The organism is Mesorhizobium sp. B2-6-1, assembly GCF_006440475.1.
GTDB lineage: Bacteria > Pseudomonadota > Alphaproteobacteria > Rhizobiales > Rhizobiaceae > Mesorhizobium.
Genome location: NZ_VFUH01000001.1, coordinates 56,604 through 112,380 on the forward strand (window position 1 = coordinate 56,604; position 55,777 = coordinate 112,380).

58 protein-coding genes (2 of these 58 only partly in view) are annotated in these 55,777 nt (G+C 63.8%); 30 read left to right on the forward strand and 28 right to left on the reverse strand.

Translation table 11 applies throughout. From position 1 onward, the window contains the following. From addB to FJ443_RS00335, 10 genes are all read right to left on the reverse strand, one after another. On the reverse strand, positions 1 to 615 hold the start of the coding sequence (gene addB / locus FJ443_RS00285; protein WP_140662321.1) for a double-strand break repair protein AddB. The gene continues 2,520 nt to the left of window position 1, outside the view; 615 of the gene's 3,135 nt are visible here — the first part of the coding sequence; it begins with the start codon at positions 613 to 615; its stop codon lies off the left edge, out of view. Beyond that, the gene (locus FJ443_RS00290; RefSeq protein ID WP_281405522.1) at positions 612 to 1,349 is read right to left on the reverse strand and encodes a nucleotidyltransferase family protein; all 738 of its coding nucleotides are present in this window, start codon (positions 1,347 to 1,349) and stop codon (positions 612 to 614) included. The genes addB and FJ443_RS00290 overlap by 4 nt, the downstream gene beginning before the upstream one ends. Positions 1,350 to 1,372: 23 nt before the next feature. Next, entirely contained in the window at positions 1,373 to 2,884 is a 1,512-nt protein-coding gene (gene tsaE / locus FJ443_RS00295) for a tRNA (adenosine(37)-N6)-threonylcarbamoyltransferase complex ATPase subunit type 1 TsaE (protein WP_140662324.1), read from the reverse strand. A gap of 8 nt (positions 2,885 to 2,892) precedes the next feature. Beyond that, positions 2,893 to 5,448, reverse strand: coding sequence for a PAS domain-containing sensor histidine kinase (locus tag FJ443_RS00300; RefSeq protein ID WP_140662327.1), 2,556 nt, complete (start codon positions 5,446 to 5,448; stop codon positions 2,893 to 2,895). 187 nt (positions 5,449 to 5,635) lie between these two features. Next, the gene (gene ahcY / locus FJ443_RS00305; protein WP_140517752.1) at positions 5,636 to 7,036 is read right to left on the reverse strand and encodes an adenosylhomocysteinase; all 1,401 of its coding nucleotides are present in this window, start codon (positions 7,034 to 7,036) and stop codon (positions 5,636 to 5,638) included. A gap of 173 nt (positions 7,037 to 7,209) precedes the next feature. Then, complete coding sequence (locus FJ443_RS00310; RefSeq protein ID WP_140491179.1) at positions 7,210 to 7,506, reverse strand: HPr family phosphocarrier protein; 297 nt, start codon at positions 7,504 to 7,506, stop codon at positions 7,210 to 7,212. Beyond that, complete coding sequence (locus tag FJ443_RS00315) at positions 7,503 to 7,904, reverse strand: PTS sugar transporter subunit IIA (RefSeq protein WP_027032585.1); 402 nt, start codon at positions 7,902 to 7,904, stop codon at positions 7,503 to 7,505. Before FJ443_RS00315 ends, FJ443_RS00310 begins: the two co-directional genes overlap by 4 nt. Positions 7,905 to 8,068: 164 nt before the next feature. After that, positions 8,069 to 8,515 (reverse strand): HPr kinase/phosphorylase, encoded by a 447-nt coding sequence (locus tag FJ443_RS00325; protein ID WP_140491183.1) that lies wholly within the window; start codon positions 8,513 to 8,515, stop codon positions 8,069 to 8,071. Positions 8,516 to 8,725: 210 nt separating this feature from the next. Beyond that, on the reverse strand, positions 8,726 to 10,510 hold the full coding sequence (locus FJ443_RS00330) for a sensor histidine kinase (RefSeq protein WP_140491185.1): 1,785 nt from the start codon (positions 10,508 to 10,510) through the stop codon (positions 8,726 to 8,728). Positions 10,511 to 10,653: 143 nt separating this feature from the next. Continuing rightward, on the reverse strand, positions 10,654 to 11,355 hold the full coding sequence (locus FJ443_RS00335; RefSeq protein ID WP_010912942.1) for a response regulator transcription factor: 702 nt from the start codon (positions 11,353 to 11,355) through the stop codon (positions 10,654 to 10,656). Between the two features lie 342 nt (positions 11,356 to 11,697). On the opposite strand from FJ443_RS00335, the gene FJ443_RS00340 reads away from it, so the two are divergent. The 5 genes from FJ443_RS00340 (at position 11,698) to FJ443_RS00360 (ending at position 16,409) form a co-directional block, all read left to right on the forward strand. Next, the gene (locus tag FJ443_RS00340) at positions 11,698 to 13,308 is read left to right on the forward strand and encodes a phosphoenolpyruvate carboxykinase (protein WP_140554565.1); all 1,611 of its coding nucleotides are present in this window, start codon (positions 11,698 to 11,700) and stop codon (positions 13,306 to 13,308) included. An 84-nt stretch (positions 13,309 to 13,392) separates the two neighbouring features. After that, the gene (arfB, locus tag FJ443_RS00345) at positions 13,393 to 13,830 is read left to right on the forward strand and encodes an alternative ribosome rescue aminoacyl-tRNA hydrolase ArfB (protein ID WP_140491189.1); all 438 of its coding nucleotides are present in this window, start codon (positions 13,393 to 13,395) and stop codon (positions 13,828 to 13,830) included. Positions 13,831 to 13,919: 89 nt separating this feature from the next. Then, positions 13,920 to 14,393: a peptidoglycan-binding protein LysM gene (gene lysM, locus FJ443_RS00350; protein ID WP_140491191.1), complete on the forward strand. Its 474-nt coding sequence runs from the start codon at positions 13,920 to 13,922 to the stop codon at positions 14,391 to 14,393. A gap of 103 nt (positions 14,394 to 14,496) precedes the next feature. After that, the gene (locus FJ443_RS00355) at positions 14,497 to 15,135 is read left to right on the forward strand and encodes an alpha-ketoglutarate-dependent dioxygenase AlkB (protein ID WP_140662329.1); all 639 of its coding nucleotides are present in this window, start codon (positions 14,497 to 14,499) and stop codon (positions 15,133 to 15,135) included. Positions 15,136 to 15,179: 44 nt separating this feature from the next. Next, positions 15,180 to 16,409, forward strand: a complete 1,230-nt coding sequence (locus FJ443_RS00360) for a glycosyltransferase family 87 protein (RefSeq protein ID WP_246681185.1) — start codon at positions 15,180 to 15,182, stop codon at positions 16,407 to 16,409. Positions 16,410 to 16,423: 14 nt separating this feature from the next. Here the strand turns inward: FJ443_RS00360 and FJ443_RS00365 are convergent, their stop codons facing one another. From FJ443_RS00365 to hisB, 10 genes are all read right to left on the reverse strand, one after another. Next, a complete protein-coding gene (locus FJ443_RS00365; protein WP_140662331.1) occupies positions 16,424 to 18,025 on the reverse strand; it encodes a hypothetical protein in 1,602 nt (533 codons plus the stop codon). Positions 18,026 to 18,119: 94 nt separating this feature from the next. Then, positions 18,120 to 19,079: a type I pantothenate kinase gene (gene coaA, locus FJ443_RS00370; RefSeq protein WP_140491197.1), complete on the reverse strand. Its 960-nt coding sequence runs from the start codon at positions 19,077 to 19,079 to the stop codon at positions 18,120 to 18,122. Positions 19,080 to 19,102: 23 nt separating this feature from the next. Next, positions 19,103 to 19,426: a phosphoribosyl-ATP diphosphatase gene (locus FJ443_RS00375; RefSeq protein ID WP_140662333.1), complete on the reverse strand. Its 324-nt coding sequence runs from the start codon at positions 19,424 to 19,426 to the stop codon at positions 19,103 to 19,105. A 33-nt stretch (positions 19,427 to 19,459) separates the two neighbouring features. Beyond that, positions 19,460 to 20,254 carry an imidazole glycerol phosphate synthase subunit HisF gene (gene hisF, locus FJ443_RS00380; protein ID WP_181175060.1) on the reverse strand — a complete coding sequence of 265 codons (795 nt, stop codon included), beginning with the start codon at positions 20,252 to 20,254 and terminating at the stop codon, positions 19,460 to 19,462. Then, the gene (locus tag FJ443_RS00385) at positions 20,251 to 21,087 is read right to left on the reverse strand and encodes an arginase family protein (RefSeq protein ID WP_140658370.1); all 837 of its coding nucleotides are present in this window, start codon (positions 21,085 to 21,087) and stop codon (positions 20,251 to 20,253) included. The genes hisF and FJ443_RS00385 overlap by 4 nt, the downstream gene beginning before the upstream one ends. Then, complete coding sequence (gene hisA / locus FJ443_RS00390) at positions 21,084 to 21,833, reverse strand: 1-(5-phosphoribosyl)-5-[(5-phosphoribosylamino)methylideneamino]imidazole-4-carboxamide isomerase (RefSeq protein ID WP_140658372.1); 750 nt, start codon at positions 21,831 to 21,833, stop codon at positions 21,084 to 21,086. Before hisA ends, FJ443_RS00385 begins: the two co-directional genes overlap by 4 nt. A gap of 4 nt (positions 21,834 to 21,837) precedes the next feature. Continuing rightward, entirely contained in the window at positions 21,838 to 22,128 is a 291-nt protein-coding gene (locus FJ443_RS00395) for a DUF1330 domain-containing protein (RefSeq protein WP_140491206.1), read from the reverse strand. A gap of 6 nt (positions 22,129 to 22,134) precedes the next feature. Next, positions 22,135 to 22,785 carry an imidazole glycerol phosphate synthase subunit HisH gene (gene hisH, locus FJ443_RS00400; protein WP_140517743.1) on the reverse strand — a complete coding sequence of 217 codons (651 nt, stop codon included), beginning with the start codon at positions 22,783 to 22,785 and terminating at the stop codon, positions 22,135 to 22,137. Between the two features lies 1 nt (position 22,786). Beyond that, positions 22,787 to 23,263, reverse strand: a complete 477-nt coding sequence (locus tag FJ443_RS00405) for a DUF2628 domain-containing protein (protein ID WP_140517742.1) — start codon at positions 23,261 to 23,263, stop codon at positions 22,787 to 22,789. A gap of 3 nt (positions 23,264 to 23,266) precedes the next feature. After that, a complete protein-coding gene (gene hisB / locus FJ443_RS00410; protein ID WP_140491213.1) occupies positions 23,267 to 23,866 on the reverse strand; it encodes an imidazoleglycerol-phosphate dehydratase HisB in 600 nt (199 codons plus the stop codon). Positions 23,867 to 24,080: 214 nt separating this feature from the next. Here hisB and hslV point away from each other — a divergent pair, with 214 nt between their 5' ends. The 5 genes from hslV (at position 24,081) to FJ443_RS00435 (ending at position 28,282) form a co-directional block, all read left to right on the forward strand. After that, positions 24,081 to 24,632, forward strand: a complete 552-nt coding sequence (hslV, locus tag FJ443_RS00415) for an ATP-dependent protease subunit HslV (RefSeq protein ID WP_140517741.1) — start codon at positions 24,081 to 24,083, stop codon at positions 24,630 to 24,632. Positions 24,633 to 24,707: 75 nt separating this feature from the next. Then, on the forward strand, positions 24,708 to 25,241 hold the full coding sequence (locus tag FJ443_RS00420) for a GNAT family N-acetyltransferase (RefSeq protein ID WP_140662337.1): 534 nt from the start codon (positions 24,708 to 24,710) through the stop codon (positions 25,239 to 25,241). A gap of 3 nt (positions 25,242 to 25,244) precedes the next feature. Further along, a complete protein-coding gene (locus FJ443_RS00425) occupies positions 25,245 to 25,844 on the forward strand; it encodes a DUF2585 domain-containing protein (protein WP_140491219.1) in 600 nt (199 codons plus the stop codon). A gap of 4 nt (positions 25,845 to 25,848) precedes the next feature. Further along, entirely contained in the window at positions 25,849 to 27,159 is a 1,311-nt protein-coding gene (hslU, locus tag FJ443_RS00430) for an ATP-dependent protease ATPase subunit HslU (RefSeq protein WP_140491221.1), read from the forward strand. A 163-nt stretch (positions 27,160 to 27,322) separates the two neighbouring features. Beyond that, positions 27,323 to 28,282: a DUF1402 family protein gene (locus FJ443_RS00435; protein ID WP_140524122.1), complete on the forward strand. Its 960-nt coding sequence runs from the start codon at positions 27,323 to 27,325 to the stop codon at positions 28,280 to 28,282. A gap of 69 nt (positions 28,283 to 28,351) precedes the next feature. Here the strand turns inward: FJ443_RS00435 and FJ443_RS00440 are convergent, their stop codons facing one another. From FJ443_RS00440 to FJ443_RS00450, 3 genes are read right to left on the reverse strand one after another with little or no spacing between them, the layout of a single operon-like run. Further along, the gene (locus FJ443_RS00440) at positions 28,352 to 29,590 is read right to left on the reverse strand and encodes an FAD-dependent oxidoreductase (RefSeq protein ID WP_181175054.1); all 1,239 of its coding nucleotides are present in this window, start codon (positions 29,588 to 29,590) and stop codon (positions 28,352 to 28,354) included. Next, positions 29,587 to 29,901 (reverse strand): MocE family 2Fe-2S type ferredoxin, encoded by a 315-nt coding sequence (locus FJ443_RS00445; RefSeq protein ID WP_140662341.1) that lies wholly within the window; start codon positions 29,899 to 29,901, stop codon positions 29,587 to 29,589. The genes FJ443_RS00440 and FJ443_RS00445 overlap by 4 nt, the downstream gene beginning before the upstream one ends. A gap of 45 nt (positions 29,902 to 29,946) precedes the next feature. Beyond that, a complete protein-coding gene (locus FJ443_RS00450) occupies positions 29,947 to 31,044 on the reverse strand; it encodes a fatty acid desaturase family protein (RefSeq protein ID WP_140662343.1) in 1,098 nt (365 codons plus the stop codon). Between the two features lie 166 nt (positions 31,045 to 31,210). Here FJ443_RS00450 and FJ443_RS00455 point away from each other — a divergent pair, with 166 nt between their 5' ends. The 10 genes from FJ443_RS00455 (at position 31,211) to FJ443_RS00495 (ending at position 40,072) form a co-directional block, all read left to right on the forward strand. After that, complete coding sequence (locus FJ443_RS00455; protein WP_140662346.1) at positions 31,211 to 32,242, forward strand: LacI family DNA-binding transcriptional regulator; 1,032 nt, start codon at positions 31,211 to 31,213, stop codon at positions 32,240 to 32,242. A 393-nt stretch (positions 32,243 to 32,635) separates the two neighbouring features. Then, the gene (locus FJ443_RS00460; protein ID WP_140491233.1) at positions 32,636 to 33,577 is read left to right on the forward strand and encodes a sugar ABC transporter substrate-binding protein; all 942 of its coding nucleotides are present in this window, start codon (positions 32,636 to 32,638) and stop codon (positions 33,575 to 33,577) included. A 108-nt stretch (positions 33,578 to 33,685) separates the two neighbouring features. Beyond that, positions 33,686 to 34,762, forward strand: coding sequence for an ABC transporter permease (locus FJ443_RS00465; protein ID WP_140517734.1), 1,077 nt, complete (start codon positions 33,686 to 33,688; stop codon positions 34,760 to 34,762). A 2-nt stretch (positions 34,763 to 34,764) separates the two neighbouring features. Continuing rightward, positions 34,765 to 35,532, forward strand: a complete 768-nt coding sequence (locus FJ443_RS00470; protein ID WP_140517733.1) for an ATP-binding cassette domain-containing protein — start codon at positions 34,765 to 34,767, stop codon at positions 35,530 to 35,532. Between the two features lie 116 nt (positions 35,533 to 35,648). Further along, a complete protein-coding gene (gene iolG / locus FJ443_RS00475; RefSeq protein ID WP_140524129.1) occupies positions 35,649 to 36,644 on the forward strand; it encodes an inositol 2-dehydrogenase in 996 nt (331 codons plus the stop codon). A gap of 25 nt (positions 36,645 to 36,669) precedes the next feature. After that, a complete protein-coding gene (locus FJ443_RS00480) occupies positions 36,670 to 37,464 on the forward strand; it encodes an SDR family oxidoreductase (protein WP_140662348.1) in 795 nt (264 codons plus the stop codon). 207 nt (positions 37,465 to 37,671) lie between these two features. After that, complete coding sequence (locus tag FJ443_RS31020; protein ID WP_181167258.1) at positions 37,672 to 37,833, forward strand: hypothetical protein; 162 nt, start codon at positions 37,672 to 37,674, stop codon at positions 37,831 to 37,833. 86 nt (positions 37,834 to 37,919) lie between these two features. Then, the gene (locus tag FJ443_RS00485; protein ID WP_140658390.1) at positions 37,920 to 39,011 is read left to right on the forward strand and encodes a 3-deoxy-7-phosphoheptulonate synthase; all 1,092 of its coding nucleotides are present in this window, start codon (positions 37,920 to 37,922) and stop codon (positions 39,009 to 39,011) included. Between the two features lie 220 nt (positions 39,012 to 39,231). Then, positions 39,232 to 39,597, forward strand: coding sequence for a metalloregulator ArsR/SmtB family transcription factor (locus FJ443_RS00490; protein WP_140662351.1), 366 nt, complete (start codon positions 39,232 to 39,234; stop codon positions 39,595 to 39,597). Continuing rightward, positions 39,575 to 40,072, forward strand: a complete 498-nt coding sequence (locus tag FJ443_RS00495) for an SRPBCC family protein (protein ID WP_140563549.1) — start codon at positions 39,575 to 39,577, stop codon at positions 40,070 to 40,072. The genes FJ443_RS00490 and FJ443_RS00495 overlap by 23 nt, the downstream gene beginning before the upstream one ends. Positions 40,073 to 40,115: 43 nt before the next feature. On the opposite strand, the gene FJ443_RS00500 is transcribed toward FJ443_RS00495, so the two are convergent. Beyond that, a complete protein-coding gene (locus FJ443_RS00500; protein WP_140662354.1) occupies positions 40,116 to 40,751 on the reverse strand; it encodes a LysE family translocator in 636 nt (211 codons plus the stop codon). A 129-nt stretch (positions 40,752 to 40,880) separates the two neighbouring features. Here FJ443_RS00500 and FJ443_RS00505 point away from each other — a divergent pair, with 129 nt between their 5' ends. Beyond that, on the forward strand, positions 40,881 to 41,579 hold the full coding sequence (locus FJ443_RS00505; protein ID WP_140563551.1) for a YafY family protein: 699 nt from the start codon (positions 40,881 to 40,883) through the stop codon (positions 41,577 to 41,579). 20 nt (positions 41,580 to 41,599) lie between these two features. On the opposite strand, the gene FJ443_RS00510 is transcribed toward FJ443_RS00505, so the two are convergent. Then, on the reverse strand, positions 41,600 to 42,709 hold the full coding sequence (locus FJ443_RS00510) for a Gfo/Idh/MocA family oxidoreductase (protein ID WP_140662356.1): 1,110 nt from the start codon (positions 42,707 to 42,709) through the stop codon (positions 41,600 to 41,602). Positions 42,710 to 42,864: 155 nt separating this feature from the next. Here FJ443_RS00510 and FJ443_RS00515 point away from each other — a divergent pair, with 155 nt between their 5' ends. The 9 genes from FJ443_RS00515 (at position 42,865) to phnN (ending at position 52,481) form a co-directional block, all read left to right on the forward strand. Then, positions 42,865 to 43,710: a MurR/RpiR family transcriptional regulator gene (locus FJ443_RS00515; protein ID WP_181165350.1), complete on the forward strand. Its 846-nt coding sequence runs from the start codon at positions 42,865 to 42,867 to the stop codon at positions 43,708 to 43,710. A 141-nt stretch (positions 43,711 to 43,851) separates the two neighbouring features. After that, positions 43,852 to 45,786, forward strand: coding sequence for a 5-dehydro-2-deoxygluconokinase (gene iolC / locus FJ443_RS00520; protein WP_140662359.1), 1,935 nt, complete (start codon positions 43,852 to 43,854; stop codon positions 45,784 to 45,786). 34 nt (positions 45,787 to 45,820) lie between these two features. Next, entirely contained in the window at positions 45,821 to 47,671 is a 1,851-nt protein-coding gene (gene iolD, locus FJ443_RS00525) for a 3D-(3,5/4)-trihydroxycyclohexane-1,2-dione acylhydrolase (decyclizing) (protein ID WP_140662361.1), read from the forward strand. Between the two features lie 144 nt (positions 47,672 to 47,815). After that, positions 47,816 to 48,733, forward strand: coding sequence for a myo-inosose-2 dehydratase (gene iolE, locus FJ443_RS00530; RefSeq protein ID WP_140524144.1), 918 nt, complete (start codon positions 47,816 to 47,818; stop codon positions 48,731 to 48,733). 40 nt (positions 48,734 to 48,773) lie between these two features. Further along, positions 48,774 to 48,992 carry a DUF3329 domain-containing protein gene (locus FJ443_RS00535; protein ID WP_140491266.1) on the forward strand — a complete coding sequence of 73 codons (219 nt, stop codon included), beginning with the start codon at positions 48,774 to 48,776 and terminating at the stop codon, positions 48,990 to 48,992. Between the two features lie 4 nt (positions 48,993 to 48,996). Then, positions 48,997 to 49,809 carry a 5-deoxy-glucuronate isomerase gene (iolB, locus tag FJ443_RS00540; protein WP_140524146.1) on the forward strand — a complete coding sequence of 271 codons (813 nt, stop codon included), beginning with the start codon at positions 48,997 to 48,999 and terminating at the stop codon, positions 49,807 to 49,809. Positions 49,810 to 49,960: 151 nt separating this feature from the next. Continuing rightward, positions 49,961 to 50,668 carry a DUF1045 domain-containing protein gene (locus FJ443_RS00545; protein ID WP_140524148.1) on the forward strand — a complete coding sequence of 236 codons (708 nt, stop codon included), beginning with the start codon at positions 49,961 to 49,963 and terminating at the stop codon, positions 50,666 to 50,668. 44 nt (positions 50,669 to 50,712) lie between these two features. Then, complete coding sequence (locus tag FJ443_RS00550; protein WP_140650718.1) at positions 50,713 to 51,852, forward strand: alpha-D-ribose 1-methylphosphonate 5-triphosphate diphosphatase; 1,140 nt, start codon at positions 50,713 to 50,715, stop codon at positions 51,850 to 51,852. Then, positions 51,849 to 52,481: a phosphonate metabolism protein/1,5-bisphosphokinase (PRPP-forming) PhnN gene (phnN, locus tag FJ443_RS00555; protein WP_181167259.1), complete on the forward strand. Its 633-nt coding sequence runs from the start codon at positions 51,849 to 51,851 to the stop codon at positions 52,479 to 52,481. Before FJ443_RS00550 ends, phnN begins: the two co-directional genes overlap by 4 nt. A gap of 55 nt (positions 52,482 to 52,536) precedes the next feature. Here phnN and FJ443_RS00560 read toward each other — a convergent pair whose 3' ends face one another. The 3 genes from FJ443_RS00560 to FJ443_RS00570 all read right to left on the reverse strand — a co-directional run. Then, the gene (locus tag FJ443_RS00560; RefSeq protein ID WP_140493403.1) at positions 52,537 to 53,055 is read right to left on the reverse strand and encodes a DUF2231 domain-containing protein; all 519 of its coding nucleotides are present in this window, start codon (positions 53,053 to 53,055) and stop codon (positions 52,537 to 52,539) included. A gap of 231 nt (positions 53,056 to 53,286) precedes the next feature. Continuing rightward, the gene (locus FJ443_RS00565; protein WP_140662363.1) at positions 53,287 to 54,282 is read right to left on the reverse strand and encodes an ABC transporter permease; all 996 of its coding nucleotides are present in this window, start codon (positions 54,280 to 54,282) and stop codon (positions 53,287 to 53,289) included. Positions 54,283 to 54,332: 50 nt separating this feature from the next. Continuing rightward, on the reverse strand, positions 54,333 to 55,777 hold the 3' portion of the coding sequence (locus FJ443_RS00570; protein ID WP_140524430.1) for a sugar ABC transporter ATP-binding protein. It continues 94 nt past the right edge of the window; only the last 1,445 of its 1,539 coding nucleotides appear in the window; its start codon lies beyond the right edge, outside the window; it ends in the stop codon at positions 54,333 to 54,335.

Below are 55,777 nucleotides of genomic sequence, written 5' to 3' on the forward strand. Positions count from 1 at the left end.
CCGTTCCCCAAGGAATTTCGGCCAGGCTTCGGTGACGATGCCGAGGAAATCGAGCGTGACCTGCCACCATCCCGCGAGATTGCCGCTCACCAGATCGGCGAGCCGCGTCCAGTCCGTGCCTTCCGTCTCGATCTCATCCATAAGCCGGGCGAGATCGCGCGCCAGCCAGATCGCATCGGCGGCGGAGGCCGGAATGACGATCTCCTCGTCGAAAAGCGCCGCCACATGCGCCGGCAGCCGGCGTTTCCAGGCACGCACCAGCGGCGCCAGCAGCAACAGGCGTTCGGTTGCCGCGATCGGCGGCGCGAGGTCGATGGCGGCCGACGCTTCCGTCTCGAACGCGGCCTCGTCCTCATCGAACTCGCCGAGCGGCCGGATGACTGGCAGAATCGCCGAACCGCCGCCGCCCCTCGCCGACAGGCTGTCGACGAAGACGCCACGCAAGGCGCGCGCGGCGCGGCGCGTCGGCACATAGATGATGACATCGGCCAAAGCGAGCGGGTCGCCATCGAAGCGAAAGCCCGGAACAAGACGCCCGGCCAGCAGCGCCTCGGCAAGCGTCGGCAGAAACGGCGCACCGGGCGGAATGGAGAAAACGCGGCCCGGGCCGCTCATTGCAACTCGGCTAGCGCGTCGGCGACCGCCGCTTCCGCGCTGGCAATAGCGTCAGGCGTGCCGACGGTGATCCAATGGCCATGCATCGGCATGCCGGACAGCCGGCCGGCGGCGATCGCCTTGTCGAAGTAGGCGTTAAGCGAATGAGGTTCCGGCAGGGCACCCTTGAAGATGCGCGGATGGACGATCGCCGCCCCGGCATAGATCAGGCCCGCCGGATCGCCTTTGGAACGCCGCAGGGTGCCGTCCGGCGCCACCAGGAAGTCGGTGCTGCCGCAGTGTCCGGTCGCCTGATGGAGATCCGCCAGCATCAGCAGAATATCCATTTTCGCGGCATCCCATGCAAGGGCGAGACGGTTGAGATTGAGCGTTCCTTGGTCGATCCAGAAGGTGTCGGCGTTGAGGATGTAGAAGGGCTGTTGGCCGAGCTCCGGCAGCGCCTTGACGATGCCGCCGGCGGAATCGAGCAACCGCTCGCTCTCGTCCGAAATGACGATCCGCGGCGCATGGCGCGCGCCGAGATGGACGACGATCTGTTCGGGAAGATAGTGCACGTTGACGACAGCCTTGCCGATGCCGGCCGCGGCGAGACTGTCGAGGCCCCAGTCGAGCAGCGTCTTGCCGGCGATCCTGACCAGCGGCTTGGGGATCGTGTCGGTGATCGGCCGCATGCGCTTGCCGAGCCCTGCGGCAAGCACTATCGCAGTTTTGGGCACGATGGCAGTTTGGGGCACGATTGCTGCGTCCGGTATCGGTGTCACGGCGTTTGCTTCTCCAGCAGACCGTGGGCGGTATAGAATTCGCGAAGGCCGGCCAAGGCAGGATGAGACAGCGCCCGGCGCAGATAGTCGCGGATACGCGGCAGGTGCTTCAGATAATAGGGCTTGCCGTCGCGTTTTTCGAGCCGGACGAAGATGCCGAGGATCTTGGAATTGCGCTGCGCCGCCATGATCGCATAGGCCTCGAGGAATGCCGCCTCGTCAAATGGGCCGGCCGCGTGGCGGGCGGCGACATAGGCATCGAGCGTGCGTTTCTCGATGCCTGGCGGGATGGTGACGCGCGCGTCCATGGCCAGCGAGGCCACGTCGTAAGCGGCGGGGCCGATCAACGCGTCCTGGATATCGACGATACCGAGCCGGTCATGGCCGGAGCGCTCAGCGCGCCAGATGATGTTCGGCGAATGAAAGTCACGCAGCATCAGCGTGTATTGGCTGTCAGCGAGGCGGTCGAGAACCGCGTTCCACTCCTTGTGGTAGCCGACGCGCAAGGCATCGCCCGCCGGAGCGCCCGTCAGCATCGGCACGTACCAATCGACCAGCAGGTCCGCCTCGATCAGCATGGCGTCGCGGTCGAAGGGCGGCACATCGTGAAACAGGCCGGGCGCGGCCTCCATCCGGTGGGGCCAGGTCTTGCTATGCATCATGGCGAGCAGTTCGGCCGCCGCCTCATAGCGCCCGGCGACCGGCCTGCCATGCCCGTCCAGGAAACCTTCGGAGCCCAGATGTTCGAGCAGCAGGAATCCCTGGTCGAGATCCTGCGCATGGATTTCGGGAACGCTGACCCCGGCGGCGAGCAGCGCGCGGTCGATGGCGGCGAAGGCTGACACCGACTGGGCGGTGTGGGCGATGACGCCATAGGGCTTGCCGTCGCGCACCGGCGGGCCCAGCACCAGCCGCGGCGAGTTCATCAGCACCCTCGCGGCATGGCCTGGAAGCGAGACAATTTCGTAGGAGCGGGCAGAGGCATCGCCGATGAAATGGCGGCGGCTGGCCTCGCCCCATCCAGCGCCTTCGAGGAAATCACGCATGGCGAGCGACCGCGCCACCCGATCGTAGGCAGCGCCTTGCCCGGACAGTCTCGCCAATCGGCCATCGCCATGCTGGACGAGTTCGATCAGCACGGCGGTCCCAGGCAAATAACCCTCGGCCCGTTCCGGCCATTCGACAAGGGCCGCGCCTTGCGCCAACGCCTCGTCGAAGCCCAGTTCATCGAGCTCGGCTGCCGAGGACAGGCGGTAGAGGTCGAAATGATGGACCGGGATGCGCGTATCGTAGCTTTGCACAAGGGTGAAGGTAGGACTCGGCACGTCGAGACCGGCATCGTCGGCCAAGGCCCTGATCAGCGCCCGCGCCAGCGTCGATTTGCCCGCGCCGAGATCGCCCTTCAGCGCCAGGACGTCGCCGGCGCGCAACGCCAGCGCCAGATCCTCACCCAGCCGCGCTGTCTGTGTTTCGTCGGCGAGTAAACGCTCGAGCATCAATGCGGCCATCGAGTGCGCTACTCGGCCGCGGCGCGGATGCCCGGCATGTCGGGAAAGGTGCAGATGACGGTCGTGCCCTTGTCCTTGCCGGTTTCGATGCGGACGCTGCCGCCATGCAGCTCGACGAAGCTCTTGACGATCGACAGTCCGAGCCCGGCGCCGCGCCGGCGGCCGCCATTGGCGCGCGGCTCGAAGCGGCGGAACACCGAGTCAAGCACGTCGGGCGGCATGCCGGGTCCATCGTCATGGACCGAGAATTCCACACCGTCCGCCAACTGACGGCAGGCGAGCCGGATGGCGCTGGCCTCCGGCGCGTAGTTGGCGGCGTTGCTGAGCAGGTTGTAGAGGATCTGGCGGATGCGGATTTCGTCGCCGTGGAAGGTCTTCGGCGCCGCCGCGGCATCGACCTCGAGCCTGATTGAATGCTCTTCCAGCCGGTCGGCAACCAGCTCGGCGGCGGCGGCGATCGTGCGGTCGACATGGACCTCGGAAATGTCGAGCTGCATGATGCCGGCATCGACCGTGGCAAGGTCGAGTATGTCGTTGACGATGGTCAAAAGCACCGAGGACGACGAGCCGACATGCTCGACATATTCGCGCTGCTTCTGCGTCAGCGGACCGGTGACCGGCAGCGACAGCAGTTCGGTGAAGCCGATGATGTTGGTCAGCGGCGAGCGCAGTTCGTAGGACACGTGCTGGACGAATTCGTTCTTGAGCTGGTCGGATTTCTCCAGCGCCTCGTTCTTGTCCTTGAGCGCGCGTTCGACACGGACGCTGTCGGTAACGTCGACGAAGGTCATCATCACCTGCCCGTTGGGCAGGGGGATCACGGCGTAGCGCAGCACGGTGCCGTTGTTGAGCTCGGTCTGACCGTGGCGGTCGCGGCGCTCGTCGTCGAAGCCGGTGATGGCGGCGACGAAGCCGCCCCACGGGCTGTCGATCGCTTGCAGGTCGCAAAGCTCACGGATTGCGGAAACATGGACATTGGGCCGGGCGGTTTCGGCGTCCAGGCCCCACAAAGTAGCAAATGCCGGGTTCGACAGACGCAGCCTGCCGTCGGGACCGAACACCGCCACGCCTTCGGCGAGGTTGTCGAGTGTTTCGCCCTGGACCCGCACCGCGGTGCGGTAGCGGCTTTCGAGGTCCATCTTCTCGGTCAGGTTCTCGAACACCCAGGTGACGCCGCCCTTGGGCTGCGGGTTGGCGACGACGCGGATGGTCTTGCCGTCGGGCAGGTGCCACCAATGCTCCTGCGATTCCACCGCGCGGTAGGCGCCGAGCAGGCCTTCCTTCCAGCGACGCCACTCCGGCTGCTCGGCGATCTTGCCCTCGCTGCGCAGCCGATCCAGCAGCAAAGCGTTATCGGGCGCGCTGTGCAGGAAGCCTGCATCGAGGCCCCAGAGCTTCTGGAAAGCCTGGTTGAAGAAGCGCAGCTTCTCGTCGGTGTCGAAGATCGCGACCGCCGTGTTGAGCTGGTCGAGCGTGTCGGCGTGGCTGCGCACGGTGCGCTCATATTCGCTGCGGATGGTTTCGATGGCGCTGGTGTCGCAGGCAAGTCCCGCCGAACCGTCGGCGCCGGCGAAATCGGTCACCGCGAAAACGCGGCGGTCGCCTTCGATCACCGTGGAAAGCGTCTGTTCGAAGACAGGATGGGACTTGTGCTGGGCAGCGATCGCTTCGCGCGCTTGGCCGCCGAGGAATTCCTTGGCGTCGCGGACAGCCATCTCCGCGCTTTCGGCCTCGACCGCTTCGGCATAGGCCCGGTTCACCCATCTCAGGCGGCCGTCCTCGCCGCGCAGCCATGCCGGCATCTTCAGCGCCTCGAGCAGGCCGATCATCGTATCATGGTCGGCGGCCAGCCGCTGGTTTTCGATCTTCAGCCGGGCCTGGCTGCGTTGCGTCTCGGAAAGGGAAACGAACCGCACCAGCACATGCGCCGCGCTCTTGCGGCCATGCACTTCCAGCGGAGCGCCGGTCTGCGTTTCGATGACGAGGTCGAAGGACACGGCTCTTTCGCGCAGCCCCGCGACGGCATGCTCGAGTGCCGCAGCCGAGCGCGGCATCAGCCAGCGGCCGAAGGCAAGGAAGGCGGCCCGCTCCTCGGGCGCGCCGCTTTCGACCGGCAGCGTGCCGATGAGCTCGGGTTTCTTGTTCTCCGAGGCCCAGACGACGACACGCTGGTCGCGCAAGTTGAGCAGCGCCTCCGAACGGCGCAGCGCCGCGTTGATGTCCGCGATGCGGCTCCTGAGCTCGACATTTTCGGCCGAGGTGCGCGCTCTCTCCCGGATCAGAACGATGGCCGACAGGAATGCCGCTCCCATCACTCCGACAAAGACGGCAAGCTGCACGACCTCGACCGTGCTCACCGATAGGCTTGCGGCCTCCGCACCAGCAGCCTGGGCGTGGGCCACCGTGCCGGCCAAAGGCCAGCCAAGTGCGGAGCCGGCAAGGAAAAGTCCGGCGCGCGCGCGCCATGAAGGGCGCCCGCCTCGCGTGGCGGTGCCGGTAATCCTCGAATCGTCATGGCCGCCGGAAACGGCCCGTCCCGCGCAAAGCGGGTTATCCCCCGGCATGTCTTGGTCCTCTTCGCCGCCTGAATGCAAGACCGCCCTGATGCGTACGCCGGTCCTCGTCCCCGGACCGCGAATCACAACAATAGCGCCTGCTGGAATCGGCGTGAAGAATCATTCGGCGCAAAAATAAAGCCGGGCGAAAAGTCAATCGCCCGGCGTCAATATCTGGTAGTAAATTCAGCTTTGGTTAATAGCGGTAGTGTTCCGGCTTGAACGGACCCTGCGGGGTCACGCCGATATAGGCTGCCTGTTCGCCCGATAGTTCGGTCAGGCGAGCGCCGAGCTTGTCGAGATGCAGGCGCGCGACCTTCTCGTCGAGATGCTTGGGCAGCACGTAGACCTGGTTCTGGTACTGCTCGCCCTTGGTGAATAGCTCGATCTGCGCCAGCACCTGGTTGGTGAAGGACGCCGACATGACGAAGCTCGGATGGCCGGTGGCGTTGCCGAGGTTGAGCAGGCGGCCTTCCGACAGCAAGATCATGCGCTTGCCATCGGGGAAGGTGATCATGTCGACCTGAGGCTTGACGTTGGTCCATTTCAGGTTGCGCAGCGATGCCACCTGGATCTCGTTGTCGAAGTGACCGATGTTGCCGACGATCACCATGTCCTTCATCGAACGCATGTGGTCGAGGGTGACGACATCCTTGTTGCCGGTGGTGGTGATGACGATGTCGGCGGTGGGTGCGGCATCTTCGAGCGTGACGACCTCGAAGCCGTCCATCGCCGCCTGCAGGGCGCAGATCGGATCGACCTCGGTGACCTTGACGCGGGCGCCGGCGCCCTTCAGCGAGGCGGACGAGCCCTTGCCGACGTCGCCATAGCCGCAGACGACGGCGACCTTGCCGGCCATCATGGTGTCGGTGCCGCGGCGGATGCCGTCGACCAGCGATTCCTTACAGCCATATTTATTGTCGAATTTCGACTTGGTGACGGAGTCGTTGACATTGATGGCCGGGAAAGGCAGCAAGCCCTTCTTCTGCAGCTGGTAGAGCCTGTTGACGCCGGTGGTCGTCTCTTCGGTGACGCCCCGGATCGCTTCCTTCTGCTTGGTGAAGAAGCCGGGCGAAGCCTTCATGCGCTTCTTGACCTGGGCATAGAAATATTCCTCCTCCTCGCTGTGCGGATTGGACAGCACGTCCTCGCCGGCCTCGGCGCGCGCGCCGATCAGGATGTACATGGTGGCGTCGCCGCCATCATCGAGGATCATGTTGGAGGTGCCGCCGTCGGCCCACTGGAAAATCCTGTCGGTGTAGTCCCAGTACTGCTCAAGCGTCTCGCCCTTGACGGCGAAGACCGGGATGCCGGCCTCGGCGATGGCAGCAGCCGCATGGTCCTGGGTCGAGAAGATGTTGCAGGAAGCCCAGCGTATATCGGCACCGAGCGCCTTCAGCGTCTCGATCAACACCGCGGTCTGGATGGTCATGTGCAGCGAGCCGGTGATGCGCGCGCCCTTGAGCGGCTTCTTGGAGCCGAATTCCTCGCGGCAGGCCATCAGGCCCGGCATTTCGGTTTCGGCGATCTCGATTTCCTTGCGGCCCCAGCCGGCAAGCGAGATGTCGGCGACCACATAGTCCTTGCTACCCGTCATGGCAGTGCTCCGATGCGAATTGTTACGCTATTGAATTGTTTGCGGATGCGCCCGCGCCGGCAGGCGCGTCGAAGGGCGCGAATTGCCCGCCTGACTAGCAGATCGGCGTCAAGACGACAATGGGATATAAAGAAATCTTTATCCCTGCATGTCTTTCGTATGGAGGTAAAGGATCAGCATTCCTCGCCGAAGCGGGACGCCACCAGCTGCTCCAGCGCATTCATGACCTCAAGCGCTTCGGGACCGCTGGCGGTGACGCGAATCGAATAGCCCGGACTTGCCGCCAGCATCATCAGGCCCATGATCGAGGTGCCGCCGACCTTGACGCCGTCCTTCTCGACGTGGACCGACGCGTTGTAGCCGCTGGCGAGCTGCACGAACTTGGCCGAGGCGCGCGCGTGCAGGCCGCGTTGATTGACGATCGGAAATTCGCGGACGATCTGGTCCTTTTCCGACGACATCGTGCTCATTTGCTGCTCAGGAGCTGGCTGGCGACATTGATGTATTTGCGCCCCGCCGCCTGCGCCTCGTCGAGGGCCGCCGCCATGTTGTCGCCCTTGCGGATCGAGGATAGCTTGATCAGCATCGGCAAATTCATGCCGGCGATGACTTCGGTGCGGCCGGACTCCATCACGGAAATGGCAAGGTTCGAAGGCGTGCCGCCGAACATGTCGGTCAACACGATCACGCCCGTCCCGGTGTCGACACGGGCAACGGCATCGACGATGTCGCGCCGGCGCTGCTCCATATCGTCGTCAGCCCCGATCGCCACGGTTTCGAAATTGTCTTGTGGCCCGACGACATGTTCCACGGCATGTCGGAACTCGGTGGCCAGTTGACCGTGCGTTACAAGCACGAGTCCGATCATTCTTTGGTGGCTCCCGTCATCGCCGCTTCACAGGCGCATTTTATGCTCGCCAGCCATTCCAGGCGGCGGGAGCGCTATCTTGTCGACGCGCGGCTCGTTGACAAGCCCAAAATTGCGCCGGCCCATGCCATTTTGACGCATTGCAGCAAAAAACCCCGGTCGCATCATAGAAAAGGCGCGATCGACAGATGCGCCATCACGGCGGGCAAGGCAGCGGCAATATTGCGTTCCGCCACGTCAATCCGCGGCACCAGGCAGCCGGCGATGTTGTCGTCGGCATCCTCCTGAAAGCGTGCCACTTCGCCGGCCGGCAAAAGCCTGACATGCAGATCGATGACGGCGCCCGCCTCAAACGGCACGGGTCGCGGACCACGCCCGGGCACCTCGACCAGGCCCTCGATCGCGGCGGGCGCGCGGCACACCAGCCGTCCCGCATGTGCCATGACGAAAAGCTGGTCGTCGCCGACGAGCCGTGAAAATAAGCCTCGCGGGTGGCAATGGTCAATGAGCGCCAGCGCCAGTGTCGTCTTGCCCGAACCGGATGCGCCGCTGACGAGAACGCCGCGCTCGCCGATCAGGATGGCCGTTGCGTGGATGTTTTCAGGCTGCATGAGCGTGCCCGCTTATGCATTTCGGAAATCCTGATCCAACCCCGTCATCTCGAGAATCTGCAGGCCTTTCAATAGTGTTCGCACCATAGTCCCGCTGTGCGGCGGATCCACGGGACAAGCCCGAGGATGACGGCCGTAAGGCCGCGATATCCGGGATCATTTTTGCATGAGGCATGATCTGATCCGAAAACCGGTTCCCACTTTTCGGGATCATGCTTCGGCCGGCAGCGTAACCACGAAGCGGGCGCCCTTGATCTCGCCTGGCTTGGTGCCGGGGATGTTCTCGGCGGTCAGCGTGCCGCCATGGGCCTCGACGATCTGCCTGGATATCGACAGGCCAAGGCCTGAATTCTGGCCGAACGCCTCGCCGGCGGGCCGGTCGGTGTAGAAACGTTCGAAGATGCGGTCGATGTTGTCGGCACGGATGCCGGGACCATTGTCATCGACGGTGAGGATGTTGAACTTGCCGGTGCGCGCCAGCGACAGGATGATGTGGCCGCGCTCCTCTGGCACGAAGGAGCGGGCGTTCTCGATCAGGTTGGTGATGACCTGGCCGATGCGCAGGTCGTGGCCGACGACGAAATAGCCCTTGACGCCCTGCGGCAGCTTGGCGACCCTGAGCTCGATCTCGACCGCCTTCTTGTTGCGCGTCGTTTCACGCGAGACGGCGACGAGGTCGGTGATGAACTTTTTCAGGTCCACGGTCCCCGCGTCATCCCGCGCCAGCTCGGCGTCGAGACGGGAGGCATCCGAAATGTCGGTGATGAGGCGGTCCAGCCGCCTGACGTCGTGCTGGATGATCTCCATCAGCCGGCTGCGCGAATTGTCGTTCTTGGCGAGCGGCAAGGTCTCCACCGCGCTGCGCAGCGAGGTCAGCGGGTTCTTCAATTCATGGGAAACATCGGCGGCGAAACTCTCGATCGCCTCGATGCGGGCATAGAGCGCGTTCGTCATGTCGCGCACGGCAATCGACAGATTGCCGATCTCGTCCTGCCGGTCGGAGAAATCAGGGATTTCCTCGCGGCTCTTGACGCCGCGCCGTACCCGCACGGCCGCCGCAGACAGCCGGCGCAGCGGATTGGCGATGGTGGAGGCCAGAAGCATCGACAGGATGGCGGTGACGAGTGCCGCGATGCCAAAGACGCGCAGGATCGCCTTGCGTTCGGCGGCGACGATCTTGTCGATGTCGCCGCCTTCGGTCGACAGCATCAACACGCCGAGAACGGCGCGGAAGCGCTGGATCGGCACCGCGACGGAAACGATCTGCTCGCCCTGTTCGCTGATCCGGACGATGGTCGACGGGCTGCCGGTCAGCGCCTTGACCACTTCCGGGAAGGCGGCGCCATTGCCGCCCGGCTGCTCGTGATAGACCGGCAGATCGGTGTTGCGGAAGAAGTCGAAGATGAACTTCTGGATGCGTTCGACAAGGTCGGGCTCTTCCTCGTCGACCGGGGGCAGATCGTACCGAAGGATCTGGCCGCGCGAATAGAGATGGCGCGAATCGAGCAGCAAATTGGCGTCGCGGTCGTAGATGCGGGCGCGGGTGCGGGTCGGCGAGATCAGCCGGCGCAGCACCGGTGCGACGCGTTCAGGATTGATCGGGAAATCCAGATTGTCGAGCTGGTCAGAGCCCGGTCCCAGGCTTTCGCCGGCCTGCAGCTCAAGCAGCTTTTCCGGATCGATGCTGATCGAATCGGTCTCGACCGTCGCCGAGGCAGCGATCGCGCCGGCGATGATCTCGCCCTGGGTCATGAGGCTTTCGACGCGGGCGTCGATCAGCCCGTCGCGGAAGGTGTTGAGATAGAGAATGCCGGTGACCAGGACTGCGAGGCCGGCGAGATTGAGGAAGAGGATACGCCGCGTCAGGCTGGAAAAGATGTGATGGCCGAGGAAGCGGCGCATGGGCACGGTGAGCTTCGACAGGAACGCGGGCATGATGCGCGCCGGCCGCCTTGCAACGCCCGCCGATCTGCTCCGCTGTGCTTCCACTGCCATCGAACAGCAGTTCCCTGCTTAGTATTAGTGAGTAGCGGGTAGCGAATAGAGAAATGGTTGGCTGAGATCGCGGCGATGCACGGGTGGCCGCTCGCACCATTCAAAACTGACTACCGACTATTCCCTATTGTCTACCCGCCTATTCACGCCTCGCGGAACCGGTATCCGACTCCGTAAAGGGTTTCGATCATCTCGAAGTCGTCGTCGACGGCCTTGAACTTCTTGCGCAGCCGCTTGATGTGGCTGTCGATGGTACGGTCGTCAACATAGACCTGCTCATCATAAGCCGAATCCATCAGCGCATCACGACTTTTTACGACGCCGGGGCGCTGTGCCAGCGAATGCAGGATCAGGAATTCGGTGACGGTGAGCGTCACCGGTTCGCCTTTCCAGGTGCACGTGTGGCGTTCCTGGTCCATGACGAGCTGGCCGCGCTCGAGCGAGCGCGCCTGCTGGCTGGGCGCTTTTGCCGCGGCCTCACGGGCGCTGGCACGACGCAACACCGCGCGCACCCGCTCGACCAGCAAACGCTGCGAGAAGGGTTTGCGGATGAAGTCGTCGGCGCCCATCTTGAGGCCGAACAGCTCGTCGATCTCGTCGTCCTTGGAGGTCAGGAAGATGACCGGCAGGTCGGATTTCTGGCGCATCCGGCGCAAGAGTTCCATGCCGTCCATGCGCGGCATCTTGATGTCGAGGATGGCGAGATTCGGCGGGCGCGCCGCCAGGCCTTCCAGCGCGGACGCACCATCCGTGTAGGTTTCGACGCGATAGCCTTCCGATTCGAGGGCGATCGACACCGAGGTCAGAATGTTGCGGTCGTCATCGACAAGCGCGATTGTTGCCATTTCAAGCGGCTCCCTCATGAGCTGTCCCTTCTTTGGTAGAGAAGGGGCTTTTGCAGGACAAATTAGGTACAAAATGTGGCATAGGCCTTCGCCGCTGTCACGGGCGGCATGCCGGCGGCCACGATCGCACCTCGATATGGATTGGACGAACCAGCGCCGCCAATCCTTTGGGCAACCACGAAACTTTTTGCACATATAAACGATTTAAACAACTTTCAAAATATTTAAATCGATTAATGATTTGATATCATTCGGCTTTTCTGGTTCTGACCATCTAAGCTCGCGTAGTGGGCGTGCCGGAAAGGCGCCGGCAAAGATGCGCAAATCGGAGAAGGGTCATCCATGTCGGAAGTCGGCAAACGCAATCCTGCCTGCGCGATCGATCGTATCGGTCTCAGAACCTCTGGCCTGGTGCGCTACAATTTCGGGGCGGCCGCCCTCTACGAGGAATCGATCAGGCGCGGCGAAGCGCGGCTGACAGCGCACGGCGCGCTGGTCGCCGAAACAGGCCAGCACACCGGCCGTTCGCCCAAGGACAAGTTCGTCGTCCGAGACGGCGCCACCGAGCATGACATCTGGTGGGACAACAACAAGGCGATCTCGCCGGACCAGTTCGAGACGCTGTTCGAAGAGTTCCGGGCGCACGCCGCGGACAAGGATCTCTACGTGCAGGACCTGGTGGGCGGCGCAGACCATGAGCTGAAGCTGCCCACCAGAGTCATCACCGAGTTTGCCTGGCATTCGCTGTTCATCCGTAACCTGCTGATCCGTCCGGAAGCCGCGGAGCTCGACCATTTCGTGCCCGAGATGACGATCATCGACCTGCCCTCCTTCCGCGCCGACCCCGCCCGCCACGGCACCCGCACCGAAACCGTGATCGCCGTCGACCTCACCCGCAAGATCGTCCTGATCGGCGGCACTTCCTATGCCGGCGAGATGAAGAAATCGGTGTTCACAATGCTGAACTACCTGCTGCCGGCCAAGGGCGTGATGCCGATGCACTGCTCGGCCAATGAGGGCCCTGGCGGCGACGCCGCGATTTTCTTCGGCCTGTCGGGCACCGGCAAGACGACGCTGTCGGCCGATCCGTCGCGCACGCTGATCGGCGACGACGAGCACGGCTGGGGGCCGCACGGCATCTTCAATTTCGAAGGCGGCTGCTATGCCAAGACCATCAAGCTGTCGGCGGAAGCGGAGCCTGAGATTTTCGCCACCACGCAGCGCTTCGGCACGGTGCTGGAGAACGTCGTTCTCGACGCCCATGGCGTGCCGGATTTCGACGACGGCCGGCTCACCGAGAACACGCGCTGCGCCTATCCGCTCGACTTCATACCCAATGCCAGCAAGACGGGGCGCGCCGGCCATCCCCGGAACATCATCATGCTGACCGCCGACGCTTTCGGCGTGATGCCGCCGATCGCACGACTGACCCCGGCGCAGGCGATGTATCATTTCCTGTCCGGCTACACGGCCAAGGTGGCCGGAACGGAGAAGGGCGTGACCGAGCCCGAAGCGACGTTCTCGACCTGTTTCGGCGCGCCGTTCATGCCGCGCCATCCCTCGGAATATGGCAATCTGCTGCGCGAGCTGATCGCGCAGCACGGTGCCGATTGCTGGCTGGTCAACACCGGCTGGACTGGCGGCGCCTACGGCACAGGCAGGCGGATGCCGATCAAGGCGACGCGCGCGCTGCTTGCCGCGGCACTCGACGGCTCTCTGAAGACGACCGGTTTCCGTACCGACGCCAATTTCGGTTTCGAGGTGCCGGTGGCGGTGCCGGGCGTCGACGCCGCCATCCTCGACCCGCGATCGACCTGGGCCGACAAATCCGCTTATGACCGGCAAGCGGCAAGGCTGGTCGGCATGTTCGCCGTCAATTTCGAGAAGTTCGAAAACCATGTCGACGCCTCCGTCCTCGGCGCGGCGCCGCACATGCGGGAAGCGGCGGAATAATCGCCCGCCAGGCTCAGCCATCCTCGCAAGGCCCGGTCCCGATCGGGCCTTTTCTTTTTTCGTGCGCCGCGCCATGACTGCGGCATGACGAGCGACGACACAATCATCATTGCCGACGATGCCGTGATCCATCCGGGTGATCTGCACGAGGATTTCATCCGCTCCTCCGGCCCCGGCGGGCAGAACGTCAACAAGGTGGCGACGGCGGTGCAGCTGCGCTTCGATGCACGCAACGCACCCGGCCTGTCGGAGCGCGTGCGCGAACGCACGATCAGGCTTGCCGGCCAGCGCGCCACCAAGGACGGCGTCATCGTCATCGAAGCCGGACGCTTCCGCACGCAGGAGCAGAACCGGGCGGATGCACGGGCGCGGCTGACGGCGCTGGTCGCCAAGGCGGCCGAGCCGCCACCGCCGCCGCGCAAGAAGACGAGACCGTCGAAAGGCGCGGTCGAACGGCGGCTGAAGAGCAAGGCCGGACGCGGCACCATCAAGAAACTGCGCGGCCGGGTAGAGAACGATTAAGCAACACACCAATCGCGCGCGTGAACCCGCTTTCAATTTCGCTTTGCAGATGCAAGGTTTACTCATTGCCACAGCAAGGAGACCTGGAGATGGGTATGTTCGATTTCGTCAAGAGCGTCGGCAAAAAGCTCGGCATAGGCGGTGACGAGGAAGCGGCACCCAGCGCCGATACGCTCAAGAAAGAACTCGATTCGCACAAGCTCGGTACCGACGGCGTGCAGGTCGTCGTCCAGGGCGACACGGCGGTGCTGAAGGGCGTGGTCAAGGACCAGTCGGTTTTCGAAAAGGCGGTCATCGCCGTCGGCAACACGCTAGGCGTCTCCAAGGTGCAGGCGGACGAGTTGCAGGTCGCGCCGGCCTCCGGTTCGGCGGCGGCCGCGGCCAAGGAACCGACCTTCTACACCGTCCAGAAGGGCGACAATCTCTGGAAGATCGCCGAGAAAAGCTATGGCAAGGGCAAGGGCGCCAAGAACACGGTCATCTTCGAGGCCAACAAGCCGATGCTGACCCATCCCGACAAGATCTATCCGGGGCAGGTCCTGCGCATTCCAGACCTCACCTGATCAAGGGAGACGCGAATTTTTCGGGAACGGCGGCTTTCGGGTCGCCGTTTTCATTTTCAGATGGCATGCTCGAACCGACGAAACGGAGCTAGCGACCGACCTCATGCTCGTTCTGCCCAAGGGCGTCCGCCACATGCCGGCCTATCTGTCCCGCGACGTGCAGGAGGCGCTGGTGGAGGATGTGAGAGGCATCGTCCAGCAGGCGCCGCTATTCGTGCCGGCCATGCCGCGCACCGGCAAGGAAATGAGCGTGCGCATGACCAATTGCGGCCCGCTCGGCTGGGTCACCGACAAGGAACGCGGCTATCGCTACCAGCCGACGCACCCCGTGACAGGGACGCCGTGGCCGCCGATCCCGGATGTGCTGATGCGGTTGTGGCGAGAGGTCTCGGCCTACCCGCATCCGCCGCAGGCATGCCTGGTCAATTTCTACGCGCCGGATGCGAAGATGGGTCTGCATCAGGACCGCGACGAGGAGGATTTCTCAGCACCCGTTGTATCGGTCTCGCTGGGCGACGACTGCCTGTTCAGGGTCGGCCAGACGACGCGCGAGGGGGCGACCCGGTCGTTCCGGCTGAAGAGCGGCGACGTCGTCGTGCTCGGCGGCGAAGGACGCCTCTGCTTTCACGGCGTCGACCGCATCTACCCCTCGACCTCGGCGCTGCTGAAAAATGGCGGCAGGATCAATCTGACGCTGCGGCGGGTGACGAAGGCCGGAGAGCCAAGCATAAGCCGATCTTAACGCCCGGGCGCTATCAAGGCCGGCAAGATCGTGGGTCCGCAGAAATGATCGCAATGGCACCGGCCAATGAGACTGCCCCCAGCCGATCCGATCTGCGTTTCGCCGCGCTTGTGGTGTGCACCGGAATCCTGATCGGGCTGCGCTACCATCTTGCCTTGTGGACGTTCGACGCGCACGGCTTTTCCGAGCTTAGCGATAGACTGCCCTATTGGGACTTTACCAATCTGTGGGCCGGCGGCCGCATGGCGCTCGACGGTCATGTGGCATTCCTGTTCGATGTCGATAGCTACCGCGCGGCCCTGCGGCGGATGTTCTCGCCCGATCTTCCCAACCAGGAATGGAGTTATCCACCAAGCATCCTGGTATTCGGCACGCCGCTCGCCTTGCTGCCCATCTTACCGGCCTATCTCGCCTGGACGTTCGCCACGATCCTTTGCCTGTGGCTAGCGGTGCGGCCATTGAGGCTGGGGGCGGCTGCCGAGTTGGCCGTCCTTGTGTGTCCGGCCGTCTTCATCAACGCAATCTTCGGCCAAAACGGTGCGCTGACAACCGCCTTGCTCATCAGTGGGCTGGTCGCGGCGCCGAAACAGCCGATCCTGGCCGGGTTTTTGTTCGGTCTGCTCACCGTCAAGCCGCATCTCGGCATACTGGTCCCGTTCTGTCTGCTGGCGAGCGGCAACTGGCGCGCCATTGCCGCAGCCGCCGTGTCATCGGCCGCGCTGTTCGCGGTAACCGGCGCCTGGTTCGGCTTCGATGTCTGGCGGCTGTTCTGGACCGAAACCCGTCCGCTGATGACAGCGATCCTGGAGGCGCCCTATCCCCAGCCCTACCAGTCCAACGCAGCGACGATGTTCTTCCTGGCGCGCTCATGCGGTTCGGGACTCGCGACGGCTTACGCAATGCAGGCCGTCGCGACGATCGCAGCCATCTCCGCCGCCATCTGGATCTGGCTGCCCCGACGGCAGGTCGAACATCGCGAGCGGGTCGTGCTCACCGCCGTGCTGGCGACGTTGGCGACGCCTTACGGCTACAGCTATGACACGATCGGCCTGGCGGTTGCCGTCGCTTATCTGTTCGCGACGCGCAGCACCATGCCGCGGATTCTTCTGACGCTGGTCTGGCTGTACCCGACCGTTGCCCATCTGATAAACAATGCAGGGCTGGGCATCGGCGTACTAGTGCCGCTGTGCTTGTCGGCATGGATGCTCGCCGACATAAGGCGCCGCGAGCGCGATATCCTTGGTTCGGGCGTGTCGGGCAGCGGCATGCTGTAAAGCCGCGGCTTGCCCTAATCGCGCGTGGCTATATCGGCGCGGATGAGGACGGTCACAGATCGATTCTGATGCAGCAGGCGATAGTCGGACAACACTCTGGCGATCGCCGGATTGTCGTGCAGCGATGGCATCGGAGGCTGGTCCGTCAGGTCCAGCAAGACCGGCGTGTGCGGGCCGGCCGTTCCGTCGTCGACAACGATATCCGGGCGCTTCGCAGTGAGTTCGCCTGCGATTGAAAGTGCATATCTTTCTCTGAGGGCGACCAAATCCTGCCGTATCGCGGCATCGCGCTTCAGCCTGATCAATATGCCCGCGTCATCGAACATCCAGCCGGACTGCTGCCGTGCCACGAAACGGGCGCCTGTCATGCGAGTCAGCGGGTTGGTTGCCTGCAGACACGACGCGATCGACATTATGGTCGGGTGATCGACCGCGCGCAGGATCGCCGCTGTCGCGGCATCCAAATCGCGGCGCGACTGGGTGAAGGCCGTGCCATGCTGGAACGCCGTTAAAAGCACGATCGAAAATAGGCCGAGCGCCGCACCGGCCTTGACCGTTAGCGGCAGGCTTCGCAATGGTTTCAGCCTGACATATTGTAGCATCAAAGCCAGAATGCCGAGCGTTAGGAAGGGCACTGCCTGATAGGTCCAGCCCTTGCCCATGATAACAAAAGCCGGAACGTAGGCCGCCCCGGCCAAAAGCATAGTCCCGGCGTCGCGATCGGGCCGGCTGGGAGAGGCCATGGCCAGCGTGGCGACCGCCATGGCCACAAACATCGTGACTTGCCACAGCATCAGCACGTCAACCACCGGCATGCGCATCGGCAGATAGACCTGGCGCAGCAAGGGCATGACGTCCGTGAAGAAAGGCTGCATGAAGACAGCCAGTGTAGCCAAATAGGCGACGGTAAGAGCAGCGCCGATCAGGTTCTCGGCTGTCAGCAGCGGATGCAGTGAGCGCCGTTGCAGCGCGATGACCACGGCCGGCACCGCCAGGGGGAGCACGCTGTAAGGCGGTTTGATCATCACGAAGACACCGGCTCCGACACCGGCAATGATCCGCTCGGCCACGCTGCCGGCGCTGAAATCGACAGTTCTGTCGCGTGCGCGAAACAGGGCCAGCCACGGCAGCAAGGCGATGATGGCTATCTGTTCGCGCTCACCGAAATGGTCGGGAAACAGGAACAGCACGAAAAATACCGAGGCCGGCACGGTCCAGAGATGCCGTTTCAGCGTTTCGTTCGCCCGCGCCGCGATGCGAGCCGAAAACCAAACCGATGCGATCGCCAGCGCGGTCACGCCGATGCTCACCCAGAGTTCCGCCGAAAGCCCGGTTAGCCGCCCAAGCAGCACGAAAGGCAAATAGAGCCAGACGGAAAAGGCCGGATTGACCTCGATGATGTCGACCGAAAGGCGCGCGCCGTCGAGCACACGTTCGCCGATCACCAGCAGCCAGGACACGTCGACATTGCTAGGTATGACGAGGAACGAAACAATGACCGCATAAGTGGCAATCAGCAGCGTCGCGGCCACCGGCCAGCCGAGCCGAACGGCGTGTGCGGCCCTGACGGATTGCAAGCCGACCGGTTCGTCGGAAGCAGTGAATGGCGCGTCCATTTCAGCGGTCCTCACCACCAAAGCAGCAATCGAGCCAGACATGTAGCAAGCCAGCGGTTAAGAGCGTTCTAAAGCGCCTGTTGCGGCGCGCCAGCTAAAGCTTGCGCAGCGCCACTTCCTCGACGAGGTGGTCGGCGCCTTTGCGTAGGATCAAGTCGGCGCGGGCGCGTGTCGGCAGGATGTTTTCGCGCAGGTTCTTCAGGTTGATGTTGGTCCACAGGCCTTCGGCAATCGCCCGTGCCGAATCCTCCGACAGTTGCGAATAGCGATGGAAGAACGATTCCGGATTGCGGAAAGCGGTTTCGCGCAGCCGCATGAAGCGGGAAATGTACCATTCGTGGATCAGCTTCTCGTCGGCATCGATGTAGATGGCGAAGTCGAAGAAGTCGGACAGGAAAGGCACGATCTTGCCGTCCTGCGGCAGCTTGCCCGGCTGCAGCACATTGATGCCCTCGAAGATCAGGATGTCGGGCCGGTCGATGGTGACGAACTCGCCGGGGATGACGTCATAGGTGAGGTGCGAATAGACCGGCGCGCGGATATCTGGCAGCGCCGACTTGATGCCCGAGAGGAAGCGCAGCAGCGCGCCGACGTCGTAGCTGTCGGGAAAGCCCTTGCGCTCCATCAGGTTTTCGCGGCGCAGTACCTCGTTGGGCAGCAGGAAACCGTCGGTGGTGATGAGATCGACCTTGGGGCTGGACGGCCAGCGCGCGAGCAGCTCCTTCAGTACGCGTGCCGTGGTCGATTTGCCGACCGCGACAGAACCGGCGATGCCGATGATGAAGGGCGTCTTGACCACGTCCGAGGCGTTGAAGAAAGCCTGGCGCTGCCGGAACAGCAGCTGGCTGGCCTCGACATGTGCCGACAGAAGCCGCGACAGCGACAGATAGATGCGCTTGACCTCTTCGAGATCGATTGGATCGTTGAGCGAACGCAGGCGGCGGAATTCATCCTCGCTCAGCGTCAGCGGCGTGTCGGCGCGGAATTGCGACCATTGCTCGGCCGAGAAGAAACGAAAGGGGGAATATTTCTCGGTCGGTGCGAGCTGATCCATCGAGATTCCTGCCCTCCTCGCGGTCAGCGCTTGGACCGTGACGCCTTCTCGGCGATGCCCGAACGCCCGGTGCGGCTTTCGAGCTCCCTAAGCACGTCGTCCAGCGGCACACCCGAAATGCCGAGAACGACGAGCCAATGATATATAAGATCGGCACTTTCCGAAACGAGCGCCTGTTTGTCACTCTTGATGGCGGCAATCACCGTCTCGACCGCCTCTTCGCCGAGCTTCTGCGCCGCCTTCTCGATGCCGCGCGCGTAAAGCTTGGCGGTCCACGAGTCCGGATCGCCGGAATGGGCGCGTTCGCTGATGATTGTCTCCAGATCGGAGAGTGAAAACTCAGTCATCGCGCCTTGGCCCTATTTCTTAGCCGCAAGCCTCTAGGGCCGATCGCCCGAGGAGTCCAGCCGCATCGGCAGGCCGGCTTGCGCCATATGGGCCTTGGCCTCGGCGATCGTATAGGTACCGAAATGGAAGATGGAGGCCGCCAGCACGGCACCTGCATGACCGTCGCGAATGCCTTCGACCATATGGTCGAGCGTGCCGACGCCGCCCGAAGCGATCACCGGCGCGCGCACCGCGTCCGATACCGCGCGGGTCAGCGCGATGTCATAACCGGCCTTGGTGCCGTCGCGATCCATTGAGGTCAACAGGATCTCGCCGGCACCGCGATCGACCATTTTGTGGGCGAATTCGACCGCATCCATGCCGGTTTTTTCCCGTCCGCCGTGGGTGAAGATCTCCCAGCGGTCGGCCTCGCCGGCGCCCGACACTTTCTTGGCGTCGATGGCGACAACGATGCACTGGTTGCCAAATTTGTCGGCGGCTTCGGCGACGAAATCCGGGTTCTTGACCGCCGCCGTGTTGATCGACACCTTGTCGGCGCCGGCCAGGAGCAATTTCCTGATATCGGCGACCTGGCGTACGCCGCCGCCGACGGTGAGCGGCATGAAACATTGCTCGGCCGTGCGGGCGACGACATCGAAGATGGTCTCGCGATTGTCCGATGACGCGGTAATGTCGAGGAAGCAAAGCTCGTCGGCGCCGGCCGCGTCATAGGCCTTGGCGGCCTCGACAGGATCGCCGGCATCGATGAGATCGACGAAGTTGACCCCCTTGACGACGCGGCCGCCCTTGACGTCGAGACAGGGGATGACGCGGGCTTTCAGCATCAGCGGCCTTCTATCGTGGCTATGAGATCGTTGAGCAGCTGCCCGACCAGCGGCGGCACATCGGCCTGCGCATCGAAAGCCGGATCGTAGGCGGAAACGGTGATGCCGACGATCGGCACCGCAAGCGCCATAGCGCAGGTCGCGTCGCGCAATTGTTCCGGGTTCGGCCCGCCCGGCGCTACATAGCGGTTGGCCTGCAGCGCCTCAGGGTCGTGCACGTCGAGATCGAGATGCAAGTGCACGCGTTTAGCGCCGGCGACCTTGAGTTTTTCGGTTGCCGCTGCCGCTCCCGGACATTCCGTGCGGATCACCGGCAATGCCTCCAGAAGCTGTTTCTCGTCCGGGTCGAGATCGCGAGCGTTGACGAGCACGCAGCGCGACGGATCGATCGGCTGGAAGCCGGGAATGGCCGCCGCCATCGGGCGCCAGCACAGGCCAAGCATGGTGGCCAGCGCCATGCCGTCGAGAAACCCGTATATGGATGTGTCGGGCGTGTTGAGGTCGCCGTGCTGGTCGGCCCAGATGATCGCGTCGGCGCCTTCGCCGGCGACCGCGCCGGCTGATGTCAGGCAGTTTCCGGCCAGCACGATGGGAAAGCGTCCCCTGTCGCGGGCAATGCGGACCTCGCCCGAAACGGCATTGCAGACAGCGAAACCGGTGGCGATCTCACGCTCCTGGGCATCGCCGACCTTGCCGATGTCCTCGACCGCGACATCGTGGCCGGCCATGGTCAAGGCTTCGACCAGTCCGCCCGCAATCAGCGCGTCCGGCCCCTGCCCCATGCCGCCATGATAATGGCCGCTGTCATAGGAGGCCAGGATGATCGAGACTTTCAAGATCGCATCTCCACCGGGGGCGCGCCTTTCAGGATCGCCAATGCTTCGGCCGGATCGATGCGGCCGTCGTAAAGGGCGCGGCCGGAGATCGCGCCTTCGAGCTTTTGCGCGTCGGGCATGGTCATGCGCACGATGTCGACGATCGAGGCGAGGCCGCCAGAGGCGATGACCGGGATCGACACGGCGTCGGCGAGGCTGATCGTGGCATCCCAGTTGATGCCGGTCAGCACGCCATCGCGGTCGATATCGGTGTAGATGACGGCGGCGACACCGGCGCCTTCGAATTTCCTGGCTAGCTCGACGACGCCGAGGCTCGACGCCTCGGCCCAGCCTTCGACCGCCACCTTGCCGCCCTTGGCGTCGATGCCGACGGCGACCTTGCCCGGAAAGGCCTTGCAGGCCTGCCTGACCAGGTCGGGATCGCGCACCGCAACCGTGCCGAGGATGACGCGGGCCAGCCCTCGGTCGAGCCAGTCCTCGATCTGCTCGAGCGTGCGGATGCCGCCGCCGAGCTGCACCGGGTTCTTCGTCGCCTTGAGGATGGCGCCGACCGCGGCGCTGTTGACGCTCTGACCCCGAAACGCGCCATTGAGGTCGACGACATGCAGCCACTCGAAGCCCTGCTCTTCAAATGCCTTTGCCTGGGCGGCCGGGTCATCGTTGTAGATGGTCGCGGTCGCCATGTCGCCGTGCTTGAGGCGCACGCACTGGCCGTCCTTGAGGTCGATTGCAGGAAACAGGATCATTTTCTCAGGCGCCTTCGACAATGACGAAATGGCCGGTCGAGGCGGCAAGCCGGAATTTAGAGGCCTGTTGATATTCCGGCGAATGATAGCATTCGACGGCCTTGGCGTAGGATTCGAACTCGACCAGGACGTGGCGGTTGCCGGTTGGCCCTTCCGGGCTCTCGTGGCGTCCCGCCCGCACGACGAATTTCGCGCCGTACTTGGCGAAGGCAACGGCATTCGCCTCGATATACCGCTTGTACAGATCGGGATCGCGAACATCGATCATCGCCATCCAATAGCCCTTCTTGCTCATGGCTCCTCAAGGCCTCCAGCGCAGGAAATTGGTGATCAGGGCGAGGCCCAGCGCCTGGCTCTTCTCTGGGTGGAACTGCGTGCCGACGAGGTTGTCGCGGGCGACGGTCGCCGTTACCGGGCCGCCATAGTCGGCGACCGCGAGCACCTCGTCGGGCTTGCGCGCATCGAGATGATAGGAATGGACGAAATAGGCGTGCAGGCCGGTTGGCCCGGTTGGAACGCCGGAGAACAGCGGATGCTTGCGCATCAGCTCGATCGTGTTCCAGCCGATCTGCGGGATCTTGAGTGCCGGATCGGCCGGCGTGATCTCCTTCACGTCACCTGATATCCAGCCAAAGCCATCGGTGATCGTCTTTTCGAGGCCGCGCTGCGACATCAGCTGCATGCCGACGCAGATGCCGAGGAAAGGACGCCCCTTGGCGATGGCGACTTCCTCGACAGCTTCCCACATGCCGGGGACGGCACGCAGGCCGGCCGCGCAATCGGCATAGGCGCCGACGCCAGGCAGCACGATGCGGTCGGCCGTGCGCACCCGCTCGGCGTCGGCGGTCAGGTCGATGCCGGCGGCGATGCCCGCCTCGCGCGCCGCGCGCTCGAAGGCCTTGGTGGCCGAGCGCAAATTGCCCGAGCCGTAATCGATGATCGCAACGCGCATGTCAGCGCCTTCCCGGAATGTGGGTCAGCCCAAGCGCCATGCCCGGCTGCGCCGGGCGCGCCAGGGCGGCGTCCGGCACCATGCGCGGCGCAGGCTCGGCTCCATCCGCATGCCGCTCGGCCTCCAGGGCAAAGCGCGCATCGGCATCGTCGAGCCAACCGGCTTCGACCACCCCCCATTCGCGCCAGCCGCGGCGGCGGAGCGCCGCGATGCGCAGCGCCTGCCCTTCCAAGCCGACATAGAGCGAGACAAGCAGGGACAGCAGCGAACCGGCCAACCCGAGACCGAGCCTTTCGCCAAGCATCGAAAGCACCGCCATGACAATGAAGGTGAGTGCCGCTTCGATCCACAGCCGATGCCAGGCGAACCACAGCGGCGGCACCAGCAGGCCGAGCCAGGTAAAGCCGTCGCGGACAAGCGCCGTCGCATCGGCCTTTTCGCCAGGGCCCGGCGGTTCCATCACGACATAGCTGGCCATGACCTATCCCTTCAACGATCCCTTGGTGGAGGGAACCGCGTCCGGCTGGCGCGGATCGCGCTCCAGTGCTGTCCGCAGCGCACGCGCCACCGCCTTGAAGCAGGTTTCGGCGATGTGGTGGTTGTTGGCGCCATAGTGATTGGTGACATGCAGCGTGATGCCGGCGTTCTGTGCCAGCGCCTGGAAGAATTCGCGCACCAGTTCGGTGTCGAAGGTGCCGATCTTGGGCGAGGAAAACGAAACGTTCCACACCAGGAAGGGACGGCCAGAGACATCGATCGCCGCGCGCGTCAGCGTCTCGTCCATGGCAAGATCGATCGAGGCATAGCGCATGATGCCGCGCCGCTCGCCCAGCGCCTTGGCCAGCGCCTGGCCGAGCGCGATGCCGGTGTCCTCGACCGTGTGGTGGTCGTCTATGTGCAGGTCGCCCTTGGCCCGAACGGTCATGTCGATCAGCGAATGGCGCGAAAGCTGGTCGAGCATATGATCGAAGAAGCCGACGCCGGTCACGATGTCCGATTTGCCGGAGCCGTCGACATGGACCGACACGGCAATGTCGGTTTCCCTGGTCTTGCGGCTGATTTCGGCGGAACGGGGCGACATGGCCTTGTCCTTGTCCGTGAGTTTAAGCGCTTCAGGCGTTTCGCCTGCTTGAAAACGAAAGCCTTCTAGCAGCATGATCCGGCGATTGCCAGTTGCCATCCGGGTCGGTATCGAGCGTTTGCAATCACCGCCCCCATGCATACATATGGGCCGATCAAAGTCACTCGTACCGCGCCGATCGCCTTTTTAGGGATGGCGCGAATCGGAGCAGCAAATGTCCAATGAACTGACCATGCACGCCACGACCATCGTGACGGTACGCAAGGGCAACAAGGTGGTGATCGCCGGCGACGGCCAGGTCAGCCTTGGCCAGACCATCATGAAGGGCAACGCCAGAAAGGTGCGCCGCATCGGCAAGGGCGGAAACGTGATCGCCGGTTTCGCCGGTGCCACGGCGGACGCCTTCACGCTTCTGGAGCGGCTCGAAGCCAAGCTCGAACAATATCCCGACCAGTTGACGCGCGCCTGTGTCGAACTCGCCAAGGACTGGCGCACCGACCGCTATCTGCGCCGGCTGGAAGCGATGATGCTGGTGGCCGACAAGTCGGTCTCGCTGGCGCTGACCGGCACCGGCGACGTGCTCGAGCCCGAGCATGGCGTCATGGCCATCGGTTCAGGCGGCAACTATGCGCTGGCTGCGGCCCGCGCCCTGATGGACACAGACAAGGACGCCGAGGAGATCGCGCGCAAGGCGATGCAGATCGCCTCCGACATCTGCGTCTACACCAACAACAATTTCGTCGTCGAAACGCTCGATGCTGCCTGAACCAGGCCTGCGTCCGTGATCCCGATCCGAAAGACCGCGCAAGCGAAAAATGGAGGCCGGCTTTCGGAGAAGATCATGGAAAGACACGAAGATAGCTATGATTTTCGGCCTGTGACCGCGAAAGACCTGCCGATGATCGCCGGCTGGCTCGCCGAACCGCATGTCGCTCAGTGGTGGAACGATCCAGAGACGGAAATCGCCGAGATTCGCGATCATATCGATTCGATTTCCGTCGAGCCGCTGATCGTGGAACTCGACGGCACGCCGATCGCTTACCTGCAAAGCTACGATCCACACCTGGAAGAAGACCACCCTTATGCCGACCAGCCGTTCGGGACGCTCGGCATCGACCTGTCGATCGGCCGGCCGGAACTGGTCGGCATCGGCCATGGCTCGGCGATGGTGCGCCAGTTCGTCGAGCAGTTGTTCGAGGAAGGCGTGCCGCGCGTCATCATCGATCCCGACCCATCCAATGGCCGCGCCATCCGCGCCTATGAAAAGGCGGGATTCCGCGCAATTGATCGCCGGCAATCCAGATATGGTGATGTCGTGCTGATGGCAATCGATGCGCACGAGACGCAAGCGAGCGACACGGAAGCGGGGAACTGACGGATGAACGCAGTTGGCGAGGACAGAACGCTCTCGGCGTATGAAGACAGCTGGCGGATGGGGCTTCTGCTCGTGCTCGCCCTGGTCATCTTCCAGGCTGGAGCCCTCTATGGCATGGGGCATCCGCCGATCTGCACCTGCGGCTATGTCAAGCTCTGGCACGGCGTGGTGAACAGTTCCGAGAATTCCCAGCATATATCGGACTGGTACACGTTCTCGCACATCATCCACGGCTTCCTGTTCTATGCGCTGGCCAGGTTCCTGTTTCCGCGTTCGCCGGTCGGCTTGCGGCTGGCTTTCGCCGTCTTCATAGAAGGCGGCTGGGAGCTGATCGAGAACAGCCCGTTCATCATAGAGCGCTACCGCGCCGGCACCATCTCGCTCGACTATTACGGCGACAGCATCATCAATTCGGTGTCGGACACGCTGGCCATGGTGCTGGGATTTGTGATGGCGCGAAGGCTACCTATATGGGTGATCGTCAGCCTCGCCATCCTTTTCGAACTGGGTACGGGCTACCTTATTCGGGACAATCTGACACTCAACGTGATCATGCTGCTGCATCCGTTCGAGGCCATCAAGCAGTGGCAAAGTGGAATTTAGTGATATGAGCACATTTTCTCCCCGCGAAATCGTTTCGGAACTCGACCGCTTCATCATCGGCCAGAAGGACGCCAAGCGTGCCGTGGCCATCGCCTTGCGCAACCGCTGGCGGCGCCAGCAGCTGGAGGGGCAGATGCGCGAAGAGGTGATGCCGAAGAACATCCTCATGATCGGGCCGACCGGCGTCGGCAAGACCGAGATCTCGCGCCGCCTGGCGCGGCTGGCCGGTGCGCCCTTCGTCAAGGTCGAGGCGACCAAATTCACCGAGGTCGGCTATGTCGGCCGCGATGTCGAGCAGATCGTGCGCGACCTCGTCGAGGTCGCCATCGGCCTGGTGCGCGAGAAGATGCGTGAGGACGTCAAGGCGCGCGCCCATGTCAACGCCGAGGAACGCGTGCTGGAAGCGCTGGTCGGCAAGACCGCCAGCCCTGCCACACGCGATTCTTTCCGCAAGAAGCTGCGCGAGGGCGAACTCGACGACAAGGAGATCGAGATCGAAGTGGCCGACACCGGCAATGGCGGCATGCCCGGCTTCGAGATTCCCGGCATGCCGGGCGCCAATATCGGCGTGCTCAATATCAACGACATGCTGTCCAAGGCAATGGGCGGCAAGAAGACCAAATTGCGCAAGACGACGGTGAAGGAATCCTACGACCTGCTGGTCAACGACGAGTCCGACAAGCTGCTCGACCAGGACGAGGTGGTTCGCCGGGCGCTGGACGCCGCGGAAAATGACGGCATCGTCTTCCTCGACGAGATCGACAAGATTGCGGCCCGGTCGGACATCTCCGGCGGCCCTTCGCGCGAAGGCGTGCAGCGCGACTTGCTGCCGCTGGTCGAAGGCACCACGGTGGCGACCAAATATGGGCCGTTGAAGACGGATCACATCCTGTTCATCGCATCGGGTGCGTTCCACGTCTCGAAGCCGTCCGACCTTTTGCCAGAGCTGCAGGGCCGCCTGCCGATCCGCGTCGAATTGCGCGCGCTGGAGAAAGAGGACTTCGTCCGCATCCTGACCGAGACGGAAGCGAGCCTCATCAAGCAGTATATCGCGCTGATGAAGACCGAAGGCGTCGACCTGAACTTCACCGACGACGCCATCGATTCGCTGGCCGGCATCGCCGTCGACCTCAACGCCAGCGTCGAGAACATCGGCGCGAGGCGTTTGCAGACGGTGATGGAGCGCGTGCTGGACGAGATCTCCTACGACGCGCCGGACCGCAACGGCACTGCGGTGACCATCGACGCCGCCTATGTGGAGAAACATGTCGGCGACTTGTCGAGGAACACCGATCTGTCGCGCTTCATTCTTTGAGCAGGCGCGCGCCGGATCGTTCCGGCGCCTGTCGGGCGAATGGATCATGTGTGGCCGGATGGTATCATTCGGCCACCTTTCGTTCTGCCGAGCGCAGGGCCGCTCTCGACTCGACCAGGAGCTTTACCTAGTTTGCGCGGCAATTCTCTAGGCGGCGGGGCGCATGAAAAAACTCATCCCAGTCATTCTCGGCTTGACGCTGGCGGCAACGCTGTTCGGCGCCGACGCGGCAACCCTGGTGCCGCCGGGAAACCGCAATGCCGAGCAGCCCAGCATTCCGGGAGCCTCGAGCCGGCGCACGCAGGCCACCAACACCACGTTCCAGGCAAAATACCGCAAGGTCTATGCGCTGCTGCAGAACGACGCCGACCTGCGCGGCAAGATCAAGAAGGCGGCAAGCGTCTACGGCATCGATCCAATGCACATTGTCGGCGCCATCGTCGGCGAGCACACCTACAATGTCGACGCCTACGACCGGCTGCAGACCTACTACGTCAAGGCGATCTCCTATCTCTCCAGCAAACTGTCCTTCGCCTATGACGGCGAGGGCATCACGGATTTCGTGCAGCGGCCGGAATTCAGGAAATGCGCCGGAATGTCCGACAGTTACGATTTATGGGAATGCCGCGAGCAGGTGTGGAACCGTTCGTTTCGCGGAAAGACGGTGGGCGGCGAGGATTTCCCCAACGACCGTTTCGGCGCCACTTTCTTCCAGCCCTACTATGCCGGCCAGACCTTTGGTCTCGGCCAGCTCAATCCGCTGACCGCGCTCCAGATGAGCGATCTCGTGCACAAGGTTTCCGGCCTGCCCAAGCTCGACGTCGGCGATCCCAATGCGGTCTACAAGACCATCATGGATCCCGACCTGACGCTGCCCTACGTCGCCGCGACGATCCGGAAATCGATCGACGCCTACAAGAGCATCGCCGGCTTCGACATTTCGAGCAATCCGGGCCTGACCGCCACGCTCTACAATGTCGGCAATCCCGAGCAGCGCGCCTATGCGCTGAAGGCGGAGAACGAGAAGCGCAGCGCCGCCGGCGAGCCGGTGAAGCTGCCGGAGGAGAATTATTACGGCTGGCTGGTCAATGACAAACTACCGGAGCTGAAGGCGCTGTTTTAGGGAGCTCAGGCGCGCTGACGTTAATTTGCCAACGCCTGCGCCGCAGACCCTGACAATTGGCGTTGCATCCTACGCCGCCAGCAGCGACTTCAATTTCACCGCCTGCGAACCGAGCGCTTCCGGCGCCGGCCTCGCCCGTTTGCCGATCAGCATCTCCGCCAGCCTGATATCGCGGGCGACCGCATTGCCCGGCCCGATGCCACTGGCGGCCACCAGCCTGCCGTCCTCGGCAAGGTGAAAGAGGATAAAGGCGTCCTCGCCGAGATCGCGGCGCACCGTGCTGCGGCCTTCGTCGGAAAGCCCCGCGATCTGCAGGGACAGGCCGTATTGATCCGACCAGAACCACGGCACCGCCGCATGTGCTTCGCCGGCGCCGAGCATGTTTTTTGCCGCCAGCGCGCCTTGTTCCTGGGCGTTGCGCCAGGCCTCCAGCCGCACGCGACGGCCGCCATAGACGGCAAGCGGGAACGAACAGCAGTCGCCGGCAGCGAAGATGTCGGGGTCGCTGCTGCGCAGTTCGGCGTCGACTGATATGCCGTTGTCGATGGCCAGTCCCGCTTCGGCGGCAAGAGCCGTCACCGGCACGGCGCCGATGCCGATGATGGCGAGATCGGCGAGGATTTCGCGGCCGCCGGCAAGCGCGATGCGCACCTGCCGGTCGTCGTCGGCGATCAAGGCAATGCCTTCGCCGCACGCTATGTCGACGCCTTCGGCGACGTGGGTGTCATGGACGACCTTGGCTATCTCGGCCGGTACGCCGCGCATCAGGATGCGCGGCTGCGCCTCGATGACGGCGACCGCAGCACCGAGCTTGCGGGCCGCCGCGGCGAGCTCGAGGCCGATGAAGCCGCCGCCGATGACGGCAATGCGGTTACCCGCCTTGAGATGGGCGCGGATAGCCAGCGCATCGGCGAAGGTCCTGAGGTAGACGCAGCGCCCGCCAAGGCCGGGCATCGGCAGTTTGCGCGGCGTCGAGCCGGTCGCCAGCAGCAGCTTGTCGTAGGGCAGGACCGAACCGTCCGACAGGCGCACAGTATGCGCGGCGCGATCGATCGCTGCAGCCTGAATGGAATGGATATGCCGGATGGACTTTTCGGCGAGGATCTCGTCGCTGGCGATCGCCTTCATCTCGGGCACGCCGCCGGCCATGGCGTCCTTGGACAGAGGCGGCCGTTCATAGGGCAGATGCGGCTCGTCGCCGACCAGCGTCACCGGTCCCTCATAGCCGAGGTCACGCAATGCAAGCGCTGCCCGGCCGCCGCATTCCCCGGCGCCGATGATGACCATTCCGCGCGTCATACCGGTCATCCGATCTGGACGAGGACGCTGCCGGCGTCGACCTTGACCGGATAGGTCCTGAGATTGACGCAGGCCGGCGCGCCCTTGGCCTGGCCTGTCTTGTAGTTGAAGCGGCCATTGTGCTTGGGACATTCGATGATCTCGTCCATGACAAGCCCGTCGGCGAGATGCACCTTTTCGTGCGTACACAGGCCGTCGGTGGCGAAATACTCGTCATCGGGGCTGCGATAGATGGCGTAGCTGCGGCCGCCGTGATCGAACCGCATCACATCTTCTTCGTCGATGTCTCCCACGGCACAGGCCTCGACCCAGTCGCTCATACATTTCTCCCGCGAAATTTCCCGATCGCGCCTCACGGGCGGATATCACTCCGCCGCGGCGTTGAAGGCAGCATTGTCGTTGTGCAGATCCTCGCGATACGGCCTGGCCGTTGGCGGCAGCTCGCGCTTGAGGAAATAATCGTCGTTGCGCAACTGGCGCCAGAAGACAGGCAGCATCTCGCGATAGCCGGCCAGGATCGACGGCGTCGGCGCCGGCAAATCATGCTTGATCAGTTCATGCAGCTTCGGCAGCGCATGGTAGGGCACCATCGGGAACATATGATGCTCGACGTGGTAGTTCATGTTCCAGTAGATGAAACGGCTGATCGGGTTCATGTAGACGGTGCGGCTGTTCAGCCGATGGTCGGTGACGTTGTCGGCAAGGCCGCCATGCTGCAGCAGGCCGACCATGACGTGGTGCCAGGCGCCGTAGAGCCGGGGCAGGCCGACCAGCATCAAGGGCAGGAACGAGCCGGTATAGAGCGCCAGCGCGATGGTAGCGGCATAGATTGCGGTCCAGATGCGTGCAATGCGGATCGCTTTCGGCTGTTCCTGCTCGGGAATAAAGGTCTTTTCGGCCGCGCTGATGTTGCCGGCGGCGTTGCGCAGCATGTCTGACATCGCATGCCAGGCGTCGAGCACGCCGACAAAGCCGAGGATGGCGCGCACCAGGTCCGGCGGCCGCATGACCGAGATTTCCGGATCGTGGCCGACGATGATGGTGTCGGTGTGATGGCGCGTGTGGCTCCAGCGCCAGGTCACCGGGTTGCGCATGATCATGAAGCAGGCGACCTGATAGACCCAATCATTCATCCACTGCGTGCGGAAGGCCGTACCATGGCCGCATTCGTGCCAGCGGGAATCCGTGGACGAGCCGTAGAGCACGCCATAGGCGAAGAAGAACGGCACGCACCACCAGGTGCCCCAGAACCAGGCACCGCCGGCGCCGCTGACGATGAGCGCGGCGATCCAGATCGCCGTGTCGCGGAGCGCGGGCGCGTCGGAGCGCTGCATCAGCTCCTTCATCTGCTTGCGGGGAATGTCGGTGTGATACCATTCGGCCGCCGACAGGCCGGTCTCGACGGCCAGCCTGGCGTCGCGGCCGATCAGGCTGTAGTCACGCCGGGACGGCGCAGCATGCATGGTTGCCTCCCTCGGCAAGGGCATCCGCCACGCGAATGCCCGACATTTCCTGACTTCGAGGCTGAAAATAACGCCAGCTCATGATAGACTCAACATCATAAAGATAGTTTCTATCATTTCCTATCATCAAGATGTAGGAAAGATGCACGGTCAAATGAGGACAGACATGGCGAAACGGCCGACCATATCAGATCTGGCGCGCATCTCCGGCGTCAGCGTCGCCACGGTGGACCGGGTGCTCAACAGCCGCCTGCCTGTGCGCGAGGAAACGGCGCGCCGCGTCTATGACGCCGCGACCGAGATCGGCTATCACGCCGCAGGCCTGATCAAGCAGCGTATGCGCCAGGAATTGCCCGAGTATCGGCTGGGTTTCCTGCTGCTTCGGGGCAATGACGTTTTCTATGGCGATTTCGCGCGGGAACTCGAACTCGCGGTCGCACAATCGCAGCGCTTCCGTGGCGTCGCAACCATCGATTTCGCCAGTTCCCTGGCCCCGGATGAGATCGCTGCCCAGATGCGCAGGCTGGCGGCGAAATCGCGGGCGATCGCCGTGGTCGGCCCTGACCATCCGACGCTGACGGCGGTCGTGGAGGCGCTAAAAGCCAGGGGACAGCCGGTCTTCTCCCTGCTGTCCGACTTCGCCGCCGGCATCCGCGAAGGCTATGTCGGGCTCGACAACCGCAAGGTCGGCCGCACCGCCGCCTGGATGATCTCGAAGGCTGCGAGGAAGCCCGGCAAGGTCGCCCTTTTTGTCGGCAGCCATCGCTTCCACGGCCATGAGCTGCGTGAGATCGGTTTCCGCTCCTTCTTTCGCGAGCATGCGCCGGACTTCAACGTGCTGGAGACGCTGGTCAATCTGGAGGCCAACCAGGTGACCCATGATGCGACGATCGATCTTCTGGCGCGATATCCGGATCTTGTCGGCTGCTACCTCGCCGGCGGCGGCATGGAAGGCGCCGTCTCGGCGCTGCGGACAGCGAAGCCCGCAAGCATGCCGGTGGTCGTCTGCAACGAGATCAACGCCGAATCGCGCGCCGCGCTTGCCGACAACATCCTGACGATGGTGATCTCGACGCCGCTTGCTGCGCTCTGTCGCGAGCTCGTCGATCGGATGGCGCATGCCATCGAAACCGGTGCGGCCAATGCGCCGGGCCAGACATTCCTCCCCTTCGACATCTATTTGCCGGAAAACATCTGAAGCCATTTCAGGAATGCGCGCAGCGGTTTTCCGTCCAGGTCGCGTCAGGACGGAAGGTAGAGCGTTTCCATGAAACGATAAAACCCTCGGGCAGCCCGGTCTGCCGCAAACCGGCCGCCTGAAATGATAGAATCCATCAGAGGCAGCCGAAAATCGCACGCCCGGATTCGGAATCTCCCTTGACGCCCCGATCCGAAATGGAATAAATATTTCACTGACTGTACATTTTGGTTCTTTCGTTCCGACAACATCTGGTTCGAGCAGGCAGTTCGGCGTTCCAGCCAGTGGTGAACCGCGTTGGAACGAAATTATATCAGGGAGAGATTCCCCGAGGAGATCGGGGATTCCGGATAGATCGGTGCGACCGGACACCCAAAGTGGAGGAGAAATACAATGAAGAAAATGATTTTGGGCGTCGCTTTCGCGGCGCTGATGAGTTCGTCCGCCATGGCCGCCAAGATCGGCGTGTCGATGGCCAAGTTCGACGACAATTTCCTGACCGTGCTGCGCAACGGCATGATCGAGCAGGCCAAGGGCATGAGCGGCGTGGAGCTGCAGGTCGAGGACGCACAGAACGACGTCGCCAAACAGCTCGACCAGATCAAGAACTTCGCCGCATCGGGCGTCGACGCCATCATCGTCAATCCGGTCGACACCTCGGCCACGCAGGCGATGTCGGATGCCGCGGCCGCCGCCAAGATCCCGCTGGTCTATGTCAACCGCGAACCGGTCAATGTCGACACGCTGCCTGACAATCAGGCCTTCGTCGCTTCGAACGAGGCCGATTCCGGCACGCTCGAAACCAAGGAGGTCTGCCGCCTGTTCAAGGAAGCCGGCAAGAAGGAAGCCAATGTCTATGTGATCATGGGCGAGCTTTCCAACCAGGCAGCCGTGCAGCGCACCAAGGACATCGAGGAGGTGATCGCGACGCCGGATTGCAGCTTCATCAAGATCATCGACAAGCAGACGTCGAACTGGAACCGCGACGAGGCCCAGAACCTGATGACCAACTGGCTGTCGACCGGCAAGCCGTTCGACGGCGTCATCGCCAACAATGACGAAAGCGCCATCGGCGCCATCCAGGCAATGAAGGCCGCCAATGTCGACATGAAGACGGTTGTCGTCGGCGGTGTCGACGCCACGCAGGACGCGCTCGCCGCCATGCAGGCAGGCGACCTCGACGCCACCGTGTTCCAGGACGCGGCTGGCCAGGGCGCCGGCGCGCTCGACGCGGCGCTGAAACTGTCCAAGGGCGAGAAGGTCGAACACAAGGTCTACGTGCCCTTCCAACTGGTGACGCCGGCCAACATCGACAAGTTCCTGAAGAAGAACTGAGCGGCGGAACGGTTCACCTCGGGGCGGCGCTCAAAGGACCGGGCGCCGCTCCTCCTCTCGGCGCTTTCATGGCGCCAGGAGCGACCGCGGCTGACGGAGGATAGACGAGTGGCACAGACATCTCATGGCGTCGGCGGGGTCAGCTATGATGCGAAGAAGCGCATATGGCCGGCGGAATTCAACGTCTTCCTGGCGCTCGTCATTCTTGTCGTCATCTTCGAATTGATCGGCCGCGTCTTTCTCGGCGACAGCTTCCTGTTCAACACCCGCAGCAATGTCGGCGGCCTCTTCAACGAGGCGCGGCTACAGATCATCATCCTGCAAGTATCGATCGTCGGCATCATCGCCATCGGCGTGACGCAGGTGATCATATCGGGCGGCATCGACCTGTCGTCGGGCTCGATCGTCGGCGCCACCGCCATGATCGCCATGAGCTTCGCCCAGGTGGCGACGGTCAACGGCAACCCCAATCCCAAGGCGATGTTCCTGGCTCAGGGCTGGACCGACCTGCCGGTGATCGTGCCGGTGCTGGTCGCCATCGGCTGCGGGCTGCTGGCAGGCCTGGTCAACGGCGCCCTGATCGCCTACACGCGCATTCCGCCCTTCATCGCCACGCTAGGCATGATGGTGACCGCGCGCGGCATCGCCAAATGGTGGTCCAAGGGGCAGCCCATCTCGTTCCCGACCGAGAGCTTCGCCGCCATCGGCAAGGGCCTGATGCCCGTCATCATCTTCCTGTCGCTGGCCGTGCTGTTCCAGCTGATCATGACCTACACACGATACGGCAAGCATTGCTACGCGATCGGCTCCAACGAGGACGCCGCACGCATGTCCGGCATCAAGATCGCCAACCACAAGATCCTGGTCTACGTCATCGCCGGCATACTCGCGGCGCTCGCCGCGGTGGTGCTGTCTTCCAAGAACCTCACCGCCCAGGCCGGCATGGGCGTGATGTACGAACTCGACGCCATCGCCATGGCGGTCATCGGCGGCGTATCGCTGTCGGGCGGCCGCGGCTCGATCATCGGCACGGTGATCGGCGCGCTGATCTTCGGCGTCATCATCTCCGGCTTCACCTTCCTGCGCCTCGACGCCTACTACCAGGAGATGGTCAAGGGCGTGATCATCGTCGGCGCCGTCGTTCTCGACCAGTGGCGCCAACGCCTGCGGGCATTGAGGGCTTGACCATGGCAGACATCGTCCTGAAGACCGAAAACCTGACCAAGCGCTATGGCGGCGTGCAGGCGCTGGAAGGCGCGAATTTCGAGCTGCGCAAGGGCGAACACGTCGCCATCATGGGCGACAATGGCGCCGGCAAGTCGACCTTCGTGCGCCAGATCACCGCCGTCGAGCAACCGACCAGCGGCCAGATCTGGTTCGACGGCAAGCAAGTCAATTTTTCGGGCCCTATCGAGGCGCGCGAGGCCGGCATCGAGACCGTGTTCCAGAACCTGGCGCTGGCCGACGACCTCGACGTGCCGTCGAACCTGTTCCTTGGCCGAGAAAAAGTGCTGTTCAATCTGGGCCCGTTTTCGATCCTGGACCGCCGGGGGATGCGCAAGGCGACCGAAGCGGCGCTGGTGCGCACGGCGGTGAAAATCCCAAACCTGTCGAACACCATCCGCCATATGTCGGGCGGCCAGCGGCAATGCGTGGCGATCGCCAGAACCGCGACCTTCGCCTCCAAGCTGATCATCATGGACGAGCCGACGGCAGCACTCGGCGTGCAGGAGACCGCGCAGGTCGAGAACATCATCCGCACGCTGAAGGACAATGGCGAGCCGCTGATCCTGATCAGCCACAATATGCGCCAGGTGTTCGACCTTTGCGACCGCATCGTCGTCTTCCGGCGCGGCCGCATCGTCGCCAATTTGCGCAAGGAGAACACCGACGGAAACGATATCGTTTCCTACATCACCGGCGCCAAGACCGGAGAGGCCGAACTCGCGGCCTAGGCCGGGCGCGGAGGCGGCGGTCATCGCCTCCCTGTCGATCTTGTCTTGACCGGAAAAACACCTGCGCGCATGACCGGCGCCCCGCCAGCTTCGAACCATCCCCAGAGGAAATTTCCATGACTCTCCGCTTCGCCCTCCTCGGTGCCGGCCGCATCGGCAAGGTCCACGCCCGCGCCGTCGGCTCCAATCCGCAGGCCAAACTGGTCGCCGTTGCCGACGCTTTCGAGAAGGCGGCGAGCGAACTCGCCACGGCCTACGGCGCCGAGGTGCGCACCATCGATGCCATCGAGAAATCCGGGGACATCGACGCGGTCGTGATCTGCACGCCGACCGACACCCATGCCGACCTGATCGAGCGCTTCGCCAAGGCCGGCAAGGCGATCTTCTGCGAGAAACCGATCGACCTCGACGTCAAGCGGGTCGAGCAGTGCCTGGCCGTGGTCGAGAAGGCCAAGGCGACGCTGATGGTCGGCTTCAACAGGCGCTTCGACCCGCACTTCGCTGCGGTGCGCAAGGCAATCGATGACGGCGCCATCGGCGTGGTCGAGATGGTGACCATCACGTCGCGCGATCCGGGCGCACCGCCGATCGACTACATCGCGCGCTCCGGCGGAATCTTTCGCGACATGACCATCCATGATTTCGACATGGCGCGCTTCCTGCTCGGCGAAGAGCCGGTGGCGGTCAGTGCGCATGCCTCGGTGCTGGTCGACAAGAAGATCGGCGAGGCCGGCGATTTCGACTCGGTCAGCGTCATCCTCGAAACCGCGTCGGGCAAGCAGGCCGTCATCTCCAATTCCCGCCGCGCCACTTATGGCTACGACCAGCGCATCGAGGTGCATGGCTCGAAAGGCATGGTCGCGGCCGAAAACCAGCGGCCGGTGTCGATCGAACTGGCCAATGAAAAGGGCTATACCCGCCCGCCGCTGCACGATTTCTTCATGACCCGCTACCTCGACGCCTATGCCATTGAGATTGCGTCCTTCATCGCCGCCGCGACGTCGGGCAAGAAGGCGGCACCGAGCGGGACGGACGGACTCATCGCACTTCGGCTGGCGGATGCGGCACTGAAATCGGCGACATCAGGCCAGACCGTCCGCCTCGACAAGTAACGACTTAAAGCACAGGAGCAGAGCGATGCGCGCATCAGCCGATCGCAATTCACAAATGCGCGCCATCGTCACCGGCGGCGCACAAGGCATAGGCTTCGCGGTCGCCGAGGCATTGGCGGACGAAGGCTGCCGGGCGCTGGCGCTGATCGGCCGCTCGCAGGAAAAGGGCGACAAGGCAGTCGCCAGCCTCAAGAAGTCGGGCGTCGACGCGATCTTCATCAGCGCCGATGTCTCCAAGGTGGCCGACTGCAAGCGCGCCGTCGCCACCGCGCTTTCGCATTTCGGCACCATCAACGCCCTGGTCAACGCCGCCGCCACATCCGCGCGCGGCTCGCTGGTGGAGACTAGCGAGGAGCTCTTCGACACTATCTTCGACACCAATGTGCGAGGACCCTTCTTCCTGATGCAGGGCGTGGTGGCGCATCTGCTTGAGAAAAAGGCCCCCGGATCGATCGTCAACGTGCTGTCGATGTCGGCGCATACCGGCCAGTCGTTCCTGACACCCTATTCGACCAGCAAGGGCGCTCTGATGACGCTGACCAAGAATGTCGCCAACGCCTATCGCTTCAATCGCATCCGCTGCAACGCCGTGCTGCCCGGCTGGATGGACACCGAGGGCGAGGATATCGTGCAGAAGAAATGGCATGACGCACCCGACGACTGGCTCGAGAAGGCCGAGGCCGCGCAGCCGATGGGGCAGTTGGTGAAGCCGGACCAGCTTGCCCGACTGATCAGCTACATGGTCAGCCCGCAATCCGGCGTGATGACCGGCTCGCTGGTCGACTACGACCAGAGCATCGCTGGGGCGTCGCCGGAATAGCGGCCGCGTAAGCGAAACCGTTAACCAGGTCGTCATCCACGGGCGGAGCAAGGAGCGCAGCGACGCGGCGCAGACCCGAGGATCCATGCCGCGACTTCCGGGCCGTCGCTACGGCGCAAGATTCTGCACCGCAGCACTCTCCCATCTAGGTCGCGGCATGGATCCCAGGGTCTCCGCGACGGAGCTTCGCTCCTGCTTCGCTCTAGAATGACGAAATCGCAAAGGCTCGGCCCTCACCTGAAATTGCTTGCTACCAGGGTACGTGACAAACGCCGCCGCTTCGACTATATGAGCCGCATGATCCACCTGACCGCCACCTATTGGTACTTTAGCAGCTCGCTGGCGGCGGGAGGATTGCGCTCGATCTAAAGATTGCAGCAAACAGTCCGACAAGCCGCCAGACCTGGCGGCTTTTTTATTTCAGCCGGCAGGTCTCCCAACCAGGAGCAGAAGCCGTGTTGACAACCACAGACGACCTTCGGGTCAAGGAACTGAGACTGCTGAGCACGCCGGAAGAGGTGATGCGCGAGATACCGCGCTCACTCACGGCAACGCGCACCGTTGCCGCCTCGCGCAACGCCATCCACTCCATCCTGACCGGGGCCGACGACCGACTTGTTGTCATCGTCGGCCCTTGTTCCATCCACGATCCGGTCGCGGCCGTTGACTATGCCAGCCGTCTGGCGGCGCTGCGCGAAGCTCTGTCCGACCGGCTCGAGATCGTGATGCGGGTCTATTTCGAAAAGCCGCGCACGACGGTCGGCTGGAAGGGCCTGATCAACGACCCCGACCTCGACGGCAGTTTCAACATCGACAAGGGGCTGCGGATGGCCCGCAATGTGCTGTCGGCCGTCAACAATCTGGGCCTGCCGGCGGCGACCGAATTCCTCGACATGACCACGCCGCAATACATTGCCGACCTCGTCGCCTGGGGCGCGATCGGCGCGCGCACGACCGAGAGCCAGATCCATCGCGAGCTGGCCTCGGGCCTGTCCTGTCCGGTCGGCTTCAAGAACGGCACCGACGGCAATCTCAGGATCGCTGCCGAGGCGGTGAAGTCGGCCGCGCAGCCGCATCATTTCATGGCGGTGACCAAGGGCGGACGCAGTGCGATCGCGGCAACGACCGGAAACGAGGATTGCCATGTCATCCTGCGTGGCGGCGTTCAGCCCAACTATGACGCGGCAAGCGTCGAGGCCGCCTCGGTCGAACTCGCCCGCATCGGTACCGCGCCCCGCCTGATGATCGATGTCAGCCATGCCAACTCAGCCAAGAAGCCGGAGAACCAGCCCAAGGTCGCGGCTGACGTGGCAGGACAGGTCGCGGCGGGGGACGAGCGCATTATCGGCGTCATGGTCGAGAGCAATCTCGTCGCCGGCCGGCAGGATGTCGTGCCGGGCAAGCAGCTCGTCTACGGCCAGAGCATCACCGATGGCTGCATCGACTGGGCGGCCACGGAGACGGTGCTGCACGGCCTTGCCGGCGCCGTGGAATGGCGCCGGTCGGCGCGCCGCGCCTTGATGGAGAGCCGGCAGGGCGCCGCCTGATCCGGTTGGAGCATAAGGGCGGCGTTTCCGGTTTCAGCCCAGGACCACGCCGCCCTTAGAGCAGTTCACCGTTTCATGGAAACGGCGAACCGCTCTAACTCTTTGTTTTGACGCAATTCCGGACAGAAAACCGCACGCACTTTTCTTGGAATTGCTCTAGGGCCCGCAGCGCTCCACCTCACTTGCGCGCCTCCGACCCGTGTGTTACACACTGAACCAAATGGTTCAGTATTCCGCGGCCCGCCTGGATGCCTCGTTCGCCGCGCTTTCGGACGCCACCCGGCGCGGCGTTCTGGAGCAGCTCGGCCGTGCGGACGCTTCGATCACGGACTTGGCCCAGAAATTCCACATGACCCTCACGGGCATGAAGAAGCATGTCGGCGTCCTGGAGCAGGCGGGACTCGTCACGACTCGGAAGGTCGGGCGCGTGCGGACCTGCAAGCTGGGCTTACGCCGCCTGGAGGAGGAGACCGCATGGATCGAGAGATACCGCCAGCTCTGGGCCGCACGCTTCGACGAGTTGGATAAGGTTATCGAGGAATTGAAACGCAAGGAGGAAGTCGATGGACGCAGGAAGAGCGAGTGAGGCCAAACGCACGACGGTGGAACGGAGGTCCGACCGGGAGTTGATCGTTACGCGAAGCTTCGACGCGCCTGCGCGCATCGTGTTCGAGGCGTGGACCAAGCCTGAGCTGTTCAAGCAGTGGTGGGTGCCGAAGTCGATGGGCATGTTCCTGCGTTCCTGCGAGATGGATGTTCGTGTGGGAGGCGGGTACCGTTTGGTGTTCGGGCATGACGGCTCGAACCCTGCCGAGTTCTTCGGCAGGTATCTCGAAGTGACACCGCACTCGCGCCTCGTCTGGACCAATGACGAAGGGGGTGAGGGTGGCCCCGTCACCACGGTGACCTTCGAGGAAAAAGGCGGCAAGACGCTGCTAGTCATGCGCGAGCTCTATCCCTCGAAGGAAGCCCTCGACGCCGGCGCCGGGGCGGCGGATGCGATGTCCGAGCAGTTCGAGCAGCTGGACGAGCTTCTCGCCACGCTGCAGGGCGCCGCCTGATCCGGCCGGCGCCAGAAGGGCGGCGGTCCGGTCTAGCCCGGCATTACGCCGCCCTCAGCCCTTCCCATGCGGTGAACACGGACACCGCGAAGAGCAGCAGCCCGGCCGCCCGGCCGGCAAGGATGGTCGCTCGCGGATTAGCGATCAGCAGCTTGCGGCTGCGGCCGGCCGATATTGCGAGCCCGCCATAGACCGCGGCCTGCGTCAGCACGGTCAGCAGGCCCATCACCGTCGCCTGCATCCAGATCGGGCCGTAGTCCGTTCTCAGGAACTGCGGATAGACGGCAAGGACGAACAGGTAGGCCTTCGGATTGATCAGGCAGGTCACAAGGCCTTGGCGAAACGCCTTCCATGCCGAGCGGCTGCCGGCGGGCCCGTCGCGACCGACAGTGATGGAGCTGCGCATCAGCGTGATGCCGATGAAGGCCATGTAGGCGGCGCCTGCAATCAACAGCGGCTTGAACAGGATCGGCAAAAAATGCATCAGCAGGCCGACGCCGATCGCGCCGTTCAGCGTGTGCACCATGCCGCCGACCATGATGCCGCCGGTCGCGGCAAGGCCCCTGTCGCGCCCGCCCGTCAGCGCATTGGCCAGCACGAACAGCATGTCCATGCCCGGAACGGCGATGATGCCGAACAGCAGGATAAAGAACAGCCAGAGATTTTCAGCATAGCTCATGTCAGTAGCCTGTCGCCTCGCTCGGCCCAGCCGCAGCGGAACCTGTTGATTTTCAATCCGATAGACGATCCTATAGGCCGAACCAACTGACGATGATGTGTCAGTTGTGATCAGCAACGGGTGAGAAAAATGCGCAAGGCGTCGCGCCTGTTCGAGATCATCCAGATCCTGCGGCTGGCGCGGCAGCCGGTGACGGCGGCAATGATAGCCGCGCAGCTGGAGGTGACGATACGCTCGATCTATCGCGACATCGCAGCGCTTCAGGCCATGCGCGTGCCGATCGAGGGCGGGAGGGGCATCGGCTATATCCTGCGCCCCGGCTTCGACTTGCCGCCTCTGATGTTTTCGATCGAGGAGATGGAGGCGATCGTGCTGTCACTGGCGCTGCTGGAGCGCACGGGCGACGACGAGCTCAAGCAGGCAGCCAAGCGCGTCGGCGCCAAGATCGCCGGCGCCGTACCGCCGCCTTTGCGCCAGACGCTCGACGCCAATGCGCTGCATGCGTGGGGATTCGCCGCGCCCTCTGCAGGTGCGATCGACCTGGCGCTGGTGCGCCGCGCCATACGCGACGAGGAGAAGCTCGACCTCTCCTATCGCGACGAGCTTGGCCGCGCTTCCGAGCGCCTCATCCGCCCGATCGCGCTGATCTATTACGCCGAGACCGCCAACATCGTCGCCTGGTGCGAGCTGCGCCAGGCGATCCGCAATTTCCGCAGCGACCGCATCGAGGATTGCCAGCCGACGGGACTGCGCTTCAAGGGCGAAGGCGATCGGTTGCGGCAGATCTGGGTCAATGGGTGGGAAGTCAACGCAGCGGCCGTCGGCTAAACCGACCAGCGGAGCGAACCTTACCTTACATCCACCCAGCGCTTCTCCTCGAACGATCGCGCCATCGCATGCACGGTGCGCTCGATCTCCAGACCTTCGTCGAATTCGATGAGCCGCGCCGGTCTGCCGGCGAGCCGGGTCAGCAGTTCATGGCATTCGATGATCTTGAGATCGTTGAAGCCGAGGCTATGCCCGGGCGCGGGCACGAACAGATCGTAGGGCTTGTGCTGCGGCGCCACCAGGATGGTGCGATAGCCCTGTTCGGTCGGGCGATCCGATGTGAGGTAGAGCTGGAACTCATTCATCCGCTCCTGGTCGAACAGGATCGAGCCCTTGGAGCCGAAGATCTGGACGGCGATGCGGCCCTTGCGGCCCCAGGCCGAACGGTTGACCAGAAGCGTGCCGGCGATGCCGTTCTCCAGATGCATCAGCACGGAGGCAATGTCGTAGGTCTCGACCGCGCGGCGGCCGCCGGCGGCCAGCTTGCGGTCGGCATAGGGCTTGGCCATGTCGCAGATGACGCTGGCGACGCGGCCGAACAGGGTCGACACCAGCGACAGCGGATGCACGGCGAAATCATCAAGCGCGCCATAGCCGGAAGATGCCTCGTGCTTCCAGAAGAACAGCGCCTCGGGATCGGCCATGAAATCCTCGTCCATCTCGATGCGCAGATGGTTGACCTCGCCGATGATCTTTTCGTCCAGCAGCGCGCCGATGTGGCGGATGGCCGGGCTCTGGATGTAATTGTAACCGAGCGCCGCGACCTTGCCGGATTTCTTCGCCGCGGCCGCCATCGCCTCGGCTTCGGCGAAGCTCGGCGCCATCGGCTTTTCGCACCACAAATGCTTGCCGGCCTCGAGAACTGCGATGGCCATTTCCGGATGGAACTGGTTGGGCGTGGTGAGCGAGACGACGTCCACTTCGGGATCGTTGACGACGGCGCGCCAGTCACCGGACGCCCTGGCGAAACCGAACTCGCCGGCCTTGCGCCTGGCGAGATCCTCATTGACCTCGCCGAGATGGACAAGCCGCGGTTTGGTCATGTCTGGAAAGACGGCGCCGACGGCACTCCACGCGATGGCGTGGCACTTGCCCATAAATCCCGTGCCGATAAGACCGACGCCGACCATTTTCCGTTCCTCCACCGTCATGGATGCTACGTGGATGAATTAGTCCATTTTTGTTCGGAATGGAATGTCTGCCTCATTTTTTATGGTGTTCTTGCGCAGCCTCGCTATGATGGGGCAGAGAGGACGCTTCACCGATGAGCTTGGACGGGCCGACGATGGACGAACGGGTACCTCGCGACTTCGAGACGCTGCGCGCCACGATCCTCGATCGGCGCGAAAGCCTGCCCAAGCGCATCGCCCAGATCGCCGCTTATGCGCTCGACAATCCCGACGATATCGCCTTCGGCACCGCCGCCAGCATCGCCGCCTCGGCCGGCGTGCAGCCCTCGACGCTGATCCGCTTTGCCCAGCAGCTCGGCTTTGACGGCTTCACCAGCCTGCAGCAGGTGTTTCGCGAACGGCTGCGCGAGCGCAACTCCTCCTATGACGAACGGCTGCAGGCGCTGCGCGCCAAGGCCGAGGGCGGCGCCGGCCACCGGGCGATCTTCGACGGCTTCGTCGCCGCCGCCAGCACCTCGCTCAACGACATTTCGCGCACGCTGGACGACGCGCATCTGGAAGAAGCGATTTCCCTGCTGGCCAAGGCACAGACCATCTATGTGCTGGCCAAGCGGCGCTCCTATCCGGTGGCGTCCTACATCGCCTATGCGCTTGGCAAGCTGAAGATCCGCAACCAGCTGATCGAATCAGCCGCCGGCCTCAACGCCGAGATGGTCAGCTTTGCGACGCCCGCGGATGCCGTCGTCGCCATTTCCTTCTCGCCCTATGCGCCGGCCACGATCGAGGAGGCGCGCACGATTTCGGAACAGGGCGTGCCGATCATTGCCATCACCGACAGCTCGTTTTCACCGCTTGCTCAGTTCGCCAGCGTCTGGTTCGAGGTTGCCGAGGCGGATTTTGCCGGCTTCCGCTCGCTATCGGCGACGATGGCGCTGGCCATGGCGCTGACCGTTGGCGTCGGCGAGAAGCGGCGCAACCCCGGCAAAGGGCGCAAGGCCTGAGTGGAAGGCAAAAGGCGATTTTAGATCGGGGAATGCTCATTCCATATTGACTATGGATTGGAATTATTATTTCATATTTTTCGGCGCCACGCTGCCGCTCGCGCGTGTACCCCAACATAACAGGCCCGACGGGAGGTTCCAATGAGCGAAGCCGTGGACGCGAAATACGCTGCGCTCGACGTCATCACCATCGGGCGGGCTTCCGTCGACCTCTATGGCCAGCAGATCGGCTCGCGGCTGGAGGACATCACCTCCTTCGCCAAGTCGGTGGGCGGCTGCCCGGCCAACATCTCGGTCGGCACGGCGCGGCTCGGCCTGCGTTCGGCGCTGCTGACGCGGGTCGGTGACGAGCAGATGGGCCGCTTCATCCGTGAACAATTGAAGCGCGAAGGCGTCAACACCGACGGGCTGAAGACCGACAAGGAGCGATTGACCGCGCTGGTGCTGCTTTCGGTCGAGAGCGAAGGCGTTTCGCCGATGATCTTCTACCGCTCCGACTGCGCCGACATGGCGCTGGCCGAGGAGGACATCGACGAGACGTTTATTTCCTCGGCTCGCGCGGTCGTCGTCACCGGCACGCATTTTTCCCGGCCCAACAGCGATGCCGCCCAGCGCAAGGCGATCCGCATCATGAAGGCCAAGGGCGGCAAGGTCGTGTTCGACATCGACTACCGGCCGAACCTCTGGGGCCTGGCCGGCCACGCCGAGGGTTTTGAGCGCTACGTCAAGTCCGACCGCGTCTCGGCGCAGTTGAAGACGGTGCTGCCCGATTGCGACCTCGTCGTGGGCACCGAGGAAGAGATCATGATCGCCTCGGGCGCCGACGACTGCCTGAGCGCCCTGAAGACGATCCGTTCGCTGTCCCCGGCCACCATCGTCTTGAAGCGCGGCGCCATGGGCTGCATCGTCTATGACGGGCCTATCAGCGACGATCTCGAGGACGGCGTGGTCGGCAAGGGTTTTCCGATCGAGATCTACAACGTGCTTGGCGCCGGCGATGCCTTCATGTCGGGCTTCCTACGCGGCTGGCTGGGCGGCGAAAGCCTTGCCACGGCGGCGACCTGGGCCAATGCCTGCGGCGCCTTCGCCGTGTCGCGGCTGTTGTGTGCGCCGGAATATCCGACCTTCGAGGAATTGCAGTTCTTCCTCAAACACGGCAGCAGGCATCTGGCCTTGCGCAAGGACGAGGCGATCAACCACATCCACTGGGCAACGACGCGCCGGCACGACATTCCCTCGCTGATGGCGTTCGCCTGCGATCACCGGGTGCAGCTCGAGGACGTCGCGGCCAAGACCGGCGCCGATGCCTCGCGCATCGAGGATTTCAAGGTGCTGACGGTGAAGGCGGCGGCCAAGGTCGCCGCCGGACGCGACGGCTACGGCATGCTGCTTGACGAGCGACATGGCCGCGAGGCGATGTTCGAATTCGCCAGGCATTCCTTTGCCTGGCTCGGGCGGCCGGTGGAGTTGCCGGGCTCGCGGCCGCTGCGTTTCGAATTCTCGCAGGATATCGGCTCGCAGCTCACCGAATGGCCGGTCGAACACTGCATCAAATGCCTGTGCTTCTATCATCCCGACGATCCGCCGGGCTTGAAGGAGGAACAGCAGCAGAAATTACGCACTCTGTTCGAGGCCGCGCGGAAAGTGGGCAGGGAGCTTCTCATCGAGATCATCGCCGGCAAGCACGGCAAGCTCGACGACACGACCATCCCGCGTGCGCTTGAGGAACTCTATGCGCTCGGCATCAAGCCGGATTGGTGGAAGCTCGAACCGCAGGCATCCGCAGGCGCGTGGACGAAGATCGAGGCCGTGATCCTGAAGAACGACCCCTGGTGCCGCGGCGTCGTGCTGCTCGGCCTGGAGGCGCCGCAGGACGAGTTGGAGGCCGCCTTCGCAGCGACGGCCAAGGCGCCTATCGTGAAGGGTTTCGCGGTCGGCCGCACCATCTTCATCAACGCCGCCGAACAATGGCTTTCCGGCAGGATGTCGGACGACGAAGCGGTTGCCGACATGGCATCGCGCTTCGAGCAGCTGACCGAGGCATGGCTTGCCGCGCGCGGCCGTAAAGCAGCATAAGAAGGCACGGGCACTGGGACTGCGGAGGAAACCAATGAGCAAGACAATCCGCCTGACGATGGCGCAGGCGCTGACCCGTTTCCTGAGCAAACAGAAGACCGAGATCGACGGCGCAAGGGTACCGATCTTCGGCGGCGTCTGGGCCATCTTCGGCCACGGCAATGTTGCCGGCATCGGCGAGGCGCTCTACCAAGTGCGCGACGAACTGCCGACCTTCCGCGCCCACAATGAACAGGCGATGGCGCATGCGGCGATCGCCTATGGCAAGGCCAATTTCCGTCGCCGCTTCATGGCCGCCACCTCTTCGATCGGACCCGGCGCGCTCAACATGGTGACGGCGGCGGCACTTGCGCATGTAAACAGGTTGCCTGTCCTGTTTCTGCCGGGCGACGTCTTCGCCAACCGCATTCCTGACCCGGTGCTGCAGCAGGCCGAGGATTTTTCCGACGGCACGGCGACGGTCAATGACTGTTTTCGTCCGGTGTCGCGCTATTTCGACCGTATCACGCGGCCGGAGCAGATCATCCCGGCGCTGAACCGCGCCATGGCCGTGCTGACCGACCCGGCCGAATGCGGGCCGGTGACCTTGTCGCTCTGCCAGGACGTGCAGGCCGAGGCCTATGACTATCCCGAGAGCTTCTTTGCCGAACGGGTCTGGCGCCAGCGCCGGCCGCGCCCGGACCGGGCTGAATTGGCGGCTGCGGTTGCAGCGCTGAAGAGCGCAAGCAAGCCGCTGGTGATCGCCGGCGGCGGCGTGCTCTATTCTCGGGCCTCGGACGAACTGGCGAAATTCGTTGAAGGCGCCGGCATTCCGGTCTGCGAAACGCAGGGCGGCAAATCCTCGCTGCCGGACGATCATCCGCTCAACATGGCGGCGATCGGCGTCACCGGCACGTCGGCCGCCAACCGGCTGGCGGAAGAGGCCGATGTCGTGCTCGCCATCGGCACGCGCCTGCAGGATTTCACCACCGGCTCCTGGGCGCTGTTCAAGAATTCGGGCAAGACCATCATCGGCTTGAATGTGCAGCCTTTCGATGCCGGCAAGCATCGGGCATCGCCGCTGGTCGCCGACGCGGCCGAAGGCTTGGCCGAACTCGGTGCCGCGCTGAAGGGTTGGAAGGCGCCATCCGCCTGGACCGACAATGCGGCAGCCGGCAAGAAGGAATGGCAGGCCGAAGCCGCCAAGGTGACGGCGTCGACCAATGCCGCCTACCCTTCCGACGCGCAGGTGATCGGCGCCGTGCAACGCGCCATGGGCTCCGGCGTGACGCTGCTCAACGCCGCCGGCGGGCTGCCGGGCGAATTGCACAAGCTTTGGCAGGCCGGCGCGCCCGGCTCCTACCACGCAGAATACGGCTTCTCGACCATGGGCTATGAGATTGCGGGCGGGCTCGGCACCAAGATGGCCAAGCCTGACGAAGAGGTCGTCGTCATGATCGGCGACGGCTCTTATCTGATGCTCAATTCCGAGATCGCCACCTCGGTGATGCTCGGCCTGAAGCTGACCATCGTGCTGCTCGACAACAGGGGTTTTGGCTGCATCAACCGGCTGCAGATGGCGACCGGCGGCGCCAACTTCAACAATCTCCTGAAGGACGCGCGCCACGAGGTGCTGCCCGACGTCGACTTTGCCGCGCACGCCGCGAGCATGGGGGCGATCGCCGAGAAGGTCTCGTCGATCGCAGGGCTGGAGACGGCGCTGGCTCAGGCGAAAGGCAACGACCGCACCACGGTGCTGGTCATCGACACCGATCCGCTGGTCTCCACCGATGCCGGCGGCCACTGGTGGGACGTGGCGGTGCCGGAAGTCTCCGAGCGCAGCCAAGTGAACGCGGCGCGCAAGGTCTATGACGAGAAGCGGCGGATGCAGAGCGTCGGCGATTGATCTCGGCGCTGCCCACCCCCTACCTCTCCTTGTGGGGAGGTCGGACCGAAGGTCCGGGTGGGGTCTGGCGCCGCACCCCCACCCCGCTGCTTCGCAGCGACCCTCCCCACAAGGGGGAGGGTGAACAAGAACCGGAGTGACGACTTGAAAGCCAAACTGGGCATGTCCCCCATCGCGTGGTGGAACGACGATCTTGCGGAACTCAGCGACGACGTGTCGTTGGAGGAGTGCCTACGCCAGTCGCGTTCGGCCGGCTTCACCGGCATGGAGATGGGACGGCGCTTTCCCAAGGACCCCAAGGTGATGCTGCCGATCCTGAAGGCGGCTGACGTCACACTGTGCGGCGGCTGGTTCTCGGGCACGCTGGTCGACGAGGAGATGAGCAAGAACAAGGATCGCATCCAGCCGATGATCGACCTGTTCAAGGCGGTCAACGCGCCTTGCATCGTCTATGGCGAGGTTGGCCGTTCGATCCAGGGCGACCGCTCGAAGCCGCTCGCCACCAAGCCGAAACTCTCGAGCGACGAGATGAAGGCCTATGCCAGGCGCCTGACCGAATTCGGCGAATGGTGCGCCGAGCAAGGCATGCCGCTTTCCTATCATCACCATATGGCGGCGGTGGTCGAGACCGAGGCGGAGCTCGACGCCTTCATGCGCCATTCCGGAGCGGGCATTCCGCTGCTGCTTGACGCTGGACATCTGGCCTTTGCCGGCGGCGATGTGCTGCGCGCCATCGACAATCACCACAAGCGCATCAGCCATGTGCATGTGAAGGATGTACGCATGGGCGTGATCGAGAAGCTCGACCGCACGAGGCAGTCCTTCCTCGATGCGGTGGCTCTCGGCGCCTTCACCGTGCCGGGCGACGGCTCGCTGGATTTCGGCGCCATCGTGCAGCGTTTCGCCGACCACGGCTATGAAGGCTGGTTCGTGGTCGAGGCCGAACAGGACCCGAAGAAGAACCCGCCGCTCAAGATGGCGCAGGTGGGCCACAAGGAGTTGATGCGGGTGATGACGGCGGCCGGCTACACGGTCGAGACCCAGGGCTTCCCCGATGTCTGATCGGGTTCTCGCCAGGCCGGGCTTGCTGTAGGTTGCCGCGATGAAAGATTCCGAGCACCCCTTCTTCCGGCCCCTATGGCGGCGTGTCGCCGTCGTCGCGGTCTGCGTCATCTGGTCGATCATCGAATTCGCGAGCGGCACGCCGTTCTGGGGCGTGATCGCGCTGGGCTTCGCCGGCTATGGCGTCTGGCAGTTTTTTTATCTCTACAAGCCGGCCGACGAGAACAAGGCGCCCGCCGAAGTCGAACCGAAGGAGTAACCGGATGTCGAAGCTGCTGGTCAAAGCCGACAAGGGCCATGGCCGTGTCGCGCATGTCACGCCGCAAAGCGCCGGATGGACCTATGTCGGGTTCGACCTGCACCGGCTGGAACCGGGCGAAACGGCTTCGGGAACAACGGACGATCGCGAAGTCTGCCTGGTGTTCGTCACCGGCAAGGGCACGGTCACGGCCGGCGGCAAGGATCTCGGCCTGCTTGGCCAGCGCATGTCGCCCTTCGAAGGCAAACCATGGTCGGTCTATGTGCCGCAGGGATCGGACTGGTCGGTGACGGCTGATAGCGGACTGGAACTGGCGGTCTGCTCGGCGCCGGGATTGAGCGGCGGCCTGCCGGTTCGCGTCATCGGGCCTGACGACCTCGGCCAGGAGGTGCGCGGCAAGGGCACCAATACGCGCTACGTCACCAACATCCTGCCCGAGGGCAAGCCGGCCGATTCGCTGCTGGTGGTCGAGGTCATCACGCCCGGCGGCCATACGTCGAGCTATCCGCCGCACAAGCACGACCAGGACAATCTGCCTAACGAATCCTATCTCGAGGAAACCTATTATCACCGCCTCAACCCGCCGCAGGGCTTTGCTTTCCAGCGGGTCTATACCGACGCCGACAAGGACGGCTCCCGCGCGCTGGACGAGGCGATGGCGATCGAGGACGGCGACGTCGTGCTGGTGCCCAAGGGCTATCACCCCTGCGCGGCTTGCCATGGCTACGACCTCTACTATCTCAACGTCATGGCCGGCCCGAAGCGGACGTGGAAATTCCACAATGCGCCCGAGCACGAATGGCTGATGAAGGCCTGACCGTTGCGCGTTCACGGCTGAACCTGTTGGTCCAGATCAGAAAAATCGTCGGCTAAGGACCGGCGGGGTCGATTTGCCTTCGAAAACCCTTCAAAGCTTCGTCAATCCGTCATGGAAATCACCTATGGCAACGGGCTGACGAGGATTTTCGATGCGCTACGCCATCTACTTCACCCCCCAACAGGACGAAAAATTGGCGCGGATCGCCGCCAACTGGCTGGGCCGTGACCCGTTCGGCGCCGCGACGCGACCGGTGGAGGCGGTGGGCGATTTGTCGGCGGCGGAAGTCGCCTTCCACACCGCATCGGCACGGCGCTATGGTTTTCACGCAACGCTGAAAGCCCCTTTCCGGTTAGCGGCCAACGAAACCGAAGCCTCGTTGCGCGCAGCGCTCGACGCCTTTGCCGAGGCGACGCCCGTTGTGATGATCCCGCGTCTCGTCGTCAGCCAGATCGACGGTTTCTTCGCACTGGTGCCGGAGGCGCCATTGCCTCCGCTCAATCGCTTCGCCGATGACGTGGTGCGCGATTTCGACCGCTTTCGCGCGCCGTTGACGGAGGCCGAGATCGAGCGGCGCAGCCCGGACTCGCTGAAGCCGGGCGAATTCCGCAATCTCTGCCAATGGGGCTATCCTTACGTCTTCGAGAGCTTCCGCTTTCACATGACGCTGTCCGGCAGGGCCGGGCCACAGGAAAGCCTTCGTCTTCGCCTGGCAATCGAGGGCCTGTTCGCCGAGGTGCTGCGCCAGCCGGTTCCGGTGGACGCGCTGACGTTGTTCATCGAGCCCGAACCCGGCGCCCCGTTCATGGTGCTTTCCCAGCACGCGCTCGGGCGCCGTCCGGCCAGAAAAACCGCCTGAAGCAACAAGCCGTAAAGGCGAGAAAAAACCAAGGACTGCCTGAAATGACCGCCGAGACCATTCTGAGCAACGCCCGCATCGTTCTTGCCGACGAGATCATCGAGGGCTCGCTCGTGATGCGTGACGGTCTGATCGCCGACATATCCTCCGGCGCCGTGCGAGCCGGCGAGGACATGGCTGGCGACTTCATCATTCCGGGGCTGGTCGAGCTTCACACCGATCATCTCGAAGGCCATTATGCGCCGCGGCCGAAGGTGCGGTGGAACCCGATCGCCGCCGTGCTCGCCCATGACGCGCAAGTGGCGACCGCCGGCATTACCACCGTGCTCGACGCCTTGCGTGTCGGCATGGACCAGGATGCCGATCTCAACGCCACCGATATCCGCAAGCTCGCCGACGCGATCGAGGACAGCGTGCGGATGGATCGATTGCGGGCCGACCATTTCATCCATCTGCGCTGCGAGGTCTCGGCGCCGGATTGCCTCAGGGCCTTCGCCAATTTCGAGACCGACGAACGGGTGAAGCTCGCCTCGCTGATGGACCATGCGCCGGGCCAGCGCCAGTTCGTCAACCTCGAAACCTATGCCTACTACTATCAACGCAAGCTGAAGCTGACCGATCGCGATTTCCAGAAATTCTGCGAGAAGCGGATGGGCGAATCGGCACGGAATTCGGCCCCGAACCGCGTCTTCATCGCCGCCGCCTGCCACGAGCGCGGCATCGTGCTTGCGAGCCATGACGATGCGACGACGGGCCATGTCGACGAAGCCATCGAGCAAGGCGTGCGCGTTGCCGAATTCCCAACCACCGAGGAAGCCGCCAGGGCTTCGAAGGATGCAGGGCTCGGCGTGCTGATGGGCGCGCCCAATGTCATGCGGGGCGCCTCGCATTCGGGCAACGTCTCGGCGCGCACGCTGGCCAGCGACGGCCTGCTCGACATATTGTCGTCCGACTACATCCCCTTCAGCCTGATCCAGTCCGCCTTCTTTCTCGGCGACGTCGTCGATAGCATTTCCCTGCCGCAGGCGGTGGCAATGGTGTCCAAGAACCCGGCCGAGGCCGTCGGTCTTTCCGATCGCGGCGTCATCGAAGAGGGCCGCCGGGCCGACCTGGTGCGCGTGCGCCTCGACGACCACGTTCCGGTGGTGCGCACGGTCTGGCGGCAGGGGCGGCGGGTCGCGTGATGGCTTCGGCATTGATCGAGCGTGAACTGTCGGCCGAGGCGTTTCCGATACGCGACGGCGTCTTCGTTGCCGTGGTGGGCCCGAGCGGCGCCGGCAAGGATACGATCATCGGCCATGCCAAGGCGCTTTTCGCCGACGAGCCGCGGCTGGAGTTCGTGCGCCGCGTCATCACCAGACCGAGCGACACGGCAAGCGAGGATCACGACACGCTGGCGGATGCCGCCTTCATCGAAGCCGAAGCCGACGGCGCCTTCGCCGTCTCCTGGGAGGCGCACGGCCTGCGCTACGGCCTGCCGGCCGAGGTCGATTGGGCAGTGGCCAACGGCCATGTCGCTGTCGCCAACGTATCGCGCGCGATCATCCCTGCCTTGCGAAAGCGCTATGCCAATCTGGTCATCGTCGAGATCACCGCTTCGCCCGATGTGCTGGCCGGGCGGCTGGCGATGCGTGGCCGCGAGTCGCGCGGGGAGGTTCTGGCACGCCTGGCGCGCAGCGCCCCTGTGACGCTCTCCGGACCCGGCGTCACCTCGATCGACAATAGCGGTTCGCGCGAAGCGGCAGGCGAGCGCTTTGCCGAGGTGCTGCGCAAGGCGATGGCGTTCTCCGACATGTCGGGGCTGATCGACTAAAGGTGTTGATGGTCAGGTGGCGCTCGCCTGACCTGAACATCGAAACACCTTCCTTTTATGCCGCGTGCCGGTCGTGATCGGCACGACGCGTGCTGGCCGACGGCGTTGCCGAAGGTTGTGTCGGCGCGTCCAGAACCGCGACGTGATGGCGGTACACCATTTCCCAGCCTTTCCAGCCGGTAAACAGCAGGATGCAGACAACGATCAATGAAAGCAGCACTCCCCATGGGCGAACTGCCGCTTCGGCGCCTTGGCTGTAGCGAAGATAGAAATTGATCAGCGCCAGAACGACGGCGGTCAAATTGCCGACCATGTGGTACCAGGCGTCCGTCAGGGCGCGGATGCGCGGCTCGCTCAGGAAATCGATAAAGCCGGCAATCGCCGCCAGGAGAGCCATGACGATGGCTGCTCCAATCAGCCACATCGACGCGCGTGCCCAAAAGGCGTCGGCAGTCCCCCAGAACATCAAATCGGTGAGAAACGCGCCGACAAGGAACGCGACAGGAAAGGGAATGAGCATCGGATGGATGGGATGACCTCCCACCTTGGCGGTGCTTAGCGGATTCGCGGCCATGACAATGCCTCCGAATAGAAAAGCTTTGAACAACGCCCAGATAAGGGTTTCGTTCCAATCCGGATGGAAGCTCGCAAGACCGTTTTCGCGATGCCGCCCCCCTTTTGCACTCAAGTCACTTGGGGCCGCACAGATACGGCCGACAACAGATCGAGCGGAATTGCGGGGCGGGCGAGATAGAGCGGCGTTATCTTTCGACGGCCACGGCGGACGGCGGCTTTTTGCCCCTGACTATTCCGCCGCTGCCCCGGCGATGCTCTTGCGGCTGGCGTCGACCATGCGCCGCCGCGCGCGGAACACGCCCCACTGCTGGTCGATCAGCACGCCGATGAGGATGACGCCGCCCATCACCGCGAAGTTGAGCGAGGACGGGATGCCGAGCAGATTGACGAGGTTCTGCAGCTCCTGCAGCAGCACGGTGCCGAGGATGACGCCGATCAGCGAGCCCTCGCCGCCGCGCAGCGAGAAGCCGCCGAGCACGGCCGCGGCAATGGCGTAAAGCTCGTAGAACTGGCCGTGGCTGGCCGGCGAGATGGATCGCGTGTACATGGCGAAATAGATCGCCGACAGCGCCGTCAGTACCCCGCAGATGACGTAGGCGGCCATGACGACACGCCCGGTGCGGATGCCGGAATATTTCGCCGCCTCCTCGTTCTTGCCGATGGCGTAGAGATAGCGGCCGAACACCGAGCGGTGCAGCACCACCCACATGACGATGGCGATGACGATCAGGGCGAAGAAGGAGTTCGGCACGCCCCAGGAGCGGCCGGCGGTCAAGAATTCGAGCTCCGGGAAACTCTGGCCGAAGGCGAAGCCGGCGGTGCCGTCGGCGGTGTAGAAGCGGGCGACGCCGCGATAGATCAAAAGGCCGCACAAGGTCACCACGAAGGGCTGCAATTTGAGCCGCGTGATCAGCCAGCCATGCGCCAGGCCGATGATGGCACCGAGCACCAGGATGAGCACGAAGGCCAGCGGCCATTCCATACCGCGCACGGCGATGAAGTCGATGAAAAGCGTTCCCAGCAGCGCCACCAGCGAGCCGACCGACAATTCGATGCCGCCGGTGATGATGACGAAGGCCTGGCCGATCGACAGGATGCCGAACAGTCCGATCAGGTTCGAGGTGTTGGCGAGATTGATAGGCAGCAGGAAGCGCGGATTGATGATGGCGACGATGGCGCCGACCACCAGGATCAGGATCAGCAGGCCGAGATCTTTCTTGCTCATCATCTTCTCCCCAATGCCGGCCCGAGCGCTTCCGCGGCGCGGCGGCAGAATTATTTCGGCTGCTTGCCTACCGCCAGCAGCAGCACGTTTTCCTGGCTGAACTGGTCCTTGTCCAGAATGCCCGAGATCTGGCCCTCATGCATGACGGCGATGCGGTCGGACACGCCGATCACCTCCTCCATGTCGCTGGAGATCATCAGCACGGCGACGCCGGCGTCGGCCAGCGCACGCATCAGCCCGTAGATCTCCGCCTTGGCGCCGATGTCGATGCCGCGCGTCGGCTCATCGAGGATCATCACCTTGGGGTTCATCGCCAGCCATTTGGCCAGCACGACCTTCTGCTGGTTGCCGCCCGACAGCGTGCCGGTGCGCGTCTGCACCGAGGGCGCCTTGATGCCGAGATCTTTTTTCTGCTTCTCGGCGGTTGCCGTTTCGGCGCTGGTCGACACCAAGGAGCGCTTGGCATGCGCCGGCAGGTTGGGCAGCGAAATGTTCTGGGCGATCGAAAGGTCGAGCAGGATGCCGGTCAGCTTGCGGTCCTCCGGCACCAGGAAGATGCCGTGCGCGACGGCATCGGCCGCCGAGCCCAGGGCGAGCGGCTTGCCGGCGAGCTCGAGCGTGCCGCCAAGGCTGCTTTCGATGCCGAAGAACACCCGCGCCAGCTCGGTGCGGCCGGAACCGACAAGGCCGGCAAGGCCGAGGATTTCACCGCGCCTGACGTCGAGATCTACCGGGCGGCCGGGATAGGTCGGGGTGCGGATGGCCTTGGCCGACAGGGCGACGGCGCCGGGGGCGCGGGCCGCCTCGGAAGCCTTCTCGCGCTCCTTCAGCATGCGGCCGATCATCAGCTTGACCATCTGGTCGTGGTTGATGTCGCGCTTGGGCAAGGTGCCGGCCAGCATGCCGTCGCGCAGCACGATGACGCGGTCGGCGACGCGCTCGACCTCGTGCAGGCGATGCGAAATGAAGATGACGCTGATGCCGTCCGCCTTCAGCGCCCTGATGACGTCGAGCAATTTGTCGGTCTCGGCGATCGGCAGGCTCGACGTCGGTTCGTCGAGGATGACCAGCCTTGCCTTGATCGACAGCGCCTTGGCGATCTCGACCATCTGCTGCTGCGCGAGCGACAGTTCGGCGACGGGCGTGTCGGCGGAGAAATTGGCGCCGACGCGCTTCAGGAGCGGCGCCACCATGGCGCGCAGCCTGGCGCGATCGACGAGCCTGAGCGGCCCGGCGCGCAGCGGTTCGCGGCCGAAGAAGATGTTGGCAGCGACATCGAGGTTCTCGAACAGGTTGAGTTCCTGATGGACGAAGGCGATGCCGGAGCCCAGGCTGCCCTCGACGCTCAGGCCGTCATGGGCGGTGCCGTCGACGGTGACGGTGCCGCTGTCGGGCCGCGTCACCCCGCCGAGGATCTTCATCAAGGTGGATTTGCCGGCGCCGTTCTCGCCGACGAGGCCGATGACCTCGCCCGGCCTGACCTCCATCGAGAAGC

Coding starts and splice junctions, on each gene's coding strand:
- tsaE (WP_140662324.1), bottom strand. CDS start 2,884: ATGGCCGCATTGATGCTCGAGCGTTTACTCGCCGACGAAACACAGACA.
- FJ443_RS00300 (WP_140662327.1), bottom strand. CDS start 5,448: ATGCCGGGGGATAACCCGCTTTGCGCGGGACGGGCCGTTTCCGGCGGC.
- ahcY (WP_140517752.1), bottom strand. CDS start 7,036: ATGACGGGTAGCAAGGACTATGTGGTCGCCGACATCTCGCTTGCCGGC.
- FJ443_RS00310 (WP_140491179.1), bottom strand. CDS start 7,506: ATGAGCACGATGTCGTCGGAAAAGGACCAGATCGTCCGCGAATTTCCG.
- FJ443_RS00315 (WP_027032585.1), bottom strand. CDS start 7,904: ATGATCGGACTCGTGCTTGTAACGCACGGTCAACTGGCCACCGAGTTC.
- FJ443_RS00325 (WP_140491183.1), bottom strand. CDS start 8,515: ATGCAGCCTGAAAACATCCACGCAACGGCCATCCTGATCGGCGAGCGC.
- FJ443_RS00330 (WP_140491185.1), bottom strand. CDS start 10,510: ATGGCAGTGGAAGCACAGCGGAGCAGATCGGCGGGCGTTGCAAGGCGG.
- FJ443_RS00335 (WP_010912942.1), bottom strand. CDS start 11,355: ATGGCAACAATCGCGCTTGTCGATGACGACCGCAACATTCTGACCTCG.
- FJ443_RS00340 (WP_140554565.1), top strand. CDS start 11,698: ATGTCGGAAGTCGGCAAACGCAATCCTGCCTGCGCGATCGATCGTATC.
- arfB (WP_140491189.1), top strand. CDS start 13,393: ATGACGAGCGACGACACAATCATCATTGCCGACGATGCCGTGATCCAT.
- lysM (WP_140491191.1), top strand. CDS start 13,920: ATGGGTATGTTCGATTTCGTCAAGAGCGTCGGCAAAAAGCTCGGCATA.
- FJ443_RS00355 (WP_140662329.1), top strand. CDS start 14,497: ATGCTCGTTCTGCCCAAGGGCGTCCGCCACATGCCGGCCTATCTGTCC.
- FJ443_RS00360 (WP_246681185.1), top strand. CDS start 15,180: ATGATCGCAATGGCACCGGCCAATGAGACTGCCCCCAGCCGATCCGAT.
- FJ443_RS00365 (WP_140662331.1), bottom strand. CDS start 18,025: ATGGACGCGCCATTCACTGCTTCCGACGAACCGGTCGGCTTGCAATCC.
- coaA (WP_140491197.1), bottom strand. CDS start 19,079: ATGGATCAGCTCGCACCGACCGAGAAATATTCCCCCTTTCGTTTCTTC.
- FJ443_RS00375 (WP_140662333.1), bottom strand. CDS start 19,426: ATGACTGAGTTTTCACTCTCCGATCTGGAGACAATCATCAGCGAACGC.
- hisA (WP_140658372.1), bottom strand. CDS start 21,833: ATGATCCTGTTTCCTGCAATCGACCTCAAGGACGGCCAGTGCGTGCGC.
- FJ443_RS00395 (WP_140491206.1), bottom strand. CDS start 22,128: ATGAGCAAGAAGGGCTATTGGATGGCGATGATCGATGTTCGCGATCCC.
- hisH (WP_140517743.1), bottom strand. CDS start 22,785: ATGCGCGTTGCGATCATCGATTACGGCTCGGGCAATTTGCGCTCGGCC.
- FJ443_RS00405 (WP_140517742.1), bottom strand. CDS start 23,263: ATGGCCAGCTATGTCGTGATGGAACCGCCGGGCCCTGGCGAAAAGGCC.
- hisB (WP_140491213.1), bottom strand. CDS start 23,866: ATGTCGCCCCGTTCCGCCGAAATCAGCCGCAAGACCAGGGAAACCGAC.
- hslV (WP_140517741.1), top strand. CDS start 24,081: ATGTCCAATGAACTGACCATGCACGCCACGACCATCGTGACGGTACGC.
- FJ443_RS00420 (WP_140662337.1), top strand. CDS start 24,708: ATGGAAAGACACGAAGATAGCTATGATTTTCGGCCTGTGACCGCGAAA.
- FJ443_RS00425 (WP_140491219.1), top strand. CDS start 25,245: ATGAACGCAGTTGGCGAGGACAGAACGCTCTCGGCGTATGAAGACAGC.
- hslU (WP_140491221.1), top strand. CDS start 25,849: ATGAGCACATTTTCTCCCCGCGAAATCGTTTCGGAACTCGACCGCTTC.
- FJ443_RS00435 (WP_140524122.1), top strand. CDS start 27,323: ATGAAAAAACTCATCCCAGTCATTCTCGGCTTGACGCTGGCGGCAACG.
- FJ443_RS00440 (WP_181175054.1), bottom strand. CDS start 29,590: ATGACCGGTATGACGCGCGGAATGGTCATCATCGGCGCCGGGGAATGC.
- FJ443_RS00445 (WP_140662341.1), bottom strand. CDS start 29,901: ATGAGCGACTGGGTCGAGGCCTGTGCCGTGGGAGACATCGACGAAGAA.
- FJ443_RS00450 (WP_140662343.1), bottom strand. CDS start 31,044: ATGCATGCTGCGCCGTCCCGGCGTGACTACAGCCTGATCGGCCGCGAC.
- FJ443_RS00455 (WP_140662346.1), top strand. CDS start 31,211: ATGGCGAAACGGCCGACCATATCAGATCTGGCGCGCATCTCCGGCGTC.
- FJ443_RS00460 (WP_140491233.1), top strand. CDS start 32,636: ATGAAGAAAATGATTTTGGGCGTCGCTTTCGCGGCGCTGATGAGTTCG.
- FJ443_RS00470 (WP_140517733.1), top strand. CDS start 34,765: ATGGCAGACATCGTCCTGAAGACCGAAAACCTGACCAAGCGCTATGGC.
- iolG (WP_140524129.1), top strand. CDS start 35,649: ATGACTCTCCGCTTCGCCCTCCTCGGTGCCGGCCGCATCGGCAAGGTC.
- FJ443_RS00480 (WP_140662348.1), top strand. CDS start 36,670: ATGCGCGCATCAGCCGATCGCAATTCACAAATGCGCGCCATCGTCACC.
- FJ443_RS31020 (WP_181167258.1), top strand. CDS start 37,672: ATGACGAAATCGCAAAGGCTCGGCCCTCACCTGAAATTGCTTGCTACC.
- FJ443_RS00490 (WP_140662351.1), top strand. CDS start 39,232: ATGGTTCAGTATTCCGCGGCCCGCCTGGATGCCTCGTTCGCCGCGCTT.
- FJ443_RS00495 (WP_140563549.1), top strand. CDS start 39,575: ATGGACGCAGGAAGAGCGAGTGAGGCCAAACGCACGACGGTGGAACGG.
- FJ443_RS00500 (WP_140662354.1), bottom strand. CDS start 40,751: ATGAGCTATGCTGAAAATCTCTGGCTGTTCTTTATCCTGCTGTTCGGC.
- FJ443_RS00505 (WP_140563551.1), top strand. CDS start 40,881: ATGCGCAAGGCGTCGCGCCTGTTCGAGATCATCCAGATCCTGCGGCTG.
- FJ443_RS00510 (WP_140662356.1), bottom strand. CDS start 42,709: ATGGTCGGCGTCGGTCTTATCGGCACGGGATTTATGGGCAAGTGCCAC.
- FJ443_RS00515 (WP_181165350.1), top strand. CDS start 42,865: ATGGACGAACGGGTACCTCGCGACTTCGAGACGCTGCGCGCCACGATC.
- iolC (WP_140662359.1), top strand. CDS start 43,852: ATGAGCGAAGCCGTGGACGCGAAATACGCTGCGCTCGACGTCATCACC.
- iolD (WP_140662361.1), top strand. CDS start 45,821: ATGAGCAAGACAATCCGCCTGACGATGGCGCAGGCGCTGACCCGTTTC.
- FJ443_RS00535 (WP_140491266.1), top strand. CDS start 48,774: ATGAAAGATTCCGAGCACCCCTTCTTCCGGCCCCTATGGCGGCGTGTC.
- iolB (WP_140524146.1), top strand. CDS start 48,997: ATGTCGAAGCTGCTGGTCAAAGCCGACAAGGGCCATGGCCGTGTCGCG.
- FJ443_RS00545 (WP_140524148.1), top strand. CDS start 49,961: ATGCGCTACGCCATCTACTTCACCCCCCAACAGGACGAAAAATTGGCG.
- FJ443_RS00550 (WP_140650718.1), top strand. CDS start 50,713: ATGACCGCCGAGACCATTCTGAGCAACGCCCGCATCGTTCTTGCCGAC.
- FJ443_RS00560 (WP_140493403.1), bottom strand. CDS start 53,055: ATGGCCGCGAATCCGCTAAGCACCGCCAAGGTGGGAGGTCATCCCATC.
- FJ443_RS00565 (WP_140662363.1), bottom strand. CDS start 54,282: ATGAGCAAGAAAGATCTCGGCCTGCTGATCCTGATCCTGGTGGTCGGC.